60 protein-coding genes (1 of these 60 only partly in view) are annotated in these 54,225 nt (G+C 70.9%); 30 read left to right on the top strand and 30 right to left on the bottom strand.

Annotated elements, in window-relative coordinates; translation table 11 throughout:
- A protein-coding gene (locus ACWD0F_RS43345; protein ID WP_449887627.1) for a response regulator crosses the window boundary here: on the top strand, positions 1-307 show its 3' portion. It extends 338 nt beyond the left edge of the window; the window shows 307 of its 645 coding nt (coding positions 339-645); its start codon lies beyond the left edge, outside the window; the stop codon is at positions 305-307.
- A gap of 4 nt (positions 308-311) precedes the next feature.
- Here ACWD0F_RS43345 and ACWD0F_RS43340 read toward each other — a convergent pair whose 3' ends face one another.
- Positions 312-554: a hypothetical protein gene (locus ACWD0F_RS43340; protein ID WP_449887625.1), complete on the bottom strand. Its 243-nt coding sequence runs from the start codon at positions 552-554 to the stop codon at positions 312-314.
- Between the two features lie 232 nt (positions 555-786).
- On the opposite strand from ACWD0F_RS43340, the gene ACWD0F_RS43335 reads away from it, so the two are divergent.
- The 3 genes from ACWD0F_RS43335 to ACWD0F_RS43325 all read left to right on the top strand — a co-directional run bounded on the left by ACWD0F_RS43335 (position 787) and on the right by ACWD0F_RS43325 (position 3,410).
- Entirely contained in the window at positions 787-1,614 is an 828-nt protein-coding gene (locus tag ACWD0F_RS43335; protein WP_449887623.1) for a polyprenol monophosphomannose synthase, read from the top strand.
- 84 nt (positions 1,615-1,698) lie between these two features.
- Entirely contained in the window at positions 1,699-2,124 is a 426-nt protein-coding gene (locus ACWD0F_RS43330) for an SRPBCC family protein (RefSeq protein WP_449887621.1), read from the top strand.
- A gap of 44 nt (positions 2,125-2,168) precedes the next feature.
- The gene (locus ACWD0F_RS43325) at positions 2,169-3,410 is read left to right on the top strand and encodes a hypothetical protein (RefSeq protein ID WP_449887619.1); all 1,242 of its coding nucleotides are present in this window, start codon (positions 2,169-2,171) and stop codon (positions 3,408-3,410) included.
- A gap of 117 nt (positions 3,411-3,527) precedes the next feature.
- On the opposite strand, the gene ACWD0F_RS43320 is transcribed toward ACWD0F_RS43325, so the two are convergent.
- The gene (locus ACWD0F_RS43320) at positions 3,528-4,232 is read right to left on the bottom strand and encodes a CTP synthase C-terminal region-related (seleno)protein (protein WP_449887617.1); all 705 of its coding nucleotides are present in this window, start codon (positions 4,230-4,232) and stop codon (positions 3,528-3,530) included.
- 64 nt (positions 4,233-4,296) lie between these two features.
- On the opposite strand from ACWD0F_RS43320, the gene ACWD0F_RS43315 reads away from it, so the two are divergent.
- On the top strand, positions 4,297-5,178 hold the full coding sequence (locus tag ACWD0F_RS43315; protein WP_449887615.1) for a LysR family transcriptional regulator: 882 nt from the start codon (positions 4,297-4,299) through the stop codon (positions 5,176-5,178).
- Positions 5,179-5,239: 61 nt separating this feature from the next.
- Here ACWD0F_RS43315 and ACWD0F_RS43310 read toward each other — a convergent pair whose 3' ends face one another.
- The 3 genes from ACWD0F_RS43310 to ACWD0F_RS43300 all read right to left on the bottom strand — a co-directional run bounded on the left by ACWD0F_RS43310 (position 5,240) and on the right by ACWD0F_RS43300 (position 8,377).
- Complete coding sequence (locus ACWD0F_RS43310) at positions 5,240-6,571, bottom strand: serine hydrolase domain-containing protein (RefSeq protein ID WP_449887613.1); 1,332 nt, start codon at positions 6,569-6,571, stop codon at positions 5,240-5,242.
- 73 nt (positions 6,572-6,644) lie between these two features.
- Positions 6,645-7,589, bottom strand: coding sequence for an alpha/beta hydrolase family esterase (locus ACWD0F_RS43305; RefSeq protein WP_449887611.1), 945 nt, complete (start codon positions 7,587-7,589; stop codon positions 6,645-6,647).
- A 113-nt stretch (positions 7,590-7,702) separates the two neighbouring features.
- On the bottom strand, positions 7,703-8,377 hold the full coding sequence (locus ACWD0F_RS43300) for a nitroreductase family protein (RefSeq protein ID WP_449887609.1): 675 nt from the start codon (positions 8,375-8,377) through the stop codon (positions 7,703-7,705).
- An 83-nt stretch (positions 8,378-8,460) separates the two neighbouring features.
- Between ACWD0F_RS43300 and ACWD0F_RS43295 the strand changes: the two genes are divergently transcribed.
- Entirely contained in the window at positions 8,461-8,925 is a 465-nt protein-coding gene (locus ACWD0F_RS43295) for a MarR family winged helix-turn-helix transcriptional regulator (RefSeq protein ID WP_449887607.1), read from the top strand.
- A gap of 36 nt (positions 8,926-8,961) precedes the next feature.
- Here the strand turns inward: ACWD0F_RS43295 and ACWD0F_RS43290 are convergent, their stop codons facing one another.
- The 7 genes from ACWD0F_RS43290 to ACWD0F_RS43260 all read right to left on the bottom strand — a co-directional run bounded on the left by ACWD0F_RS43290 (position 8,962) and on the right by ACWD0F_RS43260 (position 14,051).
- Positions 8,962-10,116: an RtcB family protein gene (locus tag ACWD0F_RS43290; RefSeq protein ID WP_449887605.1), complete on the bottom strand. Its 1,155-nt coding sequence runs from the start codon at positions 10,114-10,116 to the stop codon at positions 8,962-8,964.
- 182 nt (positions 10,117-10,298) lie between these two features.
- Positions 10,299-11,120 (bottom strand): hypothetical protein, encoded by an 822-nt coding sequence (locus tag ACWD0F_RS43285; protein ID WP_449887603.1) that lies wholly within the window; start codon positions 11,118-11,120, stop codon positions 10,299-10,301.
- Complete coding sequence (locus tag ACWD0F_RS43280) at positions 11,117-11,434, bottom strand: PadR family transcriptional regulator (RefSeq protein ID WP_449887601.1); 318 nt, start codon at positions 11,432-11,434, stop codon at positions 11,117-11,119. The genes ACWD0F_RS43285 and ACWD0F_RS43280 overlap by 4 nt, the downstream gene beginning before the upstream one ends.
- Before the next feature lie 99 nt (positions 11,435-11,533).
- Positions 11,534-11,791: a VOC family protein gene (locus tag ACWD0F_RS43275; protein ID WP_449887599.1), complete on the bottom strand. Its 258-nt coding sequence runs from the start codon at positions 11,789-11,791 to the stop codon at positions 11,534-11,536.
- A gap of 54 nt (positions 11,792-11,845) precedes the next feature.
- Positions 11,846-12,415, bottom strand: a complete 570-nt coding sequence (locus ACWD0F_RS43270; RefSeq protein ID WP_449887597.1) for a GNAT family N-acetyltransferase — start codon at positions 12,413-12,415, stop codon at positions 11,846-11,848.
- Positions 12,416-12,430: 15 nt separating this feature from the next.
- Positions 12,431-13,375, bottom strand: a complete 945-nt coding sequence (locus ACWD0F_RS43265) for a class I SAM-dependent methyltransferase (protein WP_449887595.1) — start codon at positions 13,373-13,375, stop codon at positions 12,431-12,433.
- A 292-nt stretch (positions 13,376-13,667) separates the two neighbouring features.
- The gene (locus tag ACWD0F_RS43260; RefSeq protein ID WP_449887593.1) at positions 13,668-14,051 is read right to left on the bottom strand and encodes a MarR family winged helix-turn-helix transcriptional regulator; all 384 of its coding nucleotides are present in this window, start codon (positions 14,049-14,051) and stop codon (positions 13,668-13,670) included.
- Between the two features lie 113 nt (positions 14,052-14,164).
- Here ACWD0F_RS43260 and ACWD0F_RS43255 point away from each other — a divergent pair, with 113 nt between their 5' ends.
- From ACWD0F_RS43255 to ACWD0F_RS43245, 3 genes are read left to right on the top strand one after another with little or no spacing between them, the layout of a single operon-like run.
- On the top strand, positions 14,165-14,422 hold the full coding sequence (locus ACWD0F_RS43255) for a hypothetical protein (RefSeq protein ID WP_449887592.1): 258 nt from the start codon (positions 14,165-14,167) through the stop codon (positions 14,420-14,422).
- A 46-nt stretch (positions 14,423-14,468) separates the two neighbouring features.
- On the top strand, positions 14,469-15,356 hold the full coding sequence (locus ACWD0F_RS43250) for an SDR family NAD(P)-dependent oxidoreductase (protein ID WP_449887590.1): 888 nt from the start codon (positions 14,469-14,471) through the stop codon (positions 15,354-15,356).
- Between the two features lie 21 nt (positions 15,357-15,377).
- Entirely contained in the window at positions 15,378-15,947 is a 570-nt protein-coding gene (locus ACWD0F_RS43245; protein ID WP_449887588.1) for a hypothetical protein, read from the top strand.
- A 263-nt stretch (positions 15,948-16,210) separates the two neighbouring features.
- Here the strand turns inward: ACWD0F_RS43245 and ACWD0F_RS43240 are convergent, their stop codons facing one another.
- Together ACWD0F_RS43240 and atpE are read right to left on the bottom strand one after the other, a co-directional pair.
- On the bottom strand, positions 16,211-16,636 hold the full coding sequence (locus tag ACWD0F_RS43240) for a hypothetical protein (RefSeq protein ID WP_449887586.1): 426 nt from the start codon (positions 16,634-16,636) through the stop codon (positions 16,211-16,213).
- 154 nt (positions 16,637-16,790) lie between these two features.
- The gene (gene atpE, locus ACWD0F_RS43235; protein ID WP_449887584.1) at positions 16,791-17,024 is read right to left on the bottom strand and encodes an ATP synthase F0 subunit C; all 234 of its coding nucleotides are present in this window, start codon (positions 17,022-17,024) and stop codon (positions 16,791-16,793) included.
- 383 nt (positions 17,025-17,407) lie between these two features.
- Here atpE and ACWD0F_RS43230 point away from each other — a divergent pair, with 383 nt between their 5' ends.
- The 4 genes from ACWD0F_RS43230 to ACWD0F_RS43215 all read left to right on the top strand — a co-directional run bounded on the left by ACWD0F_RS43230 (position 17,408) and on the right by ACWD0F_RS43215 (position 22,265).
- Positions 17,408-18,037, top strand: a complete 630-nt coding sequence (locus ACWD0F_RS43230; RefSeq protein WP_449887582.1) for a LysE family translocator — start codon at positions 17,408-17,410, stop codon at positions 18,035-18,037.
- Between the two features lie 151 nt (positions 18,038-18,188).
- Complete coding sequence (gene recD2 / locus ACWD0F_RS43225; RefSeq protein WP_449887580.1) at positions 18,189-20,402, top strand: SF1B family DNA helicase RecD2; 2,214 nt, start codon at positions 18,189-18,191, stop codon at positions 20,400-20,402.
- Between the two features lie 133 nt (positions 20,403-20,535).
- The gene (locus ACWD0F_RS43220; RefSeq protein WP_449887578.1) at positions 20,536-21,732 is read left to right on the top strand and encodes an Ig-like domain-containing protein; all 1,197 of its coding nucleotides are present in this window, start codon (positions 20,536-20,538) and stop codon (positions 21,730-21,732) included.
- Positions 21,729-22,265, top strand: coding sequence for a GNAT family N-acetyltransferase (locus ACWD0F_RS43215; RefSeq protein WP_449887576.1), 537 nt, complete (start codon positions 21,729-21,731; stop codon positions 22,263-22,265). Before ACWD0F_RS43220 ends, ACWD0F_RS43215 begins: the two co-directional genes overlap by 4 nt.
- 27 nt (positions 22,266-22,292) lie before the next feature.
- Here the strand turns inward: ACWD0F_RS43215 and ACWD0F_RS43210 are convergent, their stop codons facing one another.
- Together ACWD0F_RS43210 and ACWD0F_RS43205 are read right to left on the bottom strand one after the other, a co-directional pair.
- On the bottom strand, positions 22,293-23,021 hold the full coding sequence (locus tag ACWD0F_RS43210) for a phytanoyl-CoA dioxygenase family protein (RefSeq protein ID WP_449887574.1): 729 nt from the start codon (positions 23,019-23,021) through the stop codon (positions 22,293-22,295).
- A 229-nt stretch (positions 23,022-23,250) separates the two neighbouring features.
- Positions 23,251-24,204, bottom strand: a complete 954-nt coding sequence (locus ACWD0F_RS43205; protein ID WP_449887572.1) for a radical SAM protein — start codon at positions 24,202-24,204, stop codon at positions 23,251-23,253.
- 127 nt (positions 24,205-24,331) lie between these two features.
- Here ACWD0F_RS43205 and ACWD0F_RS43200 point away from each other — a divergent pair, with 127 nt between their 5' ends.
- The 4 genes from ACWD0F_RS43200 (at position 24,332) to ACWD0F_RS43185 (ending at position 26,366) form a co-directional block, all read left to right on the top strand.
- Entirely contained in the window at positions 24,332-24,655 is a 324-nt protein-coding gene (locus tag ACWD0F_RS43200) for a DMT family transporter (protein WP_449887570.1), read from the top strand.
- A gap of 89 nt (positions 24,656-24,744) precedes the next feature.
- Complete coding sequence (locus ACWD0F_RS43195; RefSeq protein ID WP_449887568.1) at positions 24,745-25,038, top strand: DUF952 domain-containing protein; 294 nt, start codon at positions 24,745-24,747, stop codon at positions 25,036-25,038.
- Between the two features lie 72 nt (positions 25,039-25,110).
- Complete coding sequence (locus ACWD0F_RS43190) at positions 25,111-25,485, top strand: nuclear transport factor 2 family protein (protein WP_449887566.1); 375 nt, start codon at positions 25,111-25,113, stop codon at positions 25,483-25,485.
- A 659-nt stretch (positions 25,486-26,144) separates the two neighbouring features.
- Positions 26,145-26,366, top strand: coding sequence for a hypothetical protein (locus tag ACWD0F_RS43185; RefSeq protein ID WP_449887564.1), 222 nt, complete (start codon positions 26,145-26,147; stop codon positions 26,364-26,366).
- A gap of 400 nt (positions 26,367-26,766) precedes the next feature.
- Here the strand turns inward: ACWD0F_RS43185 and ACWD0F_RS43180 are convergent, their stop codons facing one another.
- From ACWD0F_RS43180 to ACWD0F_RS43135, 10 genes are read right to left on the bottom strand one after another with little or no spacing between them, the layout of a single operon-like run.
- Positions 26,767-29,166: a glycoside hydrolase family 65 protein gene (locus ACWD0F_RS43180; RefSeq protein WP_449887562.1), complete on the bottom strand. Its 2,400-nt coding sequence runs from the start codon at positions 29,164-29,166 to the stop codon at positions 26,767-26,769.
- Positions 29,163-29,927, bottom strand: a complete 765-nt coding sequence (locus tag ACWD0F_RS43175; RefSeq protein ID WP_449887560.1) for a beta-phosphoglucomutase family hydrolase — start codon at positions 29,925-29,927, stop codon at positions 29,163-29,165. Before ACWD0F_RS43175 ends, ACWD0F_RS43180 begins: the two co-directional genes overlap by 4 nt.
- A gap of 58 nt (positions 29,928-29,985) precedes the next feature.
- The gene (locus ACWD0F_RS43170; RefSeq protein WP_449887558.1) at positions 29,986-31,362 is read right to left on the bottom strand and encodes a HAMP domain-containing sensor histidine kinase; all 1,377 of its coding nucleotides are present in this window, start codon (positions 31,360-31,362) and stop codon (positions 29,986-29,988) included.
- 53 nt (positions 31,363-31,415) lie between these two features.
- Positions 31,416-32,357: an urease accessory protein UreD gene (locus ACWD0F_RS43165; protein WP_449887556.1), complete on the bottom strand. Its 942-nt coding sequence runs from the start codon at positions 32,355-32,357 to the stop codon at positions 31,416-31,418.
- Positions 32,354-33,025 (bottom strand): urease accessory protein UreG, encoded by a 672-nt coding sequence (gene ureG, locus ACWD0F_RS43160; RefSeq protein ID WP_449887554.1) that lies wholly within the window; start codon positions 33,023-33,025, stop codon positions 32,354-32,356. The genes ACWD0F_RS43165 and ureG overlap by 4 nt, the downstream gene beginning before the upstream one ends.
- Before the next feature lie 21 nt (positions 33,026-33,046).
- The gene (locus ACWD0F_RS43155; protein WP_449887552.1) at positions 33,047-33,718 is read right to left on the bottom strand and encodes an urease accessory protein UreF; all 672 of its coding nucleotides are present in this window, start codon (positions 33,716-33,718) and stop codon (positions 33,047-33,049) included.
- Positions 33,715-35,439: an urease subunit alpha gene (gene ureC, locus ACWD0F_RS43150; protein ID WP_449887550.1), complete on the bottom strand. Its 1,725-nt coding sequence runs from the start codon at positions 35,437-35,439 to the stop codon at positions 33,715-33,717. The genes ACWD0F_RS43155 and ureC overlap by 4 nt, the downstream gene beginning before the upstream one ends.
- A 5-nt stretch (positions 35,440-35,444) precedes the next feature.
- Positions 35,445-36,071 (bottom strand): urease subunit beta, encoded by a 627-nt coding sequence (locus ACWD0F_RS43145; protein ID WP_449887548.1) that lies wholly within the window; start codon positions 36,069-36,071, stop codon positions 35,445-35,447.
- A gap of 40 nt (positions 36,072-36,111) precedes the next feature.
- Complete coding sequence (locus tag ACWD0F_RS43140) at positions 36,112-36,417, bottom strand: urease subunit gamma (RefSeq protein ID WP_449887546.1); 306 nt, start codon at positions 36,415-36,417, stop codon at positions 36,112-36,114.
- Between the two features lie 9 nt (positions 36,418-36,426).
- On the bottom strand, positions 36,427-37,359 hold the full coding sequence (locus tag ACWD0F_RS43135; RefSeq protein ID WP_449887544.1) for an urea transporter: 933 nt from the start codon (positions 37,357-37,359) through the stop codon (positions 36,427-36,429).
- Positions 37,360-37,600: 241 nt separating this feature from the next.
- Here ACWD0F_RS43135 and ACWD0F_RS43130 point away from each other — a divergent pair, with 241 nt between their 5' ends.
- The 7 genes from ACWD0F_RS43130 (at position 37,601) to ACWD0F_RS43100 (ending at position 46,250) form a co-directional block, all read left to right on the top strand.
- Positions 37,601-38,818: an ammonium transporter gene (locus ACWD0F_RS43130; protein ID WP_449887542.1), complete on the top strand. Its 1,218-nt coding sequence runs from the start codon at positions 37,601-37,603 to the stop codon at positions 38,816-38,818.
- Complete coding sequence (locus ACWD0F_RS43125; protein ID WP_449887540.1) at positions 38,815-39,213, top strand: fluoride efflux transporter FluC; 399 nt, start codon at positions 38,815-38,817, stop codon at positions 39,211-39,213. The genes ACWD0F_RS43130 and ACWD0F_RS43125 overlap by 4 nt, the downstream gene beginning before the upstream one ends.
- A complete protein-coding gene (crcB, locus tag ACWD0F_RS43120; RefSeq protein ID WP_449887671.1) occupies positions 39,213-39,587 on the top strand; it encodes a fluoride efflux transporter CrcB in 375 nt (124 codons plus the stop codon). The genes ACWD0F_RS43125 and crcB overlap by 1 nt, the downstream gene beginning before the upstream one ends.
- Positions 39,580-41,505: an APC family permease gene (locus tag ACWD0F_RS43115; protein ID WP_449887538.1), complete on the top strand. Its 1,926-nt coding sequence runs from the start codon at positions 39,580-39,582 to the stop codon at positions 41,503-41,505. Before crcB ends, ACWD0F_RS43115 begins: the two co-directional genes overlap by 8 nt.
- A 285-nt stretch (positions 41,506-41,790) precedes the next feature.
- The gene (locus tag ACWD0F_RS43110; RefSeq protein WP_449887536.1) at positions 41,791-43,494 is read left to right on the top strand and encodes an enoyl-CoA hydratase-related protein; all 1,704 of its coding nucleotides are present in this window, start codon (positions 41,791-41,793) and stop codon (positions 43,492-43,494) included.
- 16 nt (positions 43,495-43,510) lie between these two features.
- Positions 43,511-45,040, top strand: a complete 1,530-nt coding sequence (locus ACWD0F_RS43105; RefSeq protein ID WP_449887534.1) for a helix-turn-helix domain-containing protein — start codon at positions 43,511-43,513, stop codon at positions 45,038-45,040.
- Between the two features lie 73 nt (positions 45,041-45,113).
- Positions 45,114-46,250 (top strand): tyrosine-type recombinase/integrase, encoded by a 1,137-nt coding sequence (locus tag ACWD0F_RS43100; protein WP_449887532.1) that lies wholly within the window; start codon positions 45,114-45,116, stop codon positions 46,248-46,250.
- A gap of 40 nt (positions 46,251-46,290) precedes the next feature.
- Here ACWD0F_RS43100 and ACWD0F_RS43095 read toward each other — a convergent pair whose 3' ends face one another.
- On the bottom strand, positions 46,291-46,899 hold the full coding sequence (locus ACWD0F_RS43095; RefSeq protein WP_449887530.1) for a TetR/AcrR family transcriptional regulator: 609 nt from the start codon (positions 46,897-46,899) through the stop codon (positions 46,291-46,293).
- A 95-nt stretch (positions 46,900-46,994) separates the two neighbouring features.
- On the opposite strand from ACWD0F_RS43095, the gene ACWD0F_RS43090 reads away from it, so the two are divergent.
- The 3 genes from ACWD0F_RS43090 (at position 46,995) to ACWD0F_RS43080 (ending at position 49,381) form a co-directional block, all read left to right on the top strand.
- On the top strand, positions 46,995-47,744 hold the full coding sequence (locus ACWD0F_RS43090) for an SDR family oxidoreductase (protein WP_449887528.1): 750 nt from the start codon (positions 46,995-46,997) through the stop codon (positions 47,742-47,744).
- 223 nt (positions 47,745-47,967) lie between these two features.
- Positions 47,968-48,621: an NADPH-dependent F420 reductase gene (locus ACWD0F_RS43085; RefSeq protein WP_449887526.1), complete on the top strand. Its 654-nt coding sequence runs from the start codon at positions 47,968-47,970 to the stop codon at positions 48,619-48,621.
- A gap of 403 nt (positions 48,622-49,024) precedes the next feature.
- Entirely contained in the window at positions 49,025-49,381 is a 357-nt protein-coding gene (locus ACWD0F_RS43080) for a hypothetical protein (protein ID WP_449887524.1), read from the top strand.
- Positions 49,382-49,568: 187 nt separating this feature from the next.
- Here ACWD0F_RS43080 and ACWD0F_RS43075 read toward each other — a convergent pair whose 3' ends face one another.
- Positions 49,569-49,820 carry a helix-turn-helix domain-containing protein gene (locus ACWD0F_RS43075; RefSeq protein WP_449887522.1) on the bottom strand — a complete coding sequence of 84 codons (252 nt, stop codon included), beginning with the start codon at positions 49,818-49,820 and terminating at the stop codon, positions 49,569-49,571.
- Between the two features lie 135 nt (positions 49,821-49,955).
- Here ACWD0F_RS43075 and ACWD0F_RS43070 point away from each other — a divergent pair, with 135 nt between their 5' ends.
- Complete coding sequence (locus ACWD0F_RS43070) at positions 49,956-51,002, top strand: methyltransferase (RefSeq protein ID WP_449887520.1); 1,047 nt, start codon at positions 49,956-49,958, stop codon at positions 51,000-51,002.
- 69 nt (positions 51,003-51,071) lie between these two features.
- On the opposite strand, the gene ACWD0F_RS43065 is transcribed toward ACWD0F_RS43070, so the two are convergent.
- Positions 51,072-51,827, bottom strand: a complete 756-nt coding sequence (locus tag ACWD0F_RS43065) for a MerR family transcriptional regulator (protein ID WP_449887518.1) — start codon at positions 51,825-51,827, stop codon at positions 51,072-51,074.
- Positions 51,828-51,918: 91 nt separating this feature from the next.
- On the opposite strand from ACWD0F_RS43065, the gene ACWD0F_RS43060 reads away from it, so the two are divergent.
- Positions 51,919-52,749: a MerR family transcriptional regulator gene (locus ACWD0F_RS43060; RefSeq protein WP_449887516.1), complete on the top strand. Its 831-nt coding sequence runs from the start codon at positions 51,919-51,921 to the stop codon at positions 52,747-52,749.
- 87 nt (positions 52,750-52,836) lie between these two features.
- Here ACWD0F_RS43060 and ACWD0F_RS43055 read toward each other — a convergent pair whose 3' ends face one another.
- The gene (locus tag ACWD0F_RS43055) at positions 52,837-53,613 is read right to left on the bottom strand and encodes an SDR family oxidoreductase (RefSeq protein ID WP_449887514.1); all 777 of its coding nucleotides are present in this window, start codon (positions 53,611-53,613) and stop codon (positions 52,837-52,839) included.
- On the opposite strand from ACWD0F_RS43055, the gene ACWD0F_RS43050 reads away from it, so the two are divergent.
- On the top strand, positions 53,612-54,091 hold the full coding sequence (locus ACWD0F_RS43050; protein ID WP_449887512.1) for a MerR family transcriptional regulator: 480 nt from the start codon (positions 53,612-53,614) through the stop codon (positions 54,089-54,091). The two genes, ACWD0F_RS43055 and ACWD0F_RS43050, sit on opposite strands and share 2 nt — an antisense overlap.
- Positions 54,092-54,225 lie beyond the last annotated feature (134 nt).

The following is a 54,225-nucleotide window of genomic DNA, read 5'->3' as shown; positions in this document are numbered from 1 at the left end:
GGGCGACTTCCTCGACGCGCTGGAGCGGGTCGGCGCGGGCGGGGCGGCGTTCGATCCCGAGGTGGTGCGGCAGTTGCTGGCCCGCACGACACAGGTGGATCCGCTCGCGCGGCTGACGGCGCGGGAGCGGGAGGTGCTGGAGCTGATGGCGCAGGGGCTGACCAACGCCTCGATCGCGCAGGCCCTGCACGTGTCGCAGTCGGCCGTGGAGAAGCACGTGAACTCGCTGTTCGAGAAGTTGCGGTTGTCGCACACCACCGGCTACAGCAGGCGGGTGCTGGCGGTGCTGCACTTCCTGCGGTCCTGACCCGTTACGGCCCGCCCTCCTCCGCCTCATCGATCGGGGCGATGCCGGGGTCGGCGTAGGGTCCGCCGGCGGTGTGCCGGGCCCGCCGGGCCGCCTCCTCGGTGACGCGCAGCACGTACAGGCCGGCGCCGGGGTCGAGGGCGATCAGCCCGAACGCGGCGTCGAGGTCGGGCTCGGCCAGCTGCAGCCGGTCCAGGGCGTCGGCGAGCGTCGCGCCGGGAGCGAGCCGTACCGTGATCAGGACCATGACGAAGTCGCCGGCCGGCGGGCGCTGGACGGCAGAGCTCTTCCCGCGAGGCCGGGCGGCGGGGCGGCGCTGGTGATCATGGAGGTCCCTTCCTCGCGCTCACGGTATCCCTATGATTACAGAACGTGCACGCGCGGATGTGCCGCCCTGCGGTTGCCGCCCACGCCATACCGGCCACGAGCGGCATCCCCCGGGGAGGGAACCTCGCGCCGGCGTCAGGGTCCGTGTCAGGATGATCGGCGATCGCTGCCCGGCGCCAAGGAGGAGTGTTGTGACCGACCAAGCCGAGGACGCCTGGTCTTTGCCGTCGCCCTGGCGGGACGCGCGCGTCGCGGTCGTCATCCCGACCTACAACGAGGCCGGCAACATCGCCGAGCTCGCCGCGCGCATCCTCGCGCTGGACCTGCCGAACCTCCGGCTGATCATCGCCGACGACGACTCGCCGGACGGCACGGGCGCCCTGGCCGACGACCTGGCCAAGCACGCCAACGAGGACCGGCCCGGCCGCATGGTCGTCCTGCACCGCAAGGTGAAGGAGGGCATCGGCCGCGCCCACATCGCCGGCATGCTGGAGGCGCTGGCGCGCGGCGACGAGTACGTGGTGCAGATGGACGGCGACCTGAGCCACCGTCCGGAGTACATCCCGCACCTGCTCGGCACCATCCTGGCCACGCGGGCCGGGGTGGTGATCGGCAGCAGGTACGTGGTCGGCGGCTCCCTGTCGACGCGGTGGGGCCGGCACCGGCGGCTGCTGAGCCGGTTCGCGGGCCTGTACGTGAACGTGATCCTGAACCTGGCCGTCCGCGACCCCACCGGCGGGTTCAAGATATGGGACCGCGCGACGCTCGAAGGCATCGACCTGCACCTGATCCGCAGCGACGGCTACAGCTTCCAGGTGGAGATGAACCATCGGTGCAAGCGGCTGGGGCGCTCCATCGTGGAGCTGCCGATCCACTTCGAGGAGCGTAACGCCGGCTCCAGCAAGATCAGTTTCGCGGTGCAGGTGGAGTCGATGCTCACCCCGTTCGCCCTGCGGTTCGGCCGCGGCCGCCGCCGCTGACGCGACCGCATCAGGTTCGCCGGGGCCGATCATGAGCACGTACCTCAGGCAAGCCGACGAATCGTTCACGACAGGGGAAGCCCGATGAGACCCGTGTACGCGGCCGCGGCCGTCCACGTGCCGGCGCCGCCGGAGCAGGTGTTCGCGCTCATGACCGACTGGCCCAGGCATCGGGAGTGGATGTTCATGACCACGGCCCGCCAGGTGGGCGAGCACGCCGTCGAGGCCTACACCGGGGTGCGGCCGTTCGGCTTCCTGGACACGATGACGATCACCCGCTGGGAGCCGCCGGCGCTGGTGCGCGTCACGCACACCGGCGCTCTCGTGCGCGGCCTGGGGGCCATCCGGATCCGGCCGTGCGACGGCGGGAGCCGCGTCATCTGGGCCGAGGAGCTGTATCTGCCGTTCGGGCCGCTGGGCCGGGCCCTGTGGCCGCTGGCCCGCCCGGTGGCTGTCGCCCTGCTGCGCCGTTCGCTCCGCAAACTGGCCGGGCTGCTGCCCGCGACGTGAGCCGGCCGGGGGAACCTGCGCGCCGCAGGCGGTGTAAGCAGGGCATGACTCCCTTCACCCGACGCCAGGCGCTCACGTTGGCGGGCGCCACCGCCGTCGCGGCGGCCTGCGCGCCGTCGCCGCCCTCATCGCCGCCTCCGGCCCCGTCCGCCGCCACCCCGGGAAGGGCCGCGGCCGGTGAGCGGCCTGCGCGGCCCGGCCGGCTGTTCGCCGAGACGGCCACCGGCCTGGCGGTCGTCGACCTGGTCACCGGCCGTGTCCGCGCCACCTATCCGGGCGCGGCGGCCGACGCCCGCTGGGCCAGGATCCACCGGCTCGGCGGCGGCCGGCTGCGCACCTACCAGGCCGGCGACGGCGCCCTCGTCGCCGACGTGCGCACGGGCGCCGGGCAGATCAAGGCCGTCTCCCTCACGCAGGTCGCGCTCGGCCCGCCACCGGGCCCGCGCGCCCGTACCCGGATCACCGTGGCCTCCGGCGCCGGTCTGCGCGCCGTCGACCTCGACGGCAACATCGAGCCGGAGGCGTTCTCCACCGACGGCCAGGTCATGTACGTCCTGGACCGCCTGCCTCCGCGCGCCCCCGACCGCTACCGGGTCCGCCTGTACGATCTGGCCGCCGGCGAGATGGGCGCCCTGCAGACGCGCGACAAGCGGCAGATCCCGCCGGGCCAGGAGGAGGAGATGCACGGCCTGGCCCGCATGGCCGTCCCCGACCCGGCCCAGAACATCCTGTACACCCTCTACACCCACCAGGACGCCCACCTGCACACCCGGGATCTGGCCGCCGGGCAGGACCTCAGCCCGGGGGTGCACGCCTTCGTGCACGTCCTGCACCTCGACCAGCGGTGGGCGTACTGCCTGGACCTGCCCGCCCCGTTCGGTCTGGGCCCGGCACGGGCGCACACGCTGGCGGTGGGGGCGGGGAGGCTGCACGTGTTCGACGCCTCCACCGGGCATGCCGTCGTGGCCTCCACCGAGCAGCTCACGATCAGCCGGTCGGCGGTGCTCACCGCACTGGCCGGCGAGGCGTACGCGGTCACGGGAGCCGGGCGGCTGTACGTGGCGGCGGGCACCCGGCTGCTGGTGGCCGATGAGGCGACGCTGGCGGTGGCGGGGGTGTGGGAGCTGCCGGGGCCGGCGCGCGGGCTGGTGTTCTCGGGCGGGGAGCTGCTGGCCGGGGCGGGGGAGGCGGTGGTGCGGCTGGATCCGGCCGGCGGCGCCCGGCTGGGCGTGGTGCCGCTGCCGGGCCTGCGCGCCCTCCGGCACGCCGAGCCCGCGGCCGGCTGACCCGCCCAGTCCCGTCCCGTCCTGTCGGCCCCGTCCCGCCTGCCCTGCCGTCCCGCGCCTGCGGGCCTCACCTCGCAGCCCGCATGTCCCTGCGCGCCCGCGCGGCGCGCGGGCGTGTCAGGCCGGTTGCGCCGCCCCGGCGGTGACCTGCCGGCGGGCGACCGCCGCCGCGAACGCCGTGATCACCGGATGCGCCCCCCGTCCGTCCCCGGCCAGCTCCGGCTGGAACATCGTGGCCACGAAGAACGGGTGGCCGGGCAGCTCGGCCACCCGCACCGCCCCGTCGTCGGCGTGCCCGGAGAACACCATGCCGTGCGCGGCCAGCGTCTCCTTGTAGTCCTCGTTGAGCCCGTAGGAGCAGATGTAGGACTCCATCGTGCCGGGCGAGCCGATGATCTGCTCGATGCGTGAGCCGGGCGTCAGGTGTACGCGTCCCTCGTGCCCGTACAGCGAGCACGCCAGCGGCGTGAGCAGGAAGTCACGCGCGCCCGGCTCGTTCTCGGCGTGCGCCACGTCCAGCCCGCACACGTGCCGCGCGAACTCCAGCAGCATGTGCTGGAACCCGCCGCACGTGCCCAGGAACGGGATGCCGTGCTCGCGGGCGACCCGAGCGGCCCGCACGGCGCCTTCCTCGTCACGGTACGGGCTGCCGGGCAGGAGCCAGATGCCGTCGAACCCGGCCAGTCCCCGCACGTCGGTGGTAGGCATCCAGTACGGGTCCAGCGCGATGCCGTCGCGCTCGCGCAGCGCCTCGATCATCAGCGGCACCCGGACGTGCGAGCGCACACTCGGGGAACGGTCTGCCACAAGAGCGATTCTCATGCGCCCATCGTGACGGCCGCCGCCCGTTCAGCGCCAACGATGAAATCTGCATCTGCTATAAGCGATGCTGATGGACCCGCATCTGCTGACCACGTTCGTGACCGTCGCCCGGCACGCTTCCTTCTCGGCCGCCGCCGCCGACCTCGGCTACACCCAGTCGGCGATCTCCCAGCAGGTCGCCGCGCTGGAGGCCGACCTCGGCCTGCCGCTGCTGCGCCGGCGCCCGGTCGAGCCGACCGCGGCGGGCCGCCGGCTGCTGGAGCACGCCGAGCCGCTGCTGCTGCGTCTGCGCGCGGCCCGCGCCGACGTGCTGCGGGCCGCGGCGCAGCCCCGGCAGCGCCTGCTCCTGGCCGCCACGGCGCTCGCCGTCAACCCGGTCATCGCCGCCCGGCTGGCGCGGGCGCGCGCCACCTGGCCGCGCCTGGAGGTGACGGTGCGTACGTGCGGGCAGCAGCGGGTCAGCGCCCTGGTCGCCGAGGGGGAGGCGGATCTGGGCCTGATCGACGGCATCGCCGCCCCGAGCGATCCGCTGCGCCTGCCCGACACCGCGCCGATGACGGCCGTCGGGGCGACGGAGGAGGAGCTCATGGTGTGCCTGCCGGCCGGGCATCCGCTCGCGGGGCGGGCCGGGCTGCGGCTGGCCGGCCTGGTGGACGCGCGCTGGCTGCAGACGCCGCTGTGCCCGCTGGAGCGGCTGCGGGCGCTGATGGGCGAGCGGTTCCCGGCCGGGCTCGCCCATCAGGGCGACGACGTCCACACCGTCCTCAACCTGGTCGCCGCCGGCCACGGTCTCACCCTGCTGCCGGCCTCCACCCTGCCCGGGCCGGGGGACGGCGTGCGCGGTGTGCCGCTCCTGTCGCCGCGGCTCGTGCACCGCGTGGAGCTGCTGCACGGCGCCCTGCCCCCGGGCCCGGCGGCCGACCTGGCAGGCGTCCTGCCGGGCTGACGGTGCCGGGCGGGTGAGGCCGGGCCGGTGAGGCCGGGCTGTGGGCGCGCCTGCCGCGCCGTCAGGCGTGCCAGTCCGTCACGCCGCCCGGCACCGGCGCGGCCGGCGCGTAGGGCTCACGGGTGAAGACGAACGTGTTGAGGTCGAGGTGATCGGCCGCCACCCGCAGGGTCTCCCCGGCGTAGTAGCCGTCCAGCCCCAGCCACGTGCCGTCCTCCTGCGGCACGAACCGTGAGGCCCGCCCGCGGCCCTCGACCGGCTCCAGCGACAGCCCCCGCTCCGGCAGCAGCCGCAGCGCGTACGGCTTGGGCCCCCAGTGCCACAACCCGGTCAGCGCCAGCAGGGCCGGATCGGCGGCGACCGGCTGCCATTCGTCGGGCAGCCGCGGCTCGTAGGAGTCGAGGATGTCGAGCAGGTCGGTCAGCAGCGTGCCGTTCATCCCCGAGGTGGTGTTGGCCATGAACAGCGCCCCGACCCCTTCGGCGGGCTCGGCCCACACGGTGGCCAGGAATCCGGGCATGGAGCCGCTGTGCCCGGACAGCCGCCGCCCGCCGGTCCTGGCCAGTTGCAGTCCGAGCCCGAACCCGCCGGTCCAGGTGTCGCCGTCCTCGACGCCGGCCGGCTCGCGCATCTCGGCGAGTGTGCCGGGGCACAGCACGCCGGCGGTGTCGCCGCCGAGGAAGGCCGCCCAGCGGGCCAGGTCGTGCGGGGTCGACCAGAGCTGGCCCGCCGGCCCCATCGCCTCGTGGTCGTGTTCGGGCTCGGCCAGGACGACGTCGGCCCACGGGTGCACGGCGTAGCCGGTGGCGTGCGGGGCGCGGGGGCGGGCGGTGGTGTCGTTCATGCCGAGCGGGTCGAGCACCTCGGCGCGCACGGCCTTGAGCCAGGTGGTGCCGCGCAGCCGGCCGATGAGCTCGCCGAGCAGCGCGAAGCCGACGTTGGAGTAGTGGAAGCGCCGTCCTGGCCGGTGTTTGAGCTCGGCCGGGCCGACGCGTTCCAGCAGGTCGCCGACGGCGATGCCGGGGGTGCGTTCCCACCACGCGGTGGGCGGCTCGGCGCTCAGCCCGGCGGTGTGCGACAGGAGCTGGGCGATGGTGAGGTGGCCGAGCGGCGTGTCCGGCAGGTGCTCGCCGAGGGTGTCGCCGAGCCGCAGGACACCTTCGTCGCGCAGCCGCATGACGACGACGGCGACCATGCTTTTGGTGATCGATCCGATGCGGTACTGGGTGGCGGCGGTCGGCGCCGTGCCGCCCACGCGGCCCCGGCCGCCGAACCACGCCGTGCGCCCGTCGCGCACGATCGCCGCCGTCAGTGACGGCACCCTGCATTCGGCCTGTTCGACGGCCAGCCGGCGCATGAGGGCGCGGGCCGTGGCGTGTCCCACCTGAGTCATGAGCGACAAGAGTAGCCGCTGGATCGGGCGCCGGCCGATGAGCTCTGCCCGCTGCGGCGGCGGGGCGCGGGGGTCATCGGGAGGGGGTGCGGTCGAAGGCGTCGAGGATGAGCCGGGTGGCGTCCACGTCGCGGGCGGTGGCCCCCAGCCGGGCCACCTCGATGGGGCCGGGCCAGGTGTGGCCGCCTCCGTCGATCGTGTACAGGGTCAGGGTGACGCCGCCGGTGCAGGAGGTCCAGCCGTGCAGGCGTACCCGCCGGGCGGGGTGGCCGCTGGTGCGGCCGGAGCAGCCGAGCGCGGTCGCCCAGCCGGCGAACGTCTCCTCCACCGGCGTGAGCACGACCAGGTCGGCGAGCTTGCGCAGGTCGCCGGTGGCGTCCTGGAACGGGTGCCCGCCCTGGTAGGGGACGATCCGGTCGGCGTCGCCGTGGAAGGCGATGATCGTGGCGGGGGCGGCGCCGGGGCAGGGGCGCACGATGTTGAGCCCGGCCACGGCCGCCGCCCCGGCCAGGCGGCCCTGCAGGGAGCACACGAGAGCGGCCGCCATCGCGGCGCCGTAGGACATGCCGGCGGCGAACTGGCGGCGCGGGTCGACGCACAGTCCCTGCTGGAGCCGGTCGAGCAGGGCGCCGAGGAAGCCGGTGTCGTCGGGTCCGCCGGTGCCGGGCAGCGTCCAGCCCATGCGGTCCTCGGCGGCCTGCGGGGTGGCCACGATGTAGCCGCGGCCGGAGCCGATCTCGGGCAGCCGGCTGTAGGCGGCCTGCTGGGCGGCGGAGGAGCCGAGGCCGTGCAGGTTGAGCAGGACGGGGTGGGGGCCCTTGCCGTCGGGCACCGACAGCAGGTAGCGGCGGCGCAGGCCGCCGAAGGTCAGCTCGTGCCGTCCTGGTTCCAGCCGTGGTGCGGACGCGCAGCCGCCGGCGGGGCTCGCCTGAGCGGGCGGCGCCGGCGGGGGAGGGGCGGCGCCGCAGCGGGCGGCCAGCAGCACCGCCGTCATCAACGTGATCATGGCCTTGGCCATCGCGCCTCCCCGCTCGCCCGGACGTTGCCTCTGCCGGAAGTGTGCGGGAGCGGCCGCCCCGCCGCCTATGCCTTGCCTGCTGTGCTACCCCCACCTGTGCTACCCCGCCTGCTCTACCATCGCTGCCAATGCAGGACCTCCTCGCGCGGGATGCGCCTGGCGGGCTTGAAGGTGGTGCCCAGGGTGTAGGCCAGCGGGGTGAACGCGGCCAGCATGACGTCGTCGTACGGCACTCCCAGCACCTGCGACAGCTCGCGCTCCAAAGGCGCCTGGGCCGTCGTCCACACGGTGCCCAGGCCGCGGGCGCGGGCGGCGAGCATGAAGCTCCACACCGCCGGCAGGATCGACCCCCACGTCATGGACTGGTCGAGCACCGAGGCGCGGTCGGTGCGGCCCTCCACGGCGGGGATGACGAAGGCGGGCACGCGGTGGATGTTGTCGTGCAGGTGGCGCAGGCCGTCGGAGATGCGTTCCATCGAGCCGGGATGGGCGTGCATGCGGCGCAGGTCCCGCTCGTTCACCGGCCGTCCGCCGCCGGTGGTGAGCGCGCGGCGGAAGATGTCGGCGACGCGGCGGCGCTGCGCCTCCTCGGTGACCACCAGGAAGTGCCAGCGCTGCCGGTTGCGGCCGGTGGGGGCCTGGGTGGCCAGGTCGACGCACTGCTCGATCAGCGCGCGCGGCACCGGCCTGGACAGGTCGAGCCGCTTGCGCACGGCGCGGGTCGTGCTGAGCAGCTCGTCGGGGGTCAGATCCAGCAATCCATCTGTACGCAGATCATCTGTCGTCATACGAATGGACCGTATGACGACAAATCATCTGCTGTCAAACAATCCGCTAGGGTGGCAAGCCCACCCCGCACGAGGAGGACACGATGGCGGCCCGCAGCACCGGCCCGGCACAACCCGGCTACTTCCCGCGGCTCGCCGCCGAGCGCCTCGACATCGCGTTGTGCCGCGCCTCGGCCGCCGTGGCCCGCGCCGCCGAAGCCCACGCCGTCCAGGAAGGGCTCGGTGTCGGCGCGCACCTGGTGCTCGGCATGCTCGACACCGTCGGCCCCTGCTCCCAGCAGCGCCTGGCCGAAGAGCTGCGCATCGATCGCAGCGTCATGGTCAGCGTCTGCGACGAGCTGGAGCGCGCCGGCCACGTCCGCAGGGAACGCAACCCGCGCGACCGCCGCTCCTACGCCGTCACCCTCACCGCCGCCGGCCGCCGCCGCCTGGCCGACGCCCAGACCTCCGTCCCGGCCTTCCTCGACGACACCTTCGAGGCCCTCACCCCCGCCGAACGCGCCCAGCTCGCCACCCTGCTGACCAAGCTCCTGCGCCTGCGCCCCTGAACCGCCGCCCCTGAACCGCCGCCGCCGTTCGCGACCTCAGCCCTTGTAGTTGAAGACCTGGCGCAGCGTGTGCTGCACGGTGACGAGGTCCTTCTGGTCGTCCATGACCTGGTCGATCGACTTGTAGGCCTGCGGATGCTCGTCGACCAGGGCTCCGGCGCGGTCGGCGTTCCAGGTGCGGTCGCCCATCGCCTCGGCGAGCGAGGCCGCGGTGAGCTTCTTGCGCGCCTCGGTGCGGGACATGCGCCGTCCCGCGCCGTGCGAGCAGGAGTCATAGGAGGCGGCGCTGCCCAGGCCGGTCACGATGTAGGAGCGGGTGCCCATCGAGCCGGGGATGATGCCCTCGTCTCCGGTGGCGGCCTTGATCGCTCCCTTGCGGGTGATCCACATGTCGCGGCCGTGGTGGCGCTCCATCTGCGTGAAATTGTGGTGGGCGTTGATCGTGCGCACCGCGCGCCCGTGGGCGGTGACCTCGAAGAGGGAGGCGGCCAGCACCTCGGCCATGCGGGCGCGCGAGGCCATGGCGTAGCGCTGCGCCCACAACATGTCCTCGATGTAGGCGGTGAACTGCGGGGTCCCCTGCACGAGGTAGGCCAGGTCCGGGTCTTCCAGCGTGATGAAGTACTGCGCCATCAGCTTCTTGGCCTCGCCGATGTGCCGGGTGGCGAGCTGGTTGCCGATGCCGCGCGAGCCGGAGTGCAGCACGGTCCACACCCGGCCGCGCTCGTCCAGGCAGACCTCGACGAAATGGTTGCCGGAGCCGAGCGTCCCGAACTGGGTGCGGACCGTGTGCTGCTGCTTGCCCGTCAACGAGGTGGCGGGCGCGCCGAGGGCGGCGAGCGAGGTGTCGGTGCGCGGGTCGTCATGGCCCTGGCCGACGCCGGCCGGGATGCGCCGCTCGATGAGCGGCATGAGCGCGGCCAGGGTGTCGGGCAGGTCCGCGGCGCTCAGGTCGGTCTCGGTGGCGACCATGCCGCAGCCGATGTCCACGCCCACGGCCGAGGGGATGATCGCGCCCTGGGTGGGGATGACGGAGCCGACGGTGGCGCCCATGCCGACGTGCGCGTCGGGCATCAGCGCGACGTGGCCGGGGACGAAGGGCAGGCGGGCGGCGCGGGCGGCTTGCTGGATGGTGCCCGGCTCGATGTCGCTGGCCCAGGAGATGAGGCCGGGTGCTACCTGCTGCGGCATGACGGGCCGCCCTTCTGCTCGATGATCTCCGAGCAGCGTATGCGACCCGTACCTGGTGATCGCCACTGGTTTTGTCCGCCTTTGGCCGCAGAAAGCATCTCGCGCGGGCGCCGCCCGGCGCATCGGGCCAAGGCGCGACTCCCATCCTGGGAGTTCGGGTCCTCACGCGGGGTTGAGGCGTGTCATTCCCGCTCGGTGTGGGCGCCAGGGCGCCTGCGGCGCTTGACGTCGATGGCCCAGCGCTTGCGCAGCCACTCCACGCCGCAGTTGAAGGCCACGACGCCGGGGATCGTGAAGAGCGCCGAGCCCCAGCCCTGCTGCAGGTGCACGTTGACGATCGCGAACGCCATCACCGGGCCGAGCAGCCCCCAGGTGCGCCCGTTCGAGGCCAGCACCCAGCACATCGCGGTGTGCGTGCGGTACAGGCGCGGCCGGGCGGGGGCCTGGATCGCGGCGCGCAGCTGCGCCACGCGGCGAAACTGCCGCAGCGTGTACATCACCTGGGGCCATCGGGCGTCGTGCTCGCACGCCAGCTCGTGCAGTTCGCTGCGGAACTCGTGGAAGAAGCGGCTTCGGTGCTGCTCGGGCAGCAGCCGGGACTCGGCGGCGATCAGCCATTCGGCGATCCGCGGCGCGGCCGTGCCGGGCGGGCCGAGGCCGAAGGTGTCGCTTCCGGGCGCCGTCAGGACGCGGGCGAGGGCGCGGGCCCGGGCGAGCGAGTCGTCCAGGCCGAGGTCGACGCCGTGGGCGCGGGCCAGCCGGATGGAACGGTCCAAGGCGTGGATCAGGGCCCGGGCGAGCGCGCGTTCGATGGCGATGTCCAGGGCGCGGGTGAAGGCCAGGTGGAGGTCGCAGGCGTGTTCGAGCGCGTGCTCCAGGGGGCGTGCGACGGCCGGGTCGAGCCGGGGGGCGCGGCCGAGGGCGTCGCGCAGGTCGCGTTCGAGGTCGTGGGCGAGACGGCGGGTGCGGTGCAGGGCCGCCGGGCGGGTCAGGTGGCCGGTCACGTCATCTCCCCGGTCGCTCGCGTCCGGAACCTGAGCAGGGTCTGCACCTTGTGCCGCGCCTGGGCGAGTGCGTCGCGGGCGTGCTGAGCGCCGTCGGTGGTGAGCCGGTAGTAGCGGCGGCGCGGCCGGCCCGCCGCACGCGGATCGACGTCCTCGATGCGGGACTCCAGCCAGCCGATCCCCTCCCAGCGCGCGAGAATGGGGTGAATGGTGCCGGGGGCGAGGCCGGCGGCGCGGCAGATCTCCAGCCCGTACATCTCGCGCGCGGGTTCTTCGAGCAGCGCGCGCAGGACGAGTTGGGTGGGGATGGTCATGCGGGGCGTCCTACCCATACTCTTACTCTAACTAGGGTCTGGTCAGAGGTCCACCTAGATGGGAAAACCGGGCGGCGCCCGCGCGAGGGGGACCTGCGCTCACAGGGAGAGGCAGAAGGGGTGCCCATCGGTGTCCAGCATGACGCGAACGTCGTCCTGGGGCTGGAACCCGGCCTGAACCGACCCGCACGCCAGCGCCCATGCGACAGCCGCGGGCAGGTCGCCGACGTTGAGGTCGAGGTGCTGTGAGGCGTTCTGCTCTCCGGGCTCCTGGCCTTGTTCCTCGGTCACCGGCCGGCCGAGCAGGCGAGCGTGGAAACGCGCGAGCTCGCGCGGCTGCGAGGTCCCGATCGTCACGGCGGTCAACCGCAGGGCAGGCGGTGGCGAGGCTGAGCGCGTGTCCGCGCAGGATCACACCTTCCCTTCCCCTGCCGCCCCCTGCGGAGCCGGGTCGTCGAGCATGCGGACCATGTGCAGCTTGGCGATGGCCGTCCCGTCGATGATGACCGCCCTCGGCTCCCTGCCCCAGGTCTGGAACCCGCACGAGCGGTAAAGGCGTTCGGCGGGAAGGTTGCCCTCGGAGACCGTCAGGCCGACCTGGACGAGGCCGTCGACGGCGGCGGCAAGGTTCAGGACCCCTCTCACCAGCGCCTTCCCGATGCCCTGCCCGGCGGCGTGCGGCGCGACGGCCATGCCGAACAGCGTCGCCTTATGGCGTTCCTGGCGGCGTGCGGGCACCGCCAGGCCGGCGATGCCGACCAGGTTCCGGCGGTCGTCGTGGGCGCCGAGCACCACGTCGTGGGGGCTGCCGCCGGCGGCCAGCCGCGCGATCGTCGCCGCCAGCGGTTTGGCGCTCTCCTCGCCGAGGCTGGAGGTGAACGCCGTGGGCGCGTGCCGCAGCGCCTCCAGGCGGAAGGTCCGGTACTCCTCGGCGTCCTCGGAGGTGAGCCTGCGGACGGTGTACGGCAGGGGTGCGGTCATTGCTGGGCCTGTCGGTCAGTGGAGGCGGACACGGGTGCACCGGGTGAGGTACGGCATGGTGATCTCGTTGCGGCCGCTGAGGCCGGGGTGGGAGTCGAGGAGCCGTTCCACCTCGCCGAGCAGTCGCTGCCTGTCGGCGTCGGGAAGGGTGATGACATAACTGCGGGAGGCGACCATGTCGAGCAGTTCCGCCCGGGTCATGACCTTGCCCCAGCGGATCTCCAGTCGTTCGGGGCTGCCGAACGGCTCCGCGATCGATGGCCGGGTGTCGATCGTCTGCCGGGTGTGCTGGTGCATGATGCCGTCGAGGTCGGCGACCCAGGGTTCGGCCGTGTCGCGGATGTTCCAGACCAGGGCCAGCGTCCCGCCGGGGACGAGGACGCGCGCCACCTCCGGCACCGCGAGAGCGGGGTCCACCCAGTGCCAGGCCTGCGCGACGACCACGGCGTCGACGCTGGCGTCGGCGAGCGGGATGCGTTCGGCGGCCCCCTCGCGAACGATCGCGGACGGGACGGCGGCGGACAGCCGGGCGCGCATACCCTCGGAAGGTTCGACGGCGAAGACCTTCAGACCGGCGTCGGCCAGGAGCCGCGTGAACTGCCCCGTGCCCGCGCCCAGATCGAGGACGCGTCCGGCGCCGCGCGGTATCAGCCACTCGGCCGACGCCGGCGGGTATCCGGGCCGGCCCCGCTCATAGAGCGGCGCCACGGTGCCGAACACGCCCGCTTGCAGCCGGCGGGACCAGCGGCGGGTCGCGCCCTGCCGGGTCATCCCGCACGCCCGGCCGATCTCCTCCCAGCTCGCCCGCCTCTGACCGCGCAATTCCTCGATGATCGCCGTCCGCCGGGCTTCCATGGCGGAGATCGCCGCCGTCAACCGCCCGAGGCCCGCAAGACCGCCCTCGCCCGTCACCTCGTCCGCGGTACGGCGAGCCTGTCCGTCCTCTTCCCCTGCATCCACGAGCACGCAACATATGTTGCCTTTCGCGGGCATGTCAACAGGTGTTGCTCCTGGCGCCGCCGAACCAGACAGGTTCCTCGACCTGGCGACCAGAGGAAAGGCATGGGGAGCCGCCCGGCGCACGCCGGGCACGGCCGCCACCCACCTCGGCGACGCCGAGATCCCGCTGCAGCTCATCATGGGCAAGACCCGGCACGACAACCCCCGCACCGCCCATGCGCCACGTCAAACCCGGCGCCGAAGCCGTCACCGAAGTCCTGGCGCTCCGCCGCCGTACCCGCTGAAGGTGCGGTCAGGCCGGGTCGGGCGCGCAGGCGGTTTCGGGTGGCCGTCCATCCTCGACCCTTCGGATGGGCTCGCCGACGAGATGGCGCAGCGCATCCTGCAGAGCGGTCCGTGCCGCGGGGGCGAGGTCGGCCAGGAGCCGGTCCTCGATCGCCTCGATGTCGCTGCGGGCGGCTTTGAGGGCGCGGCTCCCTGCGGTGGTGACCTCGATGATGCGGGCCCTGCGGTCGGCGGGGTCCGGCCGGCGGCGCACCAGGCCGTCGTTTTCCAGCTCGTCGAGGATGAGGACCAGCTTGCTCTTGTCGACCGATACGGCCTGAGCGAGAGCGAATTGGGAGCCGGCGGGGGCTTCGACGATGGTCATCAGCACCGTGTAGCCCCACAGGGTCATGCCGTGCTCGCGTACGGCCGCGCTCTCGGCTGTGGCCAGGCCCTGCTTCAGCCGTGCGAACAGCCAGTGCAGGTCCTGGTGCAGCCAGCTGCCGGGCGAGCCTTCCGGGGCGGGTGGTGCTGAGCGCGCGCGGCGGGGGCTACGGGCCGGGCACCCCCCGCGAGCAGTTCGACGTCCAAGAGCCCTACCTGCGCGCCTGCTTCTCCGTGCTCGGCCTGGACGACGTGGAGTTCGTCCAGGCCGAGCTCACCCACGCCACGGTCATGCCCTTCCTGGCACAGCTCCGCGACCAGCACGAGGCCTCCCACGCCGCGGCGCTCGCCGCGGTGCACACCCTGGCGACCCGGGTGCGCGCCCGGACGCCGTCCTGACCACGACTCCCCGCCCGATCAGCGAAGACAAGAGGACAGCCACACCATGAACACAGATCTCCACGGCCGCGTGGTCCTGATCACCGGCGCGTCGACCGGGATCGGAGCCGCGACCGCCCGCGCCTACGGCCGCGAAGGCGCCCGGGTGGCCATCACCTACCGCAACAACCCGGACAGCGCCGAGAAGGTGGCCGCCGCCGTCGAGGCCTCCGGTGGGCAGGCACACGCCGTCCGGCTCGACCTCGAAGACCTGCCCACCATAGACCGCGCCGTCGCCACCGTCGTGGAGCGCTGGGGCGGGATCGACGTCCTGGTCGCCAACGCCGTGCGCTGGGGCGGCGACGGCCCGCCCGACCCCAGTCTCCGGTTCGAGGACGTGCCGCTGCAGGAGTGGGAGGCGATGATCGGCGCCAACCTGATCGGAACGGCGGCCACGGTCCGCACGGTCCTGCCCGGCATGCGCGCCAAAAGCTGGGGCCGCATCGTGCTGATCTCCTCAAGCGTCGCGGAGGAGGGCCTGCCCGGGCCGGGCCCGTACGGCACCGCCCAATCGGGCCTGTACGGGCTCGCCCGCGGCCTGGCCTGGAACGGCGGCCGGGACGGGATCCTGGTCAACGTCATGGCACCGGGCTTCACCCTGACCGACAGCCGCCCTGACATCCGGCGTTCGTCACCGACGCCCTCGCCGCCGCCACCCCCACCCCCACCCACAGGCTCTCCACCTCCGACGACGTGGCCGACATCATCGTCTTCCTGGGCTCGGGAGCCAACGGCAACCTCACCGGCGAGGTCATCCGGGACGGCTCCGCCGCCGCCCGCGCCCCGCACATCGGCGGATAGCAGGCCCTATGAAGGCGCTCCCCGCTCGCCTGGCCATGCGGGCGGAGAGCGGTCGCCGCCCGCACGGCCCGGGATGGGCATCGTCATCGCGTAGCGCAGGTGGGGCACGAAGGCGTTGCCGGCGAGCATCCGCCTTGGTGCGCTGCAGGAGGATGGCCTGTACGGCTTGCGCCTCGGCTTGATCCAAGTTGATGAGAGTGCGTTGACGTTCGACCTCGCTGACAAGCTGCTGGCGGGCTGCCTGCTGAACGGACAGCTCCTTTCGCAGTTCGTCCATGAGCTGGGTGGCTTCGACAAAGGCTTGGCCGGCGGAGGCGAACGCCGTATCGATCGTGCTTATGCGGGTACGCAGGTACTCGTGGAAATCATGGCGCCGTACTCTGCGGGGGCCCCGGTCGAACAGAGTGTTGAGCCCCAGAAGAGCCAGGCCGAACGAAGCGGCGGCGGCCAGGGCCTGGGCAGTGGGAAGTACGCCGATCGCGACCAGGAGCACGAACGCGATGATGACGAGAGGGGGAAGATTCCAATGCAGCCACGCAAGAGTTGTGCCGAGGGTGCCACGTCCGGTCGAAGGCGGTCGCTCTCGCCCTGGTGGATGGAGCAAGCTGGGGTCCGTCACCCCTTCATTGCATCGCGTTCACAAGACACCACGCACCGGTTTCGCACTTACAGCAAGTCGCCATGACGTGCGCGCTTCTCCTGGTGAGCACCTTGCGGAACCAATGACGTGTGCGATTTGACCGGGATGGACGACACACATCCCACCCCGGCCGGGCTCGACCCCCAAGTGCGGCGGCGACTTGTCGCGACGCCTGCGACCATGGGGGTAGCTGCTGCGGCTGCGAGCAGCCACGCCCTCTTGGCCGATGCGAGCTGCGAAGAGACTCTTGGCGCAGCGGCCGTCCTCGCCGGCCGCTGACCGGCGCAAGGAGGCCGGCAGCGGGCGGATCAGGCGACGGCTCCGATCCGGTACAGGCCGGGGCCGCCGGCGAACAGATAGTCCTTGGTCCTGTCCCCGTCGATGGCGACGACGCCGAGGTAGTCGTCGACATCGAGGGTGTCCTCCTCCCAGAGGTAGAGGACGGCGTCGGGAGCGACGCACTTGTCGACCTCGGCCCGCTGGCCTGCGGCCATCGACACGTAGGCCGCGGTGGCCGGCCAGATCTTCGTGCCGGCCGGGGTGGTGATGTACACCTCGTCGTGGCCGTTCTCGGTGATCTCGAGGGCCCGGAGGCCGTCGAGGAACACGTTGCCGCCACAGGTGAGCGCGGAGGCGTGCTGACCGGCGACCGCCGCCGAGGTTCCGGTGATGGCGAGGCATGCGGCCGCCGTGCCTACAGCCGCGAGTTTCGACAGGTTCCGCCAGGTGCGCATGTCGGTTCCCTTCTGCCGCTTACGGGAGTCCCGAGTGAACACGACGGCGTCTTCAATCGAACTTCGCGTCTGCTTCACCGCACGTCAGAAGGGTGAACATGCCCTGGCCCTGGTCGTACCCGACAAGAGGAATCTGCCGCTGCATGGCGAGCGACTACTTGATGAACTGAAAGATGAATGGCGCGACCAGACCGAGCAGGGCGAGGGCCTCGGTGAGGACGAAACCGAGGAGCATGTTCTGGCGGATCAGGCCGTACGCCTCCGGTTGGCGGGCGATGGCCTGCACGCCCTGACCGAAGATGATGCCGACGCCGATGCCGGGGCCAATGGCGGCAAGGCCGTAACCAATAGCGGTGACATTACCAGAGACTTGAGCGAGCACTTCCATTGCACTGCCTTTCTGGCGTCCGACGAGGCAGAGAATCGCTGACTTACTCGCATTTCAGTGTGCGGAAGCGGGAAAAGAAATATCCGTTCACCCCTATTTGTGTGCACGTTGCTCGTCAATAGACGTACTAGACAAATCAATCTAAATGTTTTAGCAGTGCCTGCCTGAATGGGTTCTCACCGGGCAAAGCCAGCCGCACTTCATCGACTGCACCGCCCCCGGAGCCGTGCACGACCACCGGCCGCAAAGCAACTCGGCGGCCAGGAACCCCGTGGTCGCCTGTTCTGGCCCCCTCCGGCCCACAGTGCAGGCAGCCAGCCCGCCAGCGGCACGGTGGCCTGTCAAGTGACATCACACAAGCCCCACCATGGGACGATCGCCCCATGCCGATCGATCAACACTTGCTTGTGGCCTTCACCGTGACCTCGATCGTCGCGATGATCGCGCCGGGGCCGGACATGCTTTTCATCTTGGGCTGCGGGATGCGCGGGGGGCCTCGTGCGGGGCTTCTCGCCACGAGCGGGGTGGCGACGAGCGAGGCCATCCATGTCGCCGTGGCGGCCGCCGGGCTGGCCGCCCTCTTCGCGGCGGTGCCGACCGCCTTCGTCGCGGTGCGCGTCGCCGGTGCCGCCTATCTGATCTATCTCGGCGTCCAGATGATCCGTAACCGCAAGGGGGTCGAGGAGACGGCCGAGGCGGGCGGGCGGATGTCGGGCCGCCAGGCGTACTTCAGGGGCCTGCTGACCAACCTGCTGAACCCGAAGATGGTCACCTTCACGATCGCGTTCCTGCCGCAGTTCATCAATCCGGCCCTGGGACGGGTCTGGCTGCAGTTCGCGATCCTGGGCGCCATCCTGATCGCGCTGGAGTTCCTCGTCGACGGCACGGTCGGCGTGCTCGCGGGGCGGATCGGCGGATGGCTGCGTCGCCGGCAGGCCATCCGCCGCGGCATCGACGTGACCACCGGAGGCCTCTTCATCGGCCTGGGAATCCGGCTGGCCGCCGAGCGGTAAGAAGTTACAGGCCGGCTCCAGCACTCCCGGCTTCCCGAACGCCAGGCCCACCCTCCCGCACTCCGCACGCGCCGGCGGAGCCGAAGATCGCTCTGCGGCCCGGCCATGCTGCTCTACTCTTGCGACGACAGCAGGCGGAAGAGGGGTTTGCGTGAAGCCGGGCACGGATGGTTCACACGGTTCAACCCTCGACGCCGTCCTCGAACGCGTCACCTACGCCAACGAGGAGACCGGCTACACCATCGCCCGCGTCGCCACCGAACGCACCGGCCCCGACCTGCTCACCGTCGTCGGCCCCCTGCTCGGCGCCCAGGTGGGGGAGTCGCTGCGGCTGCACGGCCGCTGGACCTCCCACCCCCGCTACGGCCGCCAGTTCGAGGTGTGGTCCTACACCACCATGCTGCCCGCCACCATCCAGGGCATCCGCCGCTACCTCGGCTCCGGCCTCATCAAAGGCATCGGCCCCAAAATGGCCGAGCGGATCGTCGACCACTTCGGCACCACCACCCTCGACATCATCGAACAACAGCCCGAGCGCCTCACCGAAGTCCCCGGCCTCGGCCCCAAACGCACCAAGATGATCGCCGCCGCCTGGGACGAACAGAAGATCATCAAAGAGGTCATGATCTTCCTGCAGGGCGTCGGCGTCTCCACCTCCATCGCCGTACGCATCTTCAAGCAGTACGGCGACCAGTCCATCACCGTCGTCAAGACCCGCCCCTACCAGCTCGCCGACGAGGTGTGGGGGATCGGCTTCAAAACCGCCGACACCATCGCCCAAGCCGTCGGCATCCCGCACGACAGCCCCGAGCGCGTCAAGGCCGGCCTGCGCTACACCCTGTCCCAGGCCGCCGACGACGGACACTGCTACCTGCCCGCCCCCAACCTCGTCGGCGACGCCGTCAAGATCCTCGACGTGCCCGCCGACCTCGTCACCACCTGCCTGGACGAGCTCGCCACCGCCGAAGGCGTCGTCCGCGAGCCCGTCCCCGCCGGCGACAACGTCGTGCCCGCCGTCTACCTGCCGCCCTTCCACCGCGCCGAAATGTCGCTCGCCTCCGGCCTGCTCTCCCTGCTGCGCGGCGGCCGCGACCGCCTCGACGCCTTCACCGGCGTCGACTGGGAACGCGCCGAGACATGGCTGCACGCCCAGACCGGCGCCGAACTCGCCACCGAGCAGCGCCAGGCCGTCCGCCTCGCCCTCACCGAGAAGGTCGCCGTCCTCACCGGCGGCCCCGGCTGCGGCAAAAGCTTCACCGTACGCTCCATCGTGGCCCTGGCCCGCGCCAAACGCGCCAAGGTCATCCTCGCCGCCCCCACCGGCCGCGCCGCCAAACGCCTGGCCGAGCTCACCGGCCACGAGGCCACCACCGTCCACCGCCTGCTGCAGCTGCGCCCCGGCGGCGAGGCCACCTTCGACCGCGACAACCCCCTCGACGCCGACCTCGTCGTCGTCGACGAGGCCTCCATGCTCGACCTGCTGCTCGCCAACAAGCTCGTCAAAGCCGTCGCCCCCGGCGCCCACCTGCTGTTCGTCGGCGACGTCGACCAGTTGCCCTCCGTCGGCGCCGGCGAGGTCCTCAAAGACCTGCTCGCCGCCGACGACATCCCCCGCGTACGCCTCACACAGATCTTCCGCCAGGCCCAGGAGTCCGGCGTCGTCGTCAACGCCCACCGCGTCAACACCGGCCACCACCCCACCCTGGCCGGCATGAACGACTTCTTCCTGTTCCCCTGCGAGGAACCCGAGGAGATCGCCGCCCTCACCGTCGACGTCGTCGCCCGCCGCATCCCCAAAAGGTTCCGCCTCGACCCCCGCCGCGACATCCAGGTCCTGGCCCCCATGCACCGCGGCGCCGCCGGCGCCGGCGCCCTCAACGGCGCCCTGCAGGAAGCCCTCACCCCCGCCCGCGACGGCATGCCGGAACGCCGCTACGGCGGCCGCGTCTTCCGCGTCGGCGACAAGGTCACCCAGCTGCGCAACAACTACGACAAGGGCGCCGCCGGCGTGTTCAACGGCACCGTCGGCATCGTCACCGACATCCGCCCCGACGAGCACAAACTCACCATCTCGACCGACGAGGACGAATCCGTCGACTACGCCTTCGACGAACTCGACGAGCTCGCCCACGCCTATGCCGTCTCCATCCACCGCTCCCAGGGCAGCGAATACCCCGCGGTCGTCATCCCCCTGGCCACCAGCGCCTGGATGATGCTGCAGCGCAACCTCCTCTACACCGCCATCACCCGGGCCAAGAAGCTCGTCGTGATCGTCGGCTCGCGGCGGGCGCTGGCCCAGGCCGTACGCACCAAAGGCGCCGGCCGCCGGCACACCGGCCTCACCCACCGCCTCACCGCACGCTGACCCGCGCGCCACCCCCAGGCCGCGACAAGTGATGGAAACGTGACCGAACTCTCCCAAATGATTTCTCGTCATACATGTAGGAGCATTATTGTTTTTTGGGGTGCGATTGGTGCCCTAGGGGGAAAGGACCGACTTGAACGTTGCGCACGCGTGGAGGAAGCCCGCCGCCGCAGCCGCGCTGCTCACCGCCGCGGCCCTGACCGCTTCCTGCTCCGGCGGCGCCCCCGCCACCCAGGACCCCGGCCGCGGACCCGACTCCACCATCACGGCCACCCCCCAGGCGCCCACCGTCAAGATCACCCCCGCCGAGGGCGCCACCAAGGTGAGCCCCGACAAGAAGGTCGTCGTCACCGCCGCCGGCGGAGCCCTGGAGAACGTCACCGTCGACGCCGGCGGCGACTCCCTCGACGGCACCTACAACACCGACAAGACCAAGTGGGTCTCCAAGACCGCGCTGAAGCCCTCCACCGGCTACAGCGTCTCCGCCACCGCCGGCGCCACCACCGCCACGGCCACCTTCACCACCGCCAAACCCGAGCGCGCCCTGCAGATCATCGACGTCACCCCCAACGCCAAGGGCGAGACCCTCGGCGTCGGCGCCCCCATCATCGTCACCTTCAACCAGCCCGTCACCAGCAAGGCCGCCATCGAACGCGCCCTGGAGGTCGACGCGGAAAAGCCCGCCCAGGGCGCCTGGCGCTGGATCGACGACACCAAGGTCATCTACCGCACCGCCAAATACTGGCCCGCCCACCAGAAGGTCACCTTCAACGCCCAGATCACCGGCGTCAAAGCCGGCAAGGGCCTCTACGGCGTCAAGGACTACACCGCCACCCTCAAGATCGGCGCCAAGCAGATCAGCAAGGTCGACGCCGCCAAGCACATGATGTACGTCTACAAAGACGGCAAACGCGTCCAAACCATGCGCATCAGTGCCGGCATGGCCACCACCCGCGAATACACCACCACCTCCGGCGTCCACCTCACCATGGAACGCGGCAACCCCGTCCGCATGATCTCCCCAGGCCGCAAAAAAGGCGACCCCGGCTACTACGACGTCATGATCGACCACGCCGTCCGCATCTCCAACTCCGGCGAATACGTCCACGCCAAGAACAACGTCTGGGCCCAAGGCGTCCGCAACGTCAGCCACGGCTGCATCAACTCCCGCCCCGACCAGGCCAAATGGTTCTACGACAACTTCCAGCGCGGCGACGTCGTCGACATCACCGGCACCAAACGCGAACTTGAATGGAACAACGGCTGGGGCTTCTGGCAGATGTCCTACACCCAATGGAAAAAAGGCAGCGCCCTGAACGGCAAGGCATGATGAACCCCACCGCACCCCACACCGCACACCAGCAACCGCACATCCGCCAAGGCGGCCCCCACGACGTCCCCGCCGTCCTCGGCATGTTCGACAGCGCCATCACCTGGCTCACCTCCCAAGGCCGCACCGGCCAATGGGGCACCAAACCCTTCACCGGCAACCCCCAACGCACCCGCCAAGTCACCGGCTGGGCCGACCTCGGCGGCATGCGCATCGCCGAAATCGACGGCCAAAGCGCCGGATGCGTCGTCGTCGGCGCCGCCCACGACTACGTCACCCCCGCCACCGAACCCGAGCTCTACGTCCAAGCCCTCGTCATCGACCAGCGCCACGCAGGCCGCAACGTCGGCCGCACCCTGCTCGACTGGGCCGCCGACGAAGCCCGCACCCGCGGCGTCAGCCTCCTGCGCGTCGACTGCTACGCCGGCGACGACGGCCGCCTCGTCAGCTACTACGAACGCTGCGGCTTCACCCGCGCCGCACCCTTCACCGTAGGGGAGTGGCCCGGCATGCTCCTCACCCGCCGCGTGTGACCACCCCCACCCACACCCCCCAAGCGGTCACCCGAACCCGGCAGCCCGCCCCAGCGGCGTACCCGAACCCGGCCCCAGCGCCCGGCTCAAAAAAACCGGCACCTGCGCCATGAACCGCGGCTCACCCCCACGATGCTCCTGCGCCGCATGCACCGTGAACGGATGCACCACGTAAACATCACCCGGCACCCCCGTCGCCAACGCCACCCGCCGCCCCCGCCCCACCCCCTCGAACACCGACCCCATCATCATCGGATCACGCACCCGCTCATCCAGCAGCGCCGCCATCTCCCGCTGCGACCCCACCCGCACCCGCGTCGGCGCGTCATCCACCCCCACCTGCGACAACAACACCAGCACCAGCAACGTCTCCGGCCGCCCGCTCACCCCGAACGTGCCATCCGGCCGAGCCGCGCTCGCATCGATGTGCCACCCCCGATCATCGACCGGCGCCACCCGCGGAAACCGCACCGGCACATTCCCCAGCGACCCCCGCGGCACCCACCCGCCCACACCGGCCACCGCATCCAGCGCCGCCCGCAACCGGACACTGCGCATGATCTCCCCGAACGGCCCCTCACCCGTCAGATCCGCCGTCCACACCACCGGCCGCGTCCACCCCGAAGGCTCATCCGGAGACAACCCCATCCGCCGCCACAACAACGCCCGGGCCGCATCCCCGACCTCCCGCGGCACCACCGCCTCCACCTTCGCGAAACCGTCGGCGACGAAAGCCTCGACATCGATGACGTCCATGCCCGCACGCTAACAGCGCCGTCCACCCGTTCTCCCGCACCCGCACACCCACCGCACCACACGCCACCATGCGGCAAACCGCGGGGGAGCAGGACCAGCAGGACACCCTCACACCAACACCCGGGGGAGAAGAACACCCACGCACAAACCCCCGGGCAAGTGGATCACCCTCACACGACCCCGGGAAAGAAGAACACCCCCACACGACACCGGGGGAGTGCAACCACCCTCACACAATCGCCAACTGCCCGAACCGCGGCTCCCGCCGCTCCGCCACCGGCGCCCCGCACCCCATCCCGTACACCCGGCACAACTGCGCGATCTGCCCCGTGATCCGCCCCTCATAATCCGCCGACGGCAACCCCGCCCCGTCGTACAACTCCTCATACCGCGCCACCAACTGCGGATGCGCCGACGCCAGCCACTCCCCATACCAGCCACGCGTCCCCGGCGGCAGCCGCAACACCACCGGCTCCACCGCCCCCGCACCCGCCCCCGCGATCCGCCGCACCGTCGCCGCCAACTGATCGGCCGCATCACTCAGCAACGGCAACACCGGCGCCATCAGCACCCGGCACGCCACCCCCGCCTCCACCAGCGCCGACACCAACTCCAGCCGCGCCTGCGCCGTCGGCGCCCCCGGCTCCACCGCCCGCCGGATCCGCTCATCCACGAACGCGATCGACACCGCCACCTGCGCCCCCGCCCGCGCCAGCAACGCCGCGTCCCGCAACACCAGCGCACTCTTGGTGTAAACCGTGAACGGCACCGCCGCCTCCGCAAGCACCGCAATCAACCCCGGCATCAACCGGTACGTCTCCTCCGCCACCTGATAGCAGTCACCACTGACCCCCACCGCCAGCTCCTGCCCATCCCACCGCCCCAGATCCACCCGCAACCGCGCCACCGCGTTCGGCTTCACCACGACCCGCTCGTCGAAATCCCGCCCCGCGTCCAACCCGAACCGGCGATGCCCATCACGGGCACCACACCCCCGGCAAGCATGAGCACACCCCCGGTAGGGCGAAACCGCCCACCGCTGCGCGATCCCCGCGACCGGCGGCACCCGCTCGATCATCGTGCGCGCCTGCACCTCGAAAAACCCACCCCGCGCCACCGCCCGCCGCTCGATCAGCGGACGCTCGTCAGCGGCGTCAACAAGCGCAAGCGCGTCCCAACCCACGCCCCCAGTGGAACACGCATTCGACTGCCTTTTCAAGCGGAACCCGCAACCCCGAACTCTCGACGACCTGCTCGCCCCCACCCACACTGAAATGGCACACACGTACCACTTTCAGCCTGGGGGACCCATGGCCTGGATCCTGCTCACCCTCGCCATCGCCTCGGAGGTCCTCGCCACCTCCGCACTCAAACTCAGCAACGGCTTCACCCACCCCGCCTGGACCCTCACCGCCGCCGCCGGCTACCTCACCTCCTTCACCCTCCTGGCCCAAGCCCTCAAACTCCACCTCGGCATCGGCACCGCCTACGCCATCTGGTCCGGCGCCGGCACCGCCGCCATCGCCATCATCGGCGCCCTCTTCATGGGAGAGACCCTCACCCCCCTCAAGATCAGCGGTATCCTGCTCATCATCGGCGGCGTCGTAGTCCTCAACCTCGCAGGTGGCCATTGAACCCCGCACCAGGCCCGCCACCCCACACCCGCCCGCACCAGCACACAACCGCCGGCGCCGCGCCACCATCCCCGACCCCGAAAGCGCCCATGATCCACCACCTCGCCCTCGCCGAAGACTGGCACCACGCCCACCCCACGGGGGAGTACCGCATCTCCACCCTCGGCCGCACCCTCGACCAAGAAGGCTTCATCCACTGCAGCCGCGACCTCACCCAGCTACACCAGGTCCACACCACCTACTACACCCACGTCGAAGACCCGCTCCTCATCCTCGACATCGACCCCACCGGCCTCGACATCCGCCACGAGAACGGCTACCCCCACCTCTACGGCCCGCTCCCCATCACCGCCGTCACCGCCGTACACCCCTACACCACCTGACAACACCGGGGGAGCGCACCCCCACAACGCAGCGACACCCCGCGCCCGACCGCCACCCGCCCAAGGAACCCCATGGACACCCGAACAGCCGCCCAACGCTTCGCCGACACCTGGCAACACGGCTGGAACCACCACGACACCGCCGCCATCACCGCCCTCTACCACGACGACGCCGTCCACACCAGCATGCCCTTCCGCCCCCCACACCACGGCAAGCACGCCATCGCCGACTACATCACCTGGTCCTTCACCGGCGAAACCGACCCCCACGTCACCTTCGCCGCCCCCGTCGTCGACGGCGACCAGGCCGCCATCGAATTCCGGGCCCACGCCCACGACAACGGCCGGCCCATCACCCTGGCAGGCTGCGTCTTCGCCCGCTTCGACCCCGATGGACTCGCCACACACACCCGCGACTACTGGCACACCACCGACGGCCACCACTGACCAGCCGGCACCGAACGACCAACGGGCACCGAACAGAAAATCAGCGCACCAACCGCACCGGCGACACACCCGGACCCACAGCCTGAGGCTGCTGAGGAGCCTGCTGCGGACGCGCCATCTGCTGCGTCTGCTGCTGAGCCTGATCCACCGCCTCAGCCCGCCGCTCGGCGCACCCACCCCCGCAATAGCCGTTCGTCACAATGAGCCGGCCCCGCAACGGCGTGTACGCCTCCCTACCGGAAGCGGGCACAACCCCCTGACATACCGGGCATAACACCGATTGGCTCCCCACGTGCTGCTCCTCTCGCGGCGCGAATAGCAGGAGCTCCACCCTAAAACCATAGTTCCCACCAGGGACAGCGAATCGACAGAGCGTCAAAAGCGCCGTCAACGCCCGGCAGGGCACCGCAACGCCACCGCATCACCCCGCGAAACCCCAGCTCACCACCGTTTCCGCGACCGCCGCGACACCTCCGGACGCGGCCCGGCGACCGCGAGAAAAAGTTCCCACCAGACACCGCGGTCCCACCCGTCAGGGGAGGCACCCACCCCCCTCTCCGGCCTACTTGACATAATGTTCATTATCGAGCAACCAGCGGACGTCCCGAATAAACACCGCACACCCGGGAACACACCCCGGCATGACCACCGCCGCGCTCATGGCAATCACCGCAGTCGTCGTCGCCGCCGCCATCTGGCTGATCATCCTCGCCGTCCGGCTCACCCGCAGCCCACGCAACCGGCCCAACCCGAGCATCGACCTTGTCGATCAAGCTCGCGAGCTGAAGGCACTCGGGCAGATCAAGGACGCCGTCTTCCTCGTACGCGGTGAGACCGGCATGAGCCATCGCGCGGCCGCCAGGTTCGTCAACCGTCTATGACCCCCCACCGCGGCCGCCCGGACCCCGATCCGATACCAGACAGAATGCGGGTTCTGTCTGGTATCGCCCGCAATGTACTTTCTTATGCCATTTGCCGCCTGCCGTCCCGCCCTCACGGAACCGCCCCACTCCACACCATCGATCCTCGGCCGCCTGACCGCCGCCGGCCGCCTGCCCGATCGCGACCGGGCGCCCTATTCGAACTGGTCTCCGCATTCCGGCCGACCCAGCAACACCTCCCCCCGGCCACGACAAGGCAGCCCCTGTCCCCCGCAGCGCGGCGTCGCTCCCGCTGCTCGGGCACACCGTCGCTCTGCTTCGCTCTCCCCGCTGAGGTTCCTGTCGTCGCTGCCTTCCGGCCTGGACCTGGCCGCTCTGCGCGCCTCTCCCCCGGCCGTGCTCAGCGGCCCTGCGGTTCCTGGCGGGTGGCGTCTTGGGTGTCCGGCCGGTACGGGCGGCGTGGGGCGGGCTCGCGGCCGGCCGGTTGGCGAAGGTGGCCGGGAAGGGCCGGTGGGGGCGGGTTGGGCCGGGTGAGCGTGCTGTCGGCGAGCGTGATCTGCTCGCCGTGGTGGGTGAGGGTGATCGGCGGGCCGTGCAGGAGCCGGTAGGTGGTCCTTTCCCGGGTGGTGCTGACGCTCAGCGCGCTGCCGCGGTAGCGCAGCCGGAAGGTCAGCCGGGTGAGGCCGGCCGGCAGGCGCGGGGCGAAGCGCAGGTGTCCCTCCTCGGCGCGCATGCCGCCCAGTCCGGCGACGAGGGCGATCCACGCTCCGGCCAGTGCGGCCATGTGCACGCCGTCGACGGTGTTCTTCTCCAGGTCTTCCAGGTCCATCAGGGCGGCTTCGCCGAGATAGCGGCAGGCGAGGTCGAGGTGTCCCACTTCGGCGGCCATGACTGCCTGGGTGCAGGCGGACAGGGATGAGTCGCGGACGGTCAGGGCTTCGTAGTAGGCGAAGTTGCGGGCTTTGTGCTCGGCGGTGAAGGCGTCGCCGCGCAGGTGCATCGCGAGGACGAGGTCTGCTTGTTTGACCACTTGGCGGCGGTAGAGGTCGAAGTAGGGGTAGTGCAGGAGCAGGGGGTAGTGCTCGGGTGGGGTGGCGGTGAAGTTCCAGGGTGCGTGTGCGGTGAAGCCTTCGTTTTGGGGGTGGACCTTCAGTCGTTCGTCGTAGGGGATGGACATCGCGGCTGCGGCGTCGCGCCATCGGTCGGTCTCGTGCGGGGTGACGTCGAGGTGGGCGGCTTGTTCGGGGTGGCGGGTGGCGGCTTCGGCTGCCTCGCGGAGGTTCTGCTGGGCCATGAGGTTGGTGTAGACGTTGTTGTCGGCGATGGCGCTGTATTCGTCGGGTCCGGTCACTCCGTCGATCCGGTAGTGGCCGGTGGCGTCGTGGTGGCCGAGGGCTTGCCAGAGGCGGGCGGTGGCGATCAGGAGCGGGAGGCCGGTCTGTTGTTCGAAGGGGGTGTCGCCGGTGGCGTCGATGTATTGGGTGACGGCGTGGGCGATGTCGGCGTTGATGTGGAAGGCGGCGGTTCCGGCGGGCCAGTAGCCGGAGCATTCTTCGCCGTGGATGGTGCGCCAGGGGAAGGTGGCGCCGGCGAGGCCGAGTTGCCGGGCGCGTTCGGTGGCGGGGGCGAGGGTGGTTTTGCGCCAGGTCAGTGCGTCGGCGACGGCTTGGGGGTAGGTGTAGGTGAGGACGGGCAGGACGAAGATCTCGGTGTCCCAGAAGGCGTGTCCGTCGTAGCCGGAGCCGGTGAGGCCTTTGGCGGGGATGGGGCGTTCTTCGAGGCGGGCGGCTGATTGCAGGAGGTGGAAGAGGCCGAAGCGTACGGCCTGTTGTATTTCGGGGTCGCCTTCGACTTCGACGTCGGCGTTGTTCCAGAAGGTGTCGAGGAAGTGCCGCTGGTCTGCGCACAGGTTGTGCCAGCCGGTCAGTTGTGCGGCGGCGAGTGCCGCGGCGACCTGGTCGTGCATGGCGGGCCGTGAGCGGGTGGAGGACCATCCGTAGGAGAAGTATTTGATGAGGCGCAGGGGTCGTCCGGGGGTGAGGCGGGTGGCGACGGTCACGCGGCTGATGTCGCCGCTGTTCTGGGTGTCGGTGCGGGTGTCGTCGGGGCCGTCGATGTCGTGGCACATGCCGGCGGCGATCCGCAGGGCGCTGGCCCGGGTGCGGTGGATCATGATGGCGGGGCCGTTGGCGCTGGAGGTGTTCTCTTCGAGGATGAGGGGTGCGTGCAGGGGTGTGGCGGCGCGTGGGTCGTGGGCGGTGTGTTCCTGGGTTTCGTTGGCGATGAGTTCGGATTGGAGGACGACGCGCAGGGGCCGGTCGACGGCGTGGACTTCGTAGTGGATGGCGGCGATGGCGCGGTGGGTGAAGGAGACCAGGCGGGTGGAGGTGATCTGGACGGGGGTGCCGGTCGGGGAGCTCCAGTGGGCGGTGCGGGTCAGGGTGCCGGCGCGCAGGTCGAGGAGTCGTTCGTGGTGGTGCAGGGTGCCGTGGCGGATGTCGAGGGGTGCGTCGTCGACGAGGAGCCGGATGACTTTGCCGTTCGTGACGTTCACGATGGTCTGGCCTGATTCGGGGTATCCGTATCCTGCTTCCGCGTACGGCAGGGGCCGTTGTTCGTAGCAGCCGTTGAGGTAGGTGCCGGGTTGTCCGTACGGTTCTCCTTCGTCGAGGTTGCCGCGCAGGCCGATGTGGCCGTTGGACAGGGCGAAGACCGATTCGGTCTGGGCCAGCACGTTGAGGTCCAGGTGCCGCTCGCGTACCGACCAGGGTTCGACGGCGAACGCGGGGTGGCGGATCATCGGGTGCTGCCGGAGGGTGCCGGTGGTGTGAGCAGGTCGGCCAGGTCGCCGACCACGATGTCGGCTCCGTGTTCGCGTAGTGCGTCGGCCTGTCCGGTGCGGTCGACGCCGATGACGAAGGCGAAGCATCCTGCCTGGCCGGCGGCGACGCCGGCCAGGGCGTCTTCGAACACGGCGGCCTGTGCGGGGGTGAGTTCCAGTGCTTGCGCGGCGGCGAGGTACATGTCGGGGGCGGGTTTGCCCGCCAGGTGCCGTTGCTGGGCGATGGTGCCGTCGATGCGGGCTTGGAAGCGGCCGGACAGTCCGGCGGCCGCCAGGACGTGCTCGGTGTTGGCGCTGGAGGACACCACGGCTGTGTGCAGTCCGGCGTCGTGGACGGCCTGCAGGTAGCGCAGGGAGCCGGGGAAGACGCTCACGCCGTCGCGGTCGATGATGGTTTGGACGAGGGCGTTCTTGCGGTTGCTCAGCCCGTGCAGGGTGAGGGCGTCCGGCGGGTCGCCGGGTGTTCCTGGGGGCAGGGTGATGCCGCGGGCCTGCAGGAAGCTCGTGGTCCCGTCGAGCCGTTTCTTGCCGTCGACGTAGCGGTCGTAGTCGGTGACCGCGTCGAAGGGCACGAATGGGGTGCCGGTGTGTTCGGCCCGTGGCCGCAGGAAGTCGTCGAACATGGTCTTCCAGGCGGCGGCGTGGATGCCGGCGGTGCGGGTCAGCACGCCGTCCATGTCGAACAGGCACCCGCGTATGCCTTCGGGCAGTCCCAGCATTGATCCCCCGATCAGCGCCCTGTGCTCTGACCTGCCCTTACCCCTCCCCTGCGGCTTCTCACCGGCTGGTGGCGGGGGCCTGCGGGTGCTGGGCGTCCGCGGCGGGCAGGCGGACGAGGGCGCGGGCGCCTTGGGGGCTGTCGGCGATGTGCAGTGTGCCGCCGTGCGCCTGGGCGATCTGACGGGCGATCGGCAGGCCGAGGCCGGTGCCGCCGGTGTCTCTGTTGCGGGCGGTGTCCAGCCGGGAGAAGCGCTGGAAGACCTGTTCGCGTTTGTCGGGGTCGATGCCGGGTCCGTCGTCGCTGATCTGCAGGACGGCGATGCCGTGGGGGAAGCGGTGGGTGTCGCGTGGGGGGGCGGGCTCGTGCCGTACGTCGATGGAGATCGTGGTGGCGGCGTGGCGTTCGGCGTTGTCCATGAGGTTGTTGTACAGGCGTGCCAGTTTGGCGCGGTCGCCGATGACCGTGACCCCGGGTTGCAGGTCTTGGAGGAGGTGTTGGTGCGCCGGTGCCGGTCGTTGCCGGACTTGGGCGGTCACGAACTGGGCGAGGTCGATGGGTTCGCTGTCCAGGGGGCGGCCGGCTTCGAGCTGGGCGATGGTCAGCAGGTCTTTCAGGATCGTCTCCAGCCGGTTGACGCTGCGCAGGACGGTGGTGCCCAGCCGGGGCACGGTGGTGTCCTGGGGGGCGTACAGGGCGTCTTCGACTTCGGCGCGTATCGCGGCGATGGGGGTGGCGAGTTCGTGGGAGGCGTCGGAGGTGAAGTGGCGCTGTTGCCGCATGGCCGCCTGCAGGCGTGTCAGGGTGCGGTTGACGCTGTCGGCGAGGTCGTGGATCTCGTCCTGGCCGGGTGGCAGGGAGACGCGCCGGTCGCCGGTGGTGTCGGTGATCTGGTCGAGTTCGGCGCGGATGGCGGTCACGGGTCTGAGTGAGGCGGTGACGATGCGGTGGCCGAGGGCGGTGATCGCCGCGGCCAGCAGGATCGCGGTGGCGATCACGGTGGCGGCCAGCCAGGGGGTCACGTAGGGCGGGATGGTGGGTGAGGAGCTGTAGACGACCCAGTCCTGGCCGTCGTGGTAGGCCGATTGTGCGATCACGTGGTGGCAGTCGCCGGCGGGGAAGACGCCGCCGCAGACGACGTGGCCGGTGATGGTGACGCCGGCGGGGGTGAAGGCGGCCATGGCGGGTTTGCCGTGCAGGTGCGGGGTGGAGGCGATGACGGTGCGGTGGGCGTCGACGATCTGGACGTTGCGGTCGGGGTGGGCGGCCAGGGGTGTGCTGGGCCGGTGGTGTTCCACCTGGTGGGCGACGCGGCCGCCGGTGGCGGCGAGTTCGGTCAGCAGGTTGTCGGTGGCGTAGCGGTGGATGGCGATCATGACGGTGGCCACCAGCAGGGTGGACAGCAGGGCGACCGTCGCCGCGGTGAACTGTGTCATGCGTGTCGTCATCGACCGGCGTCGTCGTTGCTCCATGCGCTCGCCCCTTTCGCTCAGCCGGGTACGCGGGGGGCGGAGTGGGCGGGGGCGTGGGTCAGGTGGCGGGCGAGGTCGCGCAGGTGGTGCATGGTGGCGCTGACGTGCGGGGATTCGGGGCCCAGGAGTCTGGCCCAGGCGCCCGCGCCGTGCGGCAGGACGCTGGCCCCGCCGGCGAGTCCGCTGCCGCTCACCGCTGCGTGCAGGGCGGCGGCCAGGTCGTCGGCGGGCACGGCGGTGGTGATCACGTACAGGGTGGACAGCACGCCGTGGTCGCCGAACATGGCCGGGCCGGTGACCGGGGAGTGTGCGGGGGTCAGCCGGACGGGGTCGGCGAACAGCAGGCCGCCGTCGGGGCCGGTGACGTCGAGGTCGCTGCAGTAGGTGGTGTAGGCGTGGCGTTCGCCGCGGGCCAGCCGGCCGGCCAGCATGCTGTCGCCGAGGATCGCGGTGGCGCCGGGGCCGACGGTGAGCTGGGTGCGCTGGTAGAAGCGGGAGCCGGCGAAGGGGATGGCGGGGCCGGGCAGGTGTTCGAGGTAGGCGCCCGGTCCCGCCGACAGGGAGATGAGCTGGGTGGCGTAGTCCTGCTCCATCCGGTAGATCTTGGTGGCGGCCTGCGTCGTGAGGTGCACGGCGGTGTTCGCGCCGCAGGTGACGTCGATGCGGTAGCGGTCGCCCTGCACGATGCCGCCGCCGGTGGACATGACGATCACGTGGGGCAGGTCCGGTCTGGCCGGGTCGTGGTAGAGCGGCCGCATGATCTGCAGTGGGGTCTTCTGGTAGTGGCCGGTCAGTTCGCTGCGGCCGCCGCGTCGCTCGAAGGCCAGCTCCAGGACGCCGACCTTGCCGGGGCTGCCGACCGGCAGGGTGTCCGGGACGTGGGCGTAGCGTGCCACCTCGTGCGGGAGGGAGGCGATCGTGTAGTGCTCGGGGGCCAGCCGGTCCGGCGGCCGTCTCACGTCGGTGAGCATGCCGGTCTGCGGCTGGTGATGAAGTCGGCGACCTGCGGCACGCCGGTGCCGCGCAGGCAGTCGGTGAGGATGACGGGGCGGCCGTCGCGGACGTGGTGGGCGTCGCGTTCCATCACGGTGAGGTCGGCGCGGACGTAGCGGGCGATGTCGATCTTGTTGATGACGAGGAGGTCGGAGTCGGTGATGCCGGGGCCGCGTTTGCGCGGCATCTTGTCGCCTTCGGCGGTGTCGAGGACGAAGATGTAGAGGTCGGCCAGGGCGGGGCTGAAGGTGAGGGTGAGGTTGTCGCCGCCGCTCTCGTACAGCAGGGTGTCGATGTCGGGGTAGCGCTGCAGCAGTTCGGCGCCGGCGGCGAGGTTCATCGACGGGTCGTCGCGGACGGCCGTGTGGGGGCAGGAGCCGGTTTCCACGCCGACGATCCGGCCGGGGTCCAGGACGCCGTCGAGGGTGCGTTTGACGTGGTGGGCGTCTTCGACGGTGTAGATGTCGTTGGTGATGATGCCGAGGCTGTGGCCCCGCTCGAGCAGGATGGGGGCCAGCGCCTCGATGAGGGCGGTCTTGCCCGAGCCGACGGGCCCGCCGATGCCGATCTTGAGGGTGTGGTCGATGGCGGGGTGCCCGGGGTGGTCGGCGGGTGCGTGCCGGTGCGGGTGCATGGGTGCCTTTCAAAGAGCCGGTCAGGTGGTGAAGAGGCGGGCGGTGGCGCGTTCGTGGACGGCGCTCATCGTGTCCGCGATCGGGGTGGTGGCGTGCAGGTCGCCCGGGTCGCGGGCGGCCAGGGCGATGGTGGTGGCGCGTTCGATCGTGGCGGCGGCGCCGTACAGGGTGCTCTGGGCCTGGCGGAAGTCGAGTGCGCGCAGGCGGACGGCGGCGCTGACCCAGCTCGCGGCGAAGGCGTACAGGTCGCCGGTGACCGCTTCGCGCACGCCCACGCCGAGGCCGGCGTGGGCGGCGGCCAGGACGACGGCGTGGTTGCCCGGGGTGGCGCCGGCCTCGACCAGGGCTGAGAGCCGGGCCAGCTCCGGGGTGGCGAAGACGAGGGCGGCCGTGCGCAGGACCTGGTTGCCGGTCCTGGTGGCGGCGGCCCGGATCTCCCGGTTGAGTTTGATCGCGTGCAGCCGCCGGTCGGCCCGCACGACGGTGTCCCAGTCGCCGGCCGTCACGGCGCGGTGGGCGAGGGCCAGGGCGGCGGCGTCGCCCGGTCCGGCCGCGTGCAGCAGCATGTCCCGCAGCAGCCCGGCCACGTCCGCCGCTCCCGCCTGCGTGTAGGCCTCCAGCCCGTGGGAGAGGGTGTAGAGGCCGCCGGGGAAGGCCGAATCGGCGAGCTGGAGCTGGGCGAGCAGGTTCATGCCAGGAAGAACAGGTGGTTGAGCGGCAGTTCCTGGGCCGGTGCGATGGTGGCGTGCTCGCCGTCCACGGTGACCTTGAACGTTTCGGGGTCCACGGTGATCTTCGGCAGGGCGGAGTTGCGGATCATGTGCCGTTTGTCGACCGTGCGGGTGTGGCGGACCCGGGCGATCAGCCGCTCCAGGCCGAGCCGCTCGGGCACTCCGGCGGCGATGGCGGCGTCCGGCAGGAACGTCACGTTGCTCTTGCGCTGCGCCATCCCCATCGCGCCGAACATCGGCCGGTAGTACACCGGCTGCGGTGTGGGCAGCGAGGCGTTCGGGTCGCCCATCTGCGACCAGTTGATGAGGCCGCCCTTGACCACCAGGGCCGGTTTGGCGGCGAAGGAGGTGAACGGCCACAACACGATGTCGGCCAGTTTGCCGTCCTCCAGCGAGCCCACCGTTTCGGCGATGCCGGTGGCTCTGGCCGGGTTGATGGTGAGTTTGGCGAGGTAGCGCAGGACGCGTTCGTTGTCGTGCCGCGGGGAGTCCTCCGGGAGTTTGCCGCGCTGGTCCTTGCAGTGGTGCGCGGTCTGGAAGGCGCGGGTGAAGCTCTCCCCGATGCGGCCCATCGCCTGGGAGTCGGAGGAGAACATGCTGATCACGCCCATGTCCTGCAGGACGGTCTCGGCGGCGATGGTCTCCACCCGCACCCTGCTGTCGGCGAAGGAGACGTCCTCGGGGATGGCGTGGTTGAGGTGGTGGCAGACCATCACCATGTCGAGCAGCTCGTCGGCGGAGTTGATCGTGTACGGCAGCGTCGGGTTCGTCGAGGACGGCAGCACGTTCGGCTCACCGGCGATGCGGATCATGTCAGGGGCGTGCCCGCCGCCGGCGCCCTCGGAGTGGAAGGTGTGGATGGCGCGGCCGTTGATCGCGCTGATCGTGTCCTCCAGGTAGCCGGCCTCGTTGAGGCTGTCGGCGTGCAGGGCCACCTGCACGTCGTAGTCGTCGGCCACCCGCAGCGCGCAGTCCAGCACGGCCGGGGTCGAGCCCCAGTCCTCGTGCACCTTCAGCACGCACGCCCCGGCCTCGATCTGGTCGGCGATGGGGGCGGGCAGGCTGCCGTTGCCCTTGGCCATGAGGCCGATGTTGACCGGCAGCGCCTCGACGGCCTGCAGCATCCGGCCGATGTTCCACGGGCCGGGGGTGCAGGTGGTGCCGCGGGTGCCGTCGGTGGGGCCGGTGCCGCCGCCGATCAGCGTGGTGATGCCGTTGCTGAGCGCGGCCTCGGCCTGCTGGGGGGCGATGAGGTGCACGTGCGGGTCGATGGCGCCCGGGGTGGCGATCATGTGCTCGCCCGCCAGGACCTCGGTGCCGGGGCCGATGATGAGGCGGCGGTCGACGCCGTTCTGGGTGTGCGGGTTGCCGGCCTTGCCGATGCCGACGATTCTGCCGTCCTTGATGCCGATGTCGCCTTTGATCACGCCCAGCACCGGGTCGAGCACGACCGCGTTGGTGATCACCAGGTCGAGGGCGATGGTGGTGTTGCGGGAGCCGGGGTCGGAGGCCATGCCGTCGCGGGCGGTCTTGCCGCCGCCGTAGACGGCCTCGTCGCCGTAGCAGCCGGCCGCGTGGTCCTTCTCGATCTCGATGATCAGGTTGGTGTCGGCCAGCCGGACCCGGTCGCCCACCGTGGGGCCGAACATGTCCACGTACTGCTTGCGGCTCATGGTGCTCATCGGCCTCAGCCTTTCTTCCTGGTGGCCGGCTTCTTCGCGGCGGGTTTCTTGGCGGCCTTCTTGGTGGTGGCCGGCGCTGTGGTGGCGGGCTTGGTGACGGCCGGTTTGGTGACGGCGGCCTTCGTGACGGCGGCCTTCGTGGCAGCCGGTTTCGTGGTGGCGGGCTTGGTGGCGGCCTTCTTGGTGGTGGCCGGTTGCGTGGTGGCCTTCTTGGTGGTGGCCGCCGGGGCGGCAGGTTGCCGGAGGGCCGCGGAGGCTTCCGGCTGGTCGGCGTAGCCCAGCTCGGCCAGGCGCCGCGCCGCGTGCGTGCGGCTGTCCCTGGCCCGCAGGCCGCCGTCGACGAGGCCGGCGAACCCGACGACGCGCATGCCGCCGCCGTAGGCGACCAGGGTGACCTGGTGGGTGTCGCCGGGTTCGATGCGGACCGCGGTACCGGCCGGGATGTCGAGGTGCATGCCGTAGGCCTTGTCGCGGTCGAAGCTGAGCGCCCGGTTGGCTTCGAAGAAGTGGAAGTGCGAGCCGACCTGGATGGCCCGGTCGCCGGTGTTGCGCACGGTCAGCGTGACCGTGGGCCGGCCGGCGTTGATCTCGATGGGGCCCTCCGCGTAGATGACCCGCTCGGTGTCCGTCATGATGGGCTGTTCCTTACTCCTGATGGTGGGCCGGTGAAGGTCAGCCGCCGATCGGGTCGTGGCAGGAGACGAGTTTGGAGCCGTCCTTGAACGACGCCTCGACCTGCATCAGCTTGAGCATTTCCCGCACTCCGGGCATGACGTCGCCCGCGCCGAGCACCTGTTTGCCGAGTTCCATGCACTCGGCGACGGTCTTGCCCTCCCGGGCGGCTTCGAGGACTGCGCTGCTGATCAGGGCGACCGCTTCGCTGTAGTTGAGCTTGAGGCCGCGCCCGCGCCGTTTGGCGGCCAGGTCGGCGACCACGTAGATCAGCAGCTTGTCGATTTCGCGTGGAGCGAGGTTCATGGCAGTTCCTTAGGTGGTGGTGCGCCGGAGGCCGGACAATGACGGCACCGCCGCCAGGAAGATCCAGGTGACCAGGACGAAGGGCCAGGTCAGGGTGTGCCCGCCGATGGGCGCGAACAGGTCGGTGACGAACGCCGTCAGCACGGTCGCCGACACCACGCCGGCCGCGGCGTACAGCAGGCCGAGTGCGGTCGGTGCGACGAAGGTGGCGCACAGGGCGATCCCGGTGAGGACGGCGTTGTAGCCGTACAGGCCGGCGCCGATGTCGGCGGCGGGCGCGCCCAGCACCACGGCGACCACGATGCCGACGGCGCTGGAGACCAGCGCGGCCGCCGCCACCCGCAGGCCGGCGAACAGCAGGCCGATCAGGAAGATCAGCCCGACGTACCAGGTGCCCTGGAAGAACACCTGGCCGATGCCGTTGAGCAGTCCCTGCCACAGGTCGGTGACGGTCACCGCCGAGCCGGGGAAGGCGGCCGACGGCGGCGCCGCCGGGTGGCGCCCGCTCCAGACCCGTTCGTAGCCGGGCGCTCCGACGAGCATGATCGTGGTCACCGCGCAGAACGGTGCGGTGAACGTCGGCAGGTGGTGCGGCGTGAGCAGCGCGTTGAGCGCCGACGTCAGGACGGATCCCATGATCGCGCCGATGACGACGAGCAGCACGGTGATCCAGCGGGCGTCGAAGTACAGGGCCAGCGCCACGCCGATCAGCGTGCCGTTGAAGCCTTCGAGCCCGCCGGCCACCCGGTCGGCGCGGGCGCCGAGGATCCAGGCGGTGAGCGTGGCCACGACGGTGCCGAGCAGGCCGAAGACGCCGTACTGCCAGCCGCCGGCGAACAACGCCACGATGAAGCAGACGGCCGTGCGGTAGTCGCTCTGGAAGTCGACCTGGCTGACCCCGCGCAGGGTGCCGAGCGGCAGGTCAGAGACCACAGCGCGCACGTCTTTCGGCCCTTCTTCGACGGGAGGGGTTCGACGAAGGGACGTCATTCCCGCAGAACCTCTCCCAAAGCGCCGCGCGCCCGTCGGCGGAACTGATTTTGCGAAATGCTGCTGCTGTTTGCCCGGGGAAGGGAAAGCCGCCTTATGGGCGAAACGCTATGTTCCGGCAAAAGTCGCGCCATGTGCGGTTTTCGGGGTGGCCGGGCCGATCATCTCTGAGGGGAGGAAACGAGGTCGAGCGATGCCGCCAGGTCTGAACACCGGAGACTCCGCGTGGGTTCTCGTCAGCGCCGCCATGGTGCTGCTCATGACCCCCGGGCTGGCCTTCTTCTACGGCGGCATGGTCCGCGCGCAGAACGTCCTGAGCATCCTCTTCATGAGTTTCGTCTCCATCGCGCTGGTGACGATCGTGTGGTTCGCCTACGGCTACGGCCTGGTCTTCGGCCCGGACGTGGGTGGCGCCGGGCTGATCGGTTTCGGTGACCTGCGCTTCGCCGGCATCGCGCCCGACATGCTGCACGGCCGGGTGCCCACCTACGCCTTCGCGTTGTTCCAGCTCACCTTCGCCATCATCACCGTGGCGCTGATCAGCGGATCGGTCGCCGGGCGGACCCGGCTGGGGCCGTGGATCGTCTTCTCCGTCGTCTGGGTGACGCTGGTGTACTTCCCCATCGCGCACTGGGTGTTCGACCCGGCGGGCTGGATCAGCCGGTGGGGCGTGCTCGACTTCGCCGGCGGCCTGGTCGTGGAGCTCAACTCCGGCATGGCCGGTCTGGCGCTGGCGCTGGCGCTCGGCCCCGGCGTCCGCTTCCGCAGGAAGGAGCCGCCCCAGCCGAGCAACATCCCCCTGGTCATGCTCGGCCTGGGCCTGCTGTGGTTCGGCTGGTTCGGCTTCAACGCCGGTTCGGCCATGGCCGACGGCCGCGTCGCGGTCAACGCGTTCCTGTCCACCATGATCGCCGGGGCGGCCGGCATGCTGACCTGGCTGGTCATCGAATGGGTCAAATCCCGGCGCTTCACCCGGCTCGGCTCCGCCACCGGCGCGCTGGCCGGGCTGGTGGCCATCACGCCCTCCTGCGCCTACGTCAACGCCGAGGGGGCCCTGATCGTGGGCGTCGTCGCCGCCGTCGTCGTGTCGTTCGCCGTCACCTGGAAGCTCGTCCTCGGCTACGACGACACGCTCGACGTGGTCGGCGTCCACGGGGCGGGCGGCGTGGTCGGCGTGGTCCTGCTCGGCCTGCTGTCCACCGGCTTCATCGCCGGCACCTCCAAGGGTCTGCTGTACGGCGGCTCGATCGCCCTGCTGCTCAAGCAGATCGCCGCCGTCGTCGTGGTGGCCCTGTACTCCTTCGTCGTCACCTACCTGATCGGCCGGGTCGTGGACGGGCTGCTGCGGATGAAGGAGAGTGATGCGGAGCAGCTCGCCGGCTCCGACGTGCAGTTCGGAACGCAGGGGTGACGCCCGGCGCCCGGCGTCCGGCGCGCGCGCCGGCCTTCGTCGCCGTCGGCGGCGGTGCCGGTGCGGTCGCCCGCCACCTGCTCACCGAGACCCTGATGGGCGCCTCCCATCCGCTGCCCTGGCCCACGCTCGTGGTCAACACGGCAGGCTGCCTGCTGCTGGGGCTGCTGACCGGCGAACTGACCACTCGTCCGCCGCACAGCCGGTCGTTGCGGATGCTGCTCGGGACGGGGTTCCTGGGCGGGTTCACCACCTTCTCGCATCTGGTGGACGGCGTGCGCGAGCTGACCGTGGGCGGCTCGCCCGGCTGGGCCGCCGTCTACCTCGCGCTCAGCGTCGTCCTGGGGCTGCTGGCCGTCTGGGCCGGGATCACGATCGGCGGGCTCCGGCGGTGATGCTCGTCCTGGCCGTGTTCGTCGGCGGTGTGGCCGGCGCGCCCGCCCGCTTCCTCCTCGACGCCTTCGTCACCCGGCGGGCCGGCTCCGCCCTGCCCTGGGGCACGCTCACCGTCAACGTCATCGGCTCGGCCGTCCTGGGGACGCTGATGGGGATCGCCTCGCGCGCGGCCCTGGCGCACGTGGTGCTGTCGCTGGTGGGCACCGGGTTCTGCGGCGCGCTGACCACGTTCAGCACCTTCAGCGCCGACACCTACCGGCTGCTGAGCGCCGGATCGACCGGCAAGGCGCTGGCCAACATCGCGATGAACGTGATCGCCGGGCTGACCGCCGTCGGTCTCGGCTACCTCCTCGGCCGGGCGATCGGTGTCTGAGCCGCCCGCCCCCTCCCCCGCGGCCAGTGGTCGCCGGGACCCAGGCCCCCGGGCGGGCCGCGCCGTCGCCACCACGGGCGGGCCGCTGTCGGCCAGGCGCGCGCCGAAGGTCCAGCTCCGTCACGGGGAGGGCGACAAACGCCACCTGACCAGCCTGCAGGGGCTGGTCGCGCTGTCCCTGGACGCGCTCAGCTCCGTCGCCTACGGCCCCGAGGCGATCGCCTTGGTGCTGGTCGCCGCCGGCAGTGCCGCGGTCGGCTACACCCTGCCGATCACGCTCGCCATCGCCGCGCTGCTCATCTTGCTGGTGACCTCCTACTGCCAGGTGATCGCCGCCTTTCCCGACGGCGGCGGCTCCTACGCCGTGGCCAAGCAGAGCCTCGGCCCGGCCGTCAGCATCATGGCCGCCGCCGCGCTCGTCGTGGACTACGTGCTCACCGTGGCCGTGAGCCTGGCGGCGGGCGCCGCGAGCCTGGCCTCCGCCTTTCCCGTCCTCGGCGCGCACCTGCTGGAGGTCTGCCTGGCAGGGCTGGCCGTGCTCACCGCGCTCAACCTGTACGGCATCGCCGACAGCGCGCGCGTGCTGGCGGTGCCGGCGCTGCTGTTCATCGTGAGCATCCTCGGCATGGTCGTCGTCGGGCTGGCCCGCCCGCACCCGGCGGCGGTGGTCGGGACGGCGATGCCCCTGCCCGCCTTCGAGGCGCTCAGCGTGCTGCTGATCCTCAAGGCGTTCTCCTCGGGCTGCTCGGCGCTGACCGGGGTGGAGGCCATCGCCAACGGTGTGCCCATGTTCCGCCGGCCGGCGGTGCGCCGGGCGCAGCGGACCGAGTTGATGCTGGGCGTGCTGCTGGGCGTCATGCTGGTGGGGATGGCGCTGCTCATCCGGCGCGAGGAGGTGGTCCCGCGGGCGGGTGTCACCATCCTCGCGCAGCTCACCGCCGGCGCCTACGGCACGGGCTGGCTCTACCTCGCGGTGGGCGTCATCGTCACCCTCGCGCTCGGGCTGGCCGCCAACACCAGCTTCGGGGGCCTGCCGGTGCTGCTGAGCCTGCTGGCCAAGGATCAGCGGCTGCCGCACCTGTTCGCGCTGCGTTCCGAGCGGCCGGTGCACCGCTACGGCGTGGCCGCGGTGGCCGTCCTGGCCGCCGTGCTGCTGATCGCGGTCGGCGCGCAGACCCATCGGCTGATCCCGTTGTTCGCCATCGGGGTGTTCACCGGGTTCACGATCAGCCAGGTGGGGCTCGTGCGCCACTGGGTGCGGCTGCGCCCGGCGCGCTGGCTCGGCAGAGCGCTGCTGAACGGCGTCGGCGCCCTCGCCACGACGGTGGCCACGCTGGTGCTGCTCGTCACGAAGTTCACCGAGGGAGCCTGGGTGGTGCTGGTGGCCGTCCCGGTGCTGATGGGGTTGTTCACCTGGGTGGAGGGCTACTACGGCCGGGTCGGCGCCGCGCTCGGGCTCGGCCGGCCGCAGGCGGTCCCCCACAGCCCCGACGCGGCCGCGCGGCTGGTCATCGTCCCCCTCGGCCCGGAGTCGGCGATCAGCGCCCTGGCCGAGCGGGCGATCAGCGTGGCGCTGGCCTTCGGCGGGGAGGTCGTCGCCGTCGCCGTCTGCGATGCCCGCGAGCAGCGCGACACGCTGCTCGCGGCGTGGCGGCGGTGGGATCCGGGGGTGCGCCTGGAGGTCCTGGACAGCCCCGGCCACACGGTGGTCCGCCCGGTCGTGGCGTACGTGCGGCGTCAGGAGGCGGCCGGCAGGTGGGTCGCCGTGGTGATCCCCCGCATCGAGCCGCCCCATCCCCGCTACCGGCTGCTGCACACCCAGCGCGACCTGCTGCTGGCCGCCTCCCTGCGGGAACACACCGGCGCCGTGGTGTGCTTCCAGCCGTTCCACGTCCGCGGCGGCGCGTCGCCGGGCTGACCTTGGGGTGTGCGCTTGTGCTCACCGGTGGGGTTTCGGTTGGGGTTCCAGGGGTGGTGCGGGGCGACCAACCAGCGGGATCTTTCCGGGCAAAGTGGGTCAATTGGGGCTGGTCAGGGCAGATTTCTGCCGCGAACTGTCAACAGCAGTGGATGTTTCATGTCAGCATTTATGGCATGTATGGGTCATATGGGGCTGTCTTTAATACCCGGGTCCGGTGGGAGGACCACATCCGGCCCCCCGGCCCCCTGACATCGGCCCCCGCTCTGTGAAAGAAGTCGCGCGTTGCGTATCTTGCTGCTCTGCTCCTCCTTCAACGGCCTGTCCCAGCGCGCCTGGCTGGAGCTGCGCCGCGCCGGTCACGACGTGAGCGTCGAGCTCGCGGTCTCCGAGCAGGCGATGGCGGACGCGGCCGAGCTGCACAAACCCGATCTGGTCATCTGCCCGTTCCTGAAGGACCGGGTGCCGGAGCGGCTGTGGCGCGGCCACCGCACGGTGATCATCCACCCGGGGCCGCCCGGGGACCGCGGGCCCTCCTCGCTGGACTGGGCGATCCTGGACGGCGCGGCGGAGTGGGGCGTGACGGCCCTGCAGGCGGTGCAGGAGATGGACGCCGGGCCCATCTGGGGATACCGGACGTTCACCCTGCCGGAGGAGGCGCCGCGCAAGTCGGCGCTGTACAACGGGCCCGTCGCCGACGCGGCGGTGGAACTGGTCGCGGAGGTGGCGCGCAAGGCGGGTGACCCCTCCTTCACCCCGGAGCCGCTGGACTACCGCTCGGCCGAGGTGAAGGGACGGCTGCGCCGGGCGATGCGGCACGCCGACCGGGAGTTCTCCTGGGAGGAGCCGGTGCAGGACGTGCTGCGGCGGGTCCGGGCGGCCGACGGGTCACCCGGGGGGCGGGCCCGGCTGTGCGAGGTGCCGGTGCGGGTGTTCGACGTCTACCGGGGCCCGGACCTGACCGGGACACCGGGGACGGTCGCCGCCCGGCGCGAGGGCGCGGTGCTCGTCCACGCGGGCGAGGGAACGGTATGGGTGGGCCACCTGCGGCTGGAACGCGAGGGCGCGATCAAGCTGCCGGCGGCGATGGCCCTGGGCGACCTGGTGGCGCAGGCGCCGGAGCGGCCGGGCTACAGCGAGATCACCTACGACCGCAGCGAAGGCGTCGGCGTGGTGAGCTTCGACTTCTACAACGGGGCGATGTCCACCGAACAGTGCCGGCGGCTGGCCTCGGCGTTGCGGTACGCGGTCGCGCAGGACACGCGGGTGCTGGTGGTCCGCGGCGGCGAGACGTTCTCCAACGGCATCCATCTCAACGTCATCGACGCCGCGCGCCACCCGGAGCTGGAGGCGTGGATGAACATCAACGCCATCAACACGGTGTGCCGGCAGATCGTGGCGTGTACCGGGCAGCTGGTGGTGACGTCGGTGGGCGGCAACGCGGGCGCCGGAGGCGTCATGATGGGCCTGGGAGCCGATCGGGTCGTCGTACGGGACTCGGTGGTGCTGAACCCGCACTACCGGACGATGGGGTTGTTCGGCAGCGAACTGTGGACCTACACGCTGCCCCGGCGGGTGGGCGCCGAGGCGGCGCTGCGGCTGACCCAGGAGGCGTTGCCGCTGGGCGCCGCCGAGGCGGTCGAGCTGGGGCTGGCCGATCGCGCGCTGGGCGGGTCACGGCTGGACTTCGAACGGCGGGTGCTGGAGTACGCCGAGCGCCTGGCGGCCGACGCGGGCTACGACCGGCTGCTGGCGGGACGCCGGCAGGCGCGGGAGACCGACGAGCGGCGCAAACCCCTGGACGCCTTCCGGGCCGAGGAACTGGCGGAGATGAGCCGCGACATGTTCGACGACGCGAACGGCTTCCGCCAGGCCCGGCGCGACTTCGTGCACAAGGCGAAAGCGCAGGCGACTCCGGAGCATCTGGCGCTTCATCGGGAGTTGTCCGGCGCGTCGGCCCCTGCGGGCGCGGGCGCATCTCATATGTGAGATAAGGTCTCGTGTTGTGGCAGACGATTACCTTGTGCGGATCGGCCGGCTGATCCGGGACGCGCGTCAGCATCGCGGGTGGACGCAGCTCCAGCTCGCGGACGCGCTGGCGACGAGCCAGAGCGCGGTCAACCGGATCGAGCGCGGCAACCAGAACATCAGTCTTGAGATGATCGCCCGCATCGGCGAGGCGCTCGACAGCGAGATCGTCTCCCTCGGCTACGCGGGACCGATGCATCTGCGGGTGGTCGGCGGCCGGCGCCTGTCGGGCAGCATCGACGTCAAGACGTCGAAGAACGCCTGCGTGGCACTCCTGTGCGCTTCCCTGCTCAACTCGGGGCGGACGATCCTGCGCAAGGTGGCGCGGATCGAGGAGGTGTACCGGATCCTGGAGGTGCTCGCGTCCATCGGCGTGCGAGCGCGGTGGATCAACGAGGGCAGCGACCTGGAGATCGTGCCCCCGGCACGCCTGGAGCTGGAGGCGATGGACACCGAGGCCGCCCGCCGCACCCGAAGCGTGATCATGTTCCTCGGGCCGCTGATGCACCGCACGGAGCAGTTCCAGATCCCGTACGCGGGCGGCTGCGACCTGGGCACCCGCACGGTGCAACCGCACATGTCCGCGCTCAAGCACTTCGGCCTCGACATCACCGCGACAGGCGGCTTCTACCACGCGCGCGTGGACCGCGAGGTGTCCCCGTCCCGCCCGATCGTGCTGACCGAACGCGGCGACACGGTGACGGAGAACGCGCTGCTGGCGGCCGCCCGGCACGACGGCGTGACCGTGATCCGCAACGCCTCGTCCAACTACATGGTCCAAGACCTCTGCTTCTTCCTGGAACAACTCGGCGTCCGTGTGGAAGGCGTCGGCACCACGACGCTGACGGTGCACGGCCTGCCCGAGATCGAGCGCGACGTCGACTACTCCCCCTCCGAGGACCCCGTGGAGGCGATGAGCCTGCTGGCCGCGGCGGTGGTGACCTCCTCGGAGCTGACGATCTGCCGCGTCCCGGTGGAGTTCCTGGAGATCGAACTGGCCGTGCTGGAGGAGATGGGCCTCGATCACGATCGGGGCCGGGAATATCCGGCGGCGAACGGGCGTACCCGGCTGGTGGACCTGACGGTGCGGCCGTCGAAGCTGACCTCCCCCATCGACAAGATCCATCCGATGCCGTTCCCCGGACTGAACATCGACAACGTGCCGTTCTTCGCCGCGATCGCGGCGGCGGCGCAGGGCTCGACCCTCATCCACGACTGGGTCTACGACAACCGGGCGATCTACCTGACGGAGCTGACGCGGCTCGGCGCGTCGGTGAAACTGCTGGACCCGCACCGGGTCCTGGTCGAAGGACCGACACGGTGGCGCAGCGCGGAGATGATGTGCCCGCCGGCGCTGCGCCCGGCGGTGGTCGTGCTGCTGGCGATGATGGCCGCCGAAGGCACCTCGGTGCTGCGCAACGTGTACGTGATCAACCGCGGCTATGAAGACCTGGCCGAGCGGCTGAACGCGCTGGGCGCCCGGATCGAGACCTTCCGCGACATCTGACATTTCTGTCGGTGCAGGCCGCTACCGTCTTCCCGTGGATCTTCTTCGGTGTGCGAGGTGAAGGGGGAAACGGGTGCGGCCTGCGGAGCTCGACCGGGTGACGGTGGCGGAGGCGGCTGACCGCTATGTGGAGCTGGTGCGGGCCAAGACGCTGACGGGCGCGTTGTCGCCGTCGACGGCGGAGGTGTACGCGCGGGACGTGGCGACGCTGGTGGCGCTGGCGGGCGAGCGGGTCGTGCTCGACGATCTGACGGGCGAGGACGTGGACGCGATCTTGCTGGCGTTCGCCCGCAAACCCGACGGCCGCACGACACCTGGCGGCCCCTCCGGCACGAGGGCATCGAGCACAGAGGCATCCGGCACCAGGGCGTCGGGCACCAAGGCGTCGGGCACCAGGGCGTCCACCGCGAGGGCGCCGGGCGCGGGGGCGGGTGAGGCCGGAGGTCCGGGTCAGTCGCCGTCCTCACAAGCGCGGTTCCGGCGCTCCATCTCGGCGCTGTTCAAGCACGCGACGCTGGCGGGATGGGTGCAGGTCAACCCGATGACACGTTCGGCGGTGACGGCCAAGGAGCGGGGCGGCCTGCGCCCGCAACGGCGCGCCCTGACCCGGGAGCAGGCACAGGGGCTGATCGGCGCGGCCCGCACGCTGCAGGACGCTCCCCCGGCGCAGGGCAAGCGCCGCGACCAGCGCATGGAGCTGCGGGACGCGGTGATCGTGTTGCTGCTCTCGACGATGGGGCCACGCGTGTCAGAGCTGGTACGCGCCAACGTGGAGGACTTCTTCACCAACGACGGAGTGCGTTACTGGCGGATCTTCGGCAAAGGCGGCCGCACCCGGGACGTGCCGCTGCCCGATGACGTGGCGGTGGTCCTCGGCGCCTACCTGACGCAAGGACGCCCCGCGGTGCAGGACAAGGCGCTGCTGCTGTCGTGGCGAGGGCGCCGGCTGGCCCGCGGAGACGTGCAGGCCGTGATCGACCGCGTGCAGGAACGGGTCGATCCGGACCAGCGGCGGTCGGTGACACCACACGGGCTGCGGCACACGACGGCGACGCACCTGCTGGCGGACGCCGTGGACATGGACGCGGTCCGCCGCGTGCTGGGACACAGCGACCTGTCCACGCTCGGACGCTATCGAGATGAGCTGCCGGGCGAGCTGGAGGTGGCGATGCGGGCGCATCCGCTGCTACGCGGCCAACCGGGCCACTGACGCCCGCCGCCGGCCCCGGTCCTGCCCTCCACTGTCTGCTTCAGAGCAGTGGCCAGGTGCGCAGGGCGGCGTCGGCCATCTCCTGGAGTTCATCGCGGCCGACGCCACTCGCGGCCTGCACGGCGATGCCGAAGGCCAAGGTGGTGACATAGCGGGCCAGGAGCCCCGGATCAGTCTCCGGAGGCAGGCCGCCGTCGTCGACGGCCCGCTGGAACCGCTCCCGGACGCGGGAGCAGCCGTCGTTGCGCCAGGCGACGAGAAGGTCACGCACTTCACGCCCGGAGTCGCCGGCGGCCAGGGCGCCCTGCACACCCAGGCACCCGTGAGGATGGGCCGGGCGGGTGGTGGTCCGAACGACGCCGGCCAGGATCGCGGTGGCGACGCCGAGGGCGGTCGGCTCCTCCAGGGCCCGGGCCAGGTATGCGCTCGGGCCTTCGGTGTAACGCTCCAGGGCCTTGCTGAACAGCTCTTCCTTGTTGCCGAAGGCCGCGTACATGCTTTTGGCGGAGATGCCCATCGCCTCGGTCAGTTTGGCCAGGCTGGCCCCCTCGTAGCCATGCCCCCAGAAGACCAGCATGGCGCGCTCGAGAGCGTCGTCGACGTCGAATCCTCGCGGTCGGCCGATGGGGCCGCTCTGGTTGGTCTCCACCTTCGCAGCCTACTCCCTTCTGCAGCGATCGCTGCAGAAGTGCTACCGTTCTACTTCCGCAGCGATCGCTGCAGAAATAGAACGAGGTTGTTCACATGGGACTACTTGCGGGAAAGACCGCTCTCGTCACCGGCGGCAGCACCGGAATCGGCCTGGCCACTGCCGTACGGCTGGCGGCCGAGGGCGCACACGTGTTCATCACCGGCCGGCGCGAGACCGAACTCGACGCGGCCGTCGAAGTGATCGGTTCAGCGGCCACCGCGGTGATCGGCGACATCTCGGAACCAGCCGACCTGGACCGGCTCTACACCATGATCCGCAGCCGGGGACAGGGCTTGGACGTCCTGTTCGCCAATGCCTCCGTCGCCGCGTTCGCGCCGCTTGAGCAGGTCACCGACGAGCACTTCGACACCCTCTTCGGCATCAACGTCCGGGGCACCCTGTTCACCGTCCAAAAGGCGCTGCCCCTGCTCAACGACGGCGCCTCGGTGATCCTGAACGGCTCCACCAACGTGGACGTCGGCGCGGCGGCGTTCGGCGTGTACGCGGCGACCAAAGCCGCCACCCGATCGTTCGCCCGGACCTGGGCCAACGAACTCAAAGGACGCGGCATCCGGGTCAACACCATCACGCCCGGCCCGACCGACACCCCGGGCCTGTCCGGGCTCGCGCCCGACCCGGAACAGGCCGCCGGCCTCAAGCAACACCTGGCCGCACGGGTACCGCTGGGCCGGCTCGGGCGCCCGGAGGAGATCGCCGCCGCCGTGACCTTCCTCGCCTCCGAGCAGAGCAGCTTCATCACCGGTTCGAGCCTGTACGTCGACGGCGGCCTGAACCAGATCTGAGTTCCACGGCCGCACCTCCGGCGAGGACGGCACCCTGCCGGCCGGGCTCGCTCAGGCGGGCGAGCCCGGCAGCCTCGATCGCCGGCCGGCCACGATCAGGGCGACCCATCACCCTGATCAAGAAACGATTCCGACGTGCACCCCATCAGCCGCGTCCTCGGACGAGCGAAGCCACGCCAGCCGGCGGCGCAATAATCTCACCCAGACATCGAGGTAAGCATCCATGACCGTAATCGGCATCATCGGCGCAGGTGAGGTCGGTAGCCAGATCGCACGTGCGGCGATCGCGAACGGCTACGACGTCGTCATCGCCAATTCACGAGGACCCGAGACGCTGAAAGACCTCATGGACGAGCTCGGCCCCTCAGCACGCGCCGCAACCGCCGCCGGCGCCGCTGCCGCCGGTGAGTTCGCCATCGTGGCGGTCCCCCTCAAGGTGACCAACGACATGCCTGCGGAGGAGCTGGCAGGCAAGATCGTGCTTGACACGAACAACTACATGGCCTGGCGCGACGGCCATATCCCGGTCATCGACTCGGGCGAGAAGACCGTCCATGAGCTACGCCAAGAGCACCTTCCCCGATCCAAGGTCGTCAAGGCCTTCACCCACATCCAAGCCCCCCGCATCACCACCGCGGGTAAAGCGGCGGGCACCCCCGGCCGTCTGGCGCTGTCGACCTCGAGCGACCTTCCCGAAGCCGTGGAACTCGTGAGGCGACTGTACGATCAGTTCGGGTTCGACACCGTCGACAACAGCCCGCTCAGCGAGTCGTGGCGCAGCGGTCCCGGTCAACCCGCGTGGATCGCGCACGAGCACCAGACCCATGCCGAACTGATCGCCAACCTCGCCAGGGCGCGACGGATCATCTTGAGGTGAGTCTGCCCCTGGAGCCGACCTCCGCCACGACCTGCAGCCCGCACCAGCTCTGGATCAGCAGCTCCACCACACCATCGATCATCTCCGCCTTTGCCACCCGGCAAGGTCAGCCCGATCGGCTCAGGCGCTGCGGCGAAGCCGGACGAGTACAGGCGCATCGCCCGAGCCCGGCCTTCTCCGATGCTCCCTCGAACAGGTGACCCCACCCGGGACAGAGGGGCCGACAGCTGATCTCTGGAACACAATTTCGCCTGGACACGCTGCGTAGTTGACCTGATACTACTCGTGTACGCCCCCCGAACGTCGCCCCACGGCCCCCGCGAACTCACCCAGAGCAGCAGGACCTTCCTCTTCGTGCTGCCCTGATCGCGCGCCGGGAGGCGACCGGACACAAGGAGCAGTCATGAAGCTGAACCCGATCGCAGCCGCCGCCCTCGCCACCGTCGCCACCGCCACCTGCCTGGTGGCGGTAGGGGTGGCGACCGGCGGCACCGCCTCCAGCGCGGCGGCCGCCAGCGCTCTCCCTCCCGGCTACCAGCTCGTGACCCTGCCCAACGCCAACGTCCCGAACTTCCAGCGCCGCACCCTGTACTGCCCCGGCAGCAAGAGGGTGCTCGGCGGCGGAGCAGAAGCCCGGGGCAACGACGCCATCCTGGTCGGCTCCTTCCCCACCGATGACGGCCGCGGCTGGATCGGGCTCGGCCGCCAGACCAAATACAGCGACGTCGGCATCAGCGTCTTCGCCATCTGCGCCGACTGACCGCCCCTGACGCGCGTGGGGACGGAGCGAGGTCACCGGCGGCAACAAGCCGTCCACCCCCGCTCTGACCCCACGCACGCGCAAGGCCCCGCCAGCGGATTGCCGTCCACCGCCGGCCCGAACCCGGACCCCACACACGCACAAAGCCCCAGCCCCTGGGGGGCCGGCACCGGCGGGCGCAACCGTCTCAGGTGGGAGCGGGAGCGGAGCGGACGGCCAGATGATCCAGCGAGATGCCGAGCACGTCGGCGAGCGCCGCGATCGTGAAGAACGCGGGCGTCGCGATCCGGCCCGTCTCGATCTTGCGCAGCGTTTCGGCGGACATACCGGCCTCGGCGGCGACGTCGACGATGCTGCGCCCGCCCCGAGCCTGCCGCAACACCACCCCGAGCTGCTCACCACGGAGCCGCTCCTCGGGGGTCAGCGGAGGACGCACCATGGCACCACCCTATACCCGGGATACAAATACCGGTGCAGACCCGCGCCCGGCCCCCTGGGGATACGAACCGAAGCGTGATTGCATGGAACGCGTAACGGCTCGCCACCCCCCACACCGGCAGAAGGTGACGGCACCATGCCCAGCGAGACCAGCCCGGACCACGGCGACCGCGCGGCGACGTCCGCCCTCATCGACGAAGCACTCGGGTTCGTGTACCCGGCCGCGCTCCGGGCCGCGGCGGCCACCGGCGTGGCCGACCTGCTCGCCGGCGGACCACGCACGGTCACGGACCTGGCCCAGGCCGCCGGCGTCAAGGAGCGAAGCCTGCTCAGGGTCCTGCGCGTGCTGGCCACCCGCGGCATCTTCGAAGAGCACACCGACGGCCGGTTCGGACTCACCACACTCGGGCAGGCACTGCGCTCCGACGCGCCCCTGTCGGCGCGGCCCGCGGTCCTCATGCTCACCGACCGCAGCCTGTGGCAGCCCAGCGGCGAGCTCGAACGCTGCCTGAACAAAGGCGGCCCCATCTTCGACGACCTGTTCGGCATGTCCTTCTTCGACTACGTCGCCCGCGACGACCGCACCGCGGCGGCCTTCCACCACGGCATGGCGGCCTTCTCCGACCAGGAGAACGCACCCATCGCCGCCTCCTACGACTTCCCCCAGCAGGGAGTCGTGGCCGACCTGGGCGGCGGACACGGCGGCTTCCTGCTGGAGGTGCTGCGCCGCCGGCCCGCCCTGCACGGCGTCCTGTTCGACGAAGCCCACGTGGTGGCCGGGCACCGGCTGGACGTCGAGGACGTCAAGGGCCGCTGGCAGGCGACTCCAGGCGACTTCTTCACCGACGTGCCGACCGCCGACGTCTACCTCATCAAGCGCATCCTGCACGACTGGGACGACGACCAATGCGTGACCATCCTGCGCAACTGCCGCAGGGCCATGACGACCGGCGGCCGCATCCTGATCGTGGACGCGGTCATCCCGCGCGGCAACGACCCCCACCAGGCCAAGACCCTGGACCTGCTGCTGATGGCCTCCTTCCCCGGCCGGGAACGCACCGAGGCCGAGTTCACCCGGCTGCTGGACGCGGCGGAGCTGCAGTTGACCCGGATCGTGGCCACCGGCACCGTGCTGTCCATCGTGGAGGCCACGGCGCGCGGACACACAGAAGCGGACACCTGAGCGGACACACACCAGAGGACGGGGACACACGCCAGCCGACACGCCTTGCGCCCGCGAGGCCCCGCCGGGTCACGCCTCGCCGTCGTGCCGGAGGGCGTTGGCCTCGACCGCCTCGCGAAAATAGGAGGCCAGACCCGGGGCGACGGCATCGTAGGTGGCGCAGAAGCGGGGATCGTCGACGTACAGGTCGGCCAGACAGCGGTGGAGATCGTAGCCACAGTCGTGAAACCAGCGGACGATGTGAACGCGATGCCGCTCGGCCAGATCCATCGCGGCCCGGCCGCCGGCGGGCACACCCGCCTCACGAGCGGCGACCAGCTCCACCATGACCGCATCGGCCTCGGCTTGGAGCCGCACCCAGTCCGCCTTGGTGTAACCGGCGGCACGGCGGCGGCTCTCGGCGTACTCGGCGGTCTCCCCCCACCGCTGTTCGACCTCGGGCTCATACTCTTCCGGACGAAATCCCCCGAAAATCTCCAACCGCTCCTCAGGGGTGAGGGCGATGCCCAGCGTACGAGCCTGCATGGCGCGTTCGACGGCCGCGATCACCTCCTGCAGGCGCTCGGCCTTACGGGTCAGCAGCTCATGCTGGCGGCGCAGATGGGTGAGGTCGTCGATGACGGGCTCATCGAGGATGACGGCGATCTCCTCCAAACCGAAACCCAGCTCGCGATACAGCAGAATCTGCTGCAGACGCGTCAGATCGGCATCGGCGTAACGACGGTAACCCGCAGCGGTGCGCTCCCCGGGAGTCAGCAGCCCGATCCCGTCATAGTGGTGCAGGGTACGCACGGTGATACCGGCCAGCCTGGCGACCTGTCCCACGGAGAAGCTCATGGCCCCAGCTTGCCGGGTGACCCCACCCAAAGGTCAAACCCGTGCAACTCTCCCTCCGCGGACAGCCCATCCTTAACACGTGGACAACGAATTGCTGCCGATCGGGCAGTTCGCGCGGCTCAGCCGGTTGAGCGTCAAACAACTACGGCACTACGACGAGATCGGACTGCTGCGCCCGGCCCACGTGGACGACCAGACGGGCTACCGGTACTACCGCGCCTCACAAGCGCGCCAAGCACTGTCGATCGGCTTACTGCGGTCGATGGACGTACCCCTGCCCATCGTGGCACAGGTCCTCGCCGGAACACCCGCAGCACTGGCATCGGTACGCGACGACCTGGAAGCCGAACTCGACCGCCGCCGGCACACCCTCGCGTCACTGGAACAGGTGATGCGGCAAGGCCTGCCGGCGACCCCCGTGCGAAAAGTACACGAACCGCCCCTGCAAGTCGCCCTGGTACACGAAAACGCGGCCGGACCCCGCGACATAGGCCGAGCGACATCCGCCGCCGTGGCACGGGTGCTGCGCCACACCAGCGCCAGACCCGGCGGACCCGGCGGACCCGGCGGAGTGCGGCTCATCGGCCTGTTCCCCGTGGACCTCGGCGACATCATCGACGTGGCGGTCGCCATCGTCCTGGACCCCGACGCCACCCGCCCCGAGACGAAGACCCAGGCAGAGACAGGAACCGAGATACGGGAACTGGCCGGAGGCCCCTTCGCCCGCGCCACCCATATCGGCCCCTACGACCACATCCCGCTCACCACACACGCCCTGCTGGCCTGGTGCGCCGAGCGACGGCTCCCCATACGCGGCCCCCTGCGCGAGGTGTACGTCTCCGACCCCGCCCGCACCCCGCCCGAGCAGTTGACCACCCACCTGATGATCCCCCTGGAGGAGGACTCATGACCCGCCCGAACATCACGACCTGAGCGAGCCGGACGACGCCGGACCCGAAAACCCGAACCCGACGCCCTCCCCGCCATTCCGGCACGCTCACCCAGGCGACGGCGCCCCAGCCCTGTCACGCAACCACCGCTCGAACTCCACGGCCACGATGCGCTCATCATGCACACCCGCCGCCTCCCCCGACGCCAGCCACACGATGGGCGGCCCCATCACCGCAGCATCCAGAAACGAGCGCCCCTCAGCCAGCGCCTCCACGGGCAACATCCCCGTCACCGTCGCACCCCCCGGCAGCAGCACATTCACGGTCACACCCGTGCCCCGCAGATCGGCGGCCATGACCCGCGACAACGCCTCACTACCGGCCCGCGACGGCCCATAAGGCACGAACCCGGCCCGGCACATCGTCGCCTGACTCACCGAAACATTGACGACCCGGCCACCCCCCGCCGCCAGCATCCGCGGCACGACCTCCCGCGCCACCAGGAAATAGCCGACCAGATTAGTCTCGACGACCGCACGAAACCCGTCGACCGGCACCTCCCAAAAGCCCCGTGGCTCCGTCATGAAACCCGGATTGACCGTCCGCATGCCGATCCCGGCGTTGTTCACCAGCAGGTCGACACCCCCGAGCCGCGACCACACCTCATCGACCGCCCTGGCCACCGACGACTCCTCCCGCACGTCCATCTCGACCCCCACCGCCCCCGGCAACCCCGCGGCGACCGAGCTCGCCCGCCCGCCCGAGCGGCCCGTCAGCGCGACCGCCGCCCCCGCCTCGGCCAAAGCCGAGGCCATGGCGTACCCCAGCCCGCTCGTCCCGCCCGTCACCAATACCTTCACCTGTCGCACCGTCGAAGTGTTCATGACCACCGACGCTACGATTGAGAGCGTGCTCGAAGTCAACCCGCCACCGGCATCCGGCCCCCAGACGGGCCTGAGCATCGCCGAGGCCGCCCGCCGCACCGGCGTCAGCGCGCACACCCTGCGCTACTACGAACGCGCCGGCCTGGTCGTCACCACCGTCGACCGCACCGCAGGCGGCCGAAGACGCTACCAGCAGCTCGACCTGGACTGGATCACCGTCTGCACCAGGCTGCGGGCCACCGGTATGCCCATCAAGACCATCCGGCGCTACGCCGAGCTCGTCTCCGCCGGGCACGGCAACGAAGCCGAACGCCTCGCCCTGATGGAGGCCCACCGCGCCGACGTGGCGGCCAAGCTCGCCGAGATCCACGAGAACCTCGAACTCATCGACCACAAGATCGGCGTCTACCGGGGCCGGCTCGCCGCCGGCGACGCCGACCGGCTGTGGGCGCCCAACCGCAACGCGGATCCCCGCTGAGGTTGTTGGTTCGTGGGCATTTTTCAGCATGCTGAAAAATGCCCACGTCCGACGCCCTTTACATTTTAGATAACGGTAATCCGCCCCCCCCAGCCGCCAAGCCCGCACCCCCCCAACCCCCCCCCCGGTCACCA

The sequence above is a fragment of the Nonomuraea sp. NPDC002799 genome (assembly GCF_053592075.1).
The sequence above is the reverse complement of the archived record's forward strand: the minus strand, read 5'-3'. Positions and strand labels throughout refer to the sequence as shown.

Excerpts from the sequence above, each read along its gene's own strand:
- ACWD0F_RS43340 (WP_449887625.1), bottom strand. The coding sequence starts at position 554 with ATGGTCCTGATCACGGTACGGCTCGCTCCCGGCGCGACGCTCGCCGAC.
- ACWD0F_RS43335 (WP_449887623.1), top strand. The coding sequence starts at position 787 with ATGATCGGCGATCGCTGCCCGGCGCCAAGGAGGAGTGTTGTGACCGAC.
- ACWD0F_RS43330 (WP_449887621.1), top strand. The coding sequence starts at position 1,699 with ATGAGACCCGTGTACGCGGCCGCGGCCGTCCACGTGCCGGCGCCGCCG.
- ACWD0F_RS43325 (WP_449887619.1), top strand. The coding sequence starts at position 2,169 with ATGACTCCCTTCACCCGACGCCAGGCGCTCACGTTGGCGGGCGCCACC.
- ACWD0F_RS43320 (WP_449887617.1), bottom strand. The coding sequence starts at position 4,232 with ATGAGAATCGCTCTTGTGGCAGACCGTTCCCCGAGTGTGCGCTCGCAC.
- ACWD0F_RS43315 (WP_449887615.1), top strand. The coding sequence starts at position 4,297 with ATGCTGATGGACCCGCATCTGCTGACCACGTTCGTGACCGTCGCCCGG.
- ACWD0F_RS43310 (WP_449887613.1), bottom strand. The coding sequence starts at position 6,571 with ATGACTCAGGTGGGACACGCCACGGCCCGCGCCCTCATGCGCCGGCTG.
- ACWD0F_RS43305 (WP_449887611.1), bottom strand. The coding sequence starts at position 7,589 with ATGGCCAAGGCCATGATCACGTTGATGACGGCGGTGCTGCTGGCCGCC.
- ACWD0F_RS43300 (WP_449887609.1), bottom strand. The coding sequence starts at position 8,377 with ATGACGACAGATGATCTGCGTACAGATGGATTGCTGGATCTGACCCCC.
- ACWD0F_RS43295 (WP_449887607.1), top strand. The coding sequence starts at position 8,461 with ATGGCGGCCCGCAGCACCGGCCCGGCACAACCCGGCTACTTCCCGCGG.
- ACWD0F_RS43290 (WP_449887605.1), bottom strand. The coding sequence starts at position 10,116 with ATGCCGCAGCAGGTAGCACCCGGCCTCATCTCCTGGGCCAGCGACATC.
- ACWD0F_RS43280 (WP_449887601.1), bottom strand. The coding sequence starts at position 11,434 with ATGACCATCCCCACCCAACTCGTCCTGCGCGCGCTGCTCGAAGAACCC.
- ACWD0F_RS43270 (WP_449887597.1), bottom strand. The coding sequence starts at position 12,415 with ATGACCGCACCCCTGCCGTACACCGTCCGCAGGCTCACCTCCGAGGAC.
- ACWD0F_RS43260 (WP_449887593.1), bottom strand. The coding sequence starts at position 14,051 with ATGACCCTGTGGGGCTACACGGTGCTGATGACCATCGTCGAAGCCCCC.
- ACWD0F_RS43250 (WP_449887590.1), top strand. The coding sequence starts at position 14,469 with ATGAACACAGATCTCCACGGCCGCGTGGTCCTGATCACCGGCGCGTCG.
- ACWD0F_RS43240 (WP_449887586.1), bottom strand. The coding sequence starts at position 16,636 with ATGCGCACCTGGCGGAACCTGTCGAAACTCGCGGCTGTAGGCACGGCG.
- atpE (WP_449887584.1), bottom strand. The coding sequence starts at position 17,024 with ATGGAAGTGCTCGCTCAAGTCTCTGGTAATGTCACCGCTATTGGTTAC.
- ACWD0F_RS43230 (WP_449887582.1), top strand. The coding sequence starts at position 17,408 with ATGCCGATCGATCAACACTTGCTTGTGGCCTTCACCGTGACCTCGATC.
- ACWD0F_RS43215 (WP_449887576.1), top strand. The coding sequence starts at position 21,729 with ATGATGAACCCCACCGCACCCCACACCGCACACCAGCAACCGCACATC.
- ACWD0F_RS43210 (WP_449887574.1), bottom strand. The coding sequence starts at position 23,021 with ATGGACGTCATCGATGTCGAGGCTTTCGTCGCCGACGGTTTCGCGAAG.
- ACWD0F_RS43200 (WP_449887570.1), top strand. The coding sequence starts at position 24,332 with ATGGCCTGGATCCTGCTCACCCTCGCCATCGCCTCGGAGGTCCTCGCC.
- ACWD0F_RS43195 (WP_449887568.1), top strand. The coding sequence starts at position 24,745 with ATGATCCACCACCTCGCCCTCGCCGAAGACTGGCACCACGCCCACCCC.
- ACWD0F_RS43190 (WP_449887566.1), top strand. The coding sequence starts at position 25,111 with ATGGACACCCGAACAGCCGCCCAACGCTTCGCCGACACCTGGCAACAC.
- ACWD0F_RS43185 (WP_449887564.1), top strand. The coding sequence starts at position 26,145 with ATGGCAATCACCGCAGTCGTCGTCGCCGCCGCCATCTGGCTGATCATC.
- ACWD0F_RS43180 (WP_449887562.1), bottom strand. The coding sequence starts at position 29,166 with ATGATCCGCCACCCCGCGTTCGCCGTCGAACCCTGGTCGGTACGCGAG.
- ACWD0F_RS43175 (WP_449887560.1), bottom strand. The coding sequence starts at position 29,927 with ATGCTGGGACTGCCCGAAGGCATACGCGGGTGCCTGTTCGACATGGAC.
- ACWD0F_RS43170 (WP_449887558.1), bottom strand. The coding sequence starts at position 31,362 with ATGACACAGTTCACCGCGGCGACGGTCGCCCTGCTGTCCACCCTGCTG.
- ureG (WP_449887554.1), bottom strand. The coding sequence starts at position 33,025 with ATGCACCCGCACCGGCACGCACCCGCCGACCACCCCGGGCACCCCGCC.
- ACWD0F_RS43155 (WP_449887552.1), bottom strand. The coding sequence starts at position 33,718 with ATGAACCTGCTCGCCCAGCTCCAGCTCGCCGATTCGGCCTTCCCCGGC.
- ureC (WP_449887550.1), bottom strand. The coding sequence starts at position 35,439 with ATGAGCACCATGAGCCGCAAGCAGTACGTGGACATGTTCGGCCCCACG.
- ACWD0F_RS43145 (WP_449887548.1), bottom strand. The coding sequence starts at position 36,071 with ATGACGGACACCGAGCGGGTCATCTACGCGGAGGGCCCCATCGAGATC.
- ACWD0F_RS43140 (WP_449887546.1), bottom strand. The coding sequence starts at position 36,417 with ATGAACCTCGCTCCACGCGAAATCGACAAGCTGCTGATCTACGTGGTC.
- ACWD0F_RS43130 (WP_449887542.1), top strand. The coding sequence starts at position 37,601 with ATGCCGCCAGGTCTGAACACCGGAGACTCCGCGTGGGTTCTCGTCAGC.
- crcB (WP_449887671.1), top strand. The coding sequence starts at position 39,213 with ATGCTCGTCCTGGCCGTGTTCGTCGGCGGTGTGGCCGGCGCGCCCGCC.
- ACWD0F_RS43090 (WP_449887528.1), top strand. The coding sequence starts at position 46,995 with ATGGGACTACTTGCGGGAAAGACCGCTCTCGTCACCGGCGGCAGCACC.
- ACWD0F_RS43085 (WP_449887526.1), top strand. The coding sequence starts at position 47,968 with ATGACCGTAATCGGCATCATCGGCGCAGGTGAGGTCGGTAGCCAGATC.
- ACWD0F_RS43080 (WP_449887524.1), top strand. The coding sequence starts at position 49,025 with ATGAAGCTGAACCCGATCGCAGCCGCCGCCCTCGCCACCGTCGCCACC.
- ACWD0F_RS43075 (WP_449887522.1), bottom strand. The coding sequence starts at position 49,820 with ATGGTGCGTCCTCCGCTGACCCCCGAGGAGCGGCTCCGTGGTGAGCAG.
- ACWD0F_RS43070 (WP_449887520.1), top strand. The coding sequence starts at position 49,956 with ATGCCCAGCGAGACCAGCCCGGACCACGGCGACCGCGCGGCGACGTCC.
- ACWD0F_RS43050 (WP_449887512.1), top strand. The coding sequence starts at position 53,612 with ATGACCACCGACGCTACGATTGAGAGCGTGCTCGAAGTCAACCCGCCA.
- ACWD0F_RS43055 (WP_449887514.1), bottom strand. The coding sequence starts at position 53,613 with ATGAACACTTCGACGGTGCGACAGGTGAAGGTATTGGTGACGGGCGGG.